Origin of the sequence: Pulveribacter sp., from assembly GCF_032079985.1 — a bacterium.
In the GTDB taxonomy this organism is placed as follows: domain Bacteria; phylum Pseudomonadota; class Gammaproteobacteria; order Burkholderiales; family Burkholderiaceae_C; genus Melaminivora.
The window spans coordinates 203,343-260,703 of record NZ_DAMATK010000002.1 but is presented as its reverse complement, the minus strand read 5'-3'; the positions used below and the strand labels follow the sequence as shown (position 1 = coordinate 260,703).

Annotated in this window: 46 protein-coding genes and 2 tRNA genes (2 of these 48 only partly in view); 22 read left to right on the top strand and 26 right to left on the bottom strand. The window is 70.0% G+C overall.

From position 1 onward, the window contains the following. Together RT282_RS07500 and RT282_RS07495 are read left to right on the top strand one after the other, a co-directional pair. Positions 1 to 569 carry the 3' portion of a YigZ family protein gene (locus tag RT282_RS07500; RefSeq protein WP_313313005.1) on the top strand. The gene continues 22 nt to the left of window position 1, outside the view, so the window shows 569 of its 591 coding nt (coding positions 23–591); its start codon lies off the left edge, out of view; the stop codon is at positions 567 to 569. Between the two features lie 88 nt (positions 570 to 657). Next, a complete protein-coding gene (locus RT282_RS07495) occupies positions 658 to 2,082 on the top strand; it encodes a dihydrolipoyl dehydrogenase (RefSeq protein WP_313313003.1) in 1,425 nt (474 codons plus the stop codon). Between the two features lie 3 nt (positions 2,083 to 2,085). On the opposite strand, the gene RT282_RS07490 is transcribed toward RT282_RS07495, so the two are convergent. Continuing rightward, positions 2,086 to 3,225, bottom strand: coding sequence for an FAD-dependent oxidoreductase (locus RT282_RS07490; RefSeq protein WP_313313001.1), 1,140 nt, complete (start codon positions 3,223 to 3,225; stop codon positions 2,086 to 2,088). Between the two features lie 130 nt (positions 3,226 to 3,355). Between RT282_RS07490 and sufB the strand changes: the two genes are divergently transcribed. The 6 genes from sufB (at position 3,356) to sufT (ending at position 9,134) form a co-directional block, all read left to right on the top strand. Continuing rightward, a complete protein-coding gene (gene sufB / locus RT282_RS07485; RefSeq protein WP_313312999.1) occupies positions 3,356 to 4,831 on the top strand; it encodes a Fe-S cluster assembly protein SufB in 1,476 nt (491 codons plus the stop codon). A 67-nt stretch (positions 4,832 to 4,898) separates the two neighbouring features. Then, a complete protein-coding gene (gene sufC, locus RT282_RS07480; protein WP_313312998.1) occupies positions 4,899 to 5,669 on the top strand; it encodes a Fe-S cluster assembly ATPase SufC in 771 nt (256 codons plus the stop codon). Positions 5,670 to 5,673: 4 nt separating this feature from the next. Then, entirely contained in the window at positions 5,674 to 6,870 is a 1,197-nt protein-coding gene (locus tag RT282_RS07475) for a SufD family Fe-S cluster assembly protein (protein ID WP_313312997.1), read from the top strand. After that, the gene (locus RT282_RS07470) at positions 6,863 to 8,128 is read left to right on the top strand and encodes a SufS family cysteine desulfurase (RefSeq protein ID WP_313312995.1); all 1,266 of its coding nucleotides are present in this window, start codon (positions 6,863 to 6,865) and stop codon (positions 8,126 to 8,128) included. The genes RT282_RS07475 and RT282_RS07470 overlap by 8 nt, the downstream gene beginning before the upstream one ends. Further along, the gene (gene sufU, locus RT282_RS07465; RefSeq protein ID WP_313312993.1) at positions 8,125 to 8,583 is read left to right on the top strand and encodes a Fe-S cluster assembly sulfur transfer protein SufU; all 459 of its coding nucleotides are present in this window, start codon (positions 8,125 to 8,127) and stop codon (positions 8,581 to 8,583) included. The genes RT282_RS07470 and sufU overlap by 4 nt, the downstream gene beginning before the upstream one ends. Beyond that, the gene (gene sufT, locus RT282_RS07460) at positions 8,580 to 9,134 is read left to right on the top strand and encodes a putative Fe-S cluster assembly protein SufT (protein ID WP_313312991.1); all 555 of its coding nucleotides are present in this window, start codon (positions 8,580 to 8,582) and stop codon (positions 9,132 to 9,134) included. The genes sufU and sufT overlap by 4 nt, the downstream gene beginning before the upstream one ends. Positions 9,135 to 9,191: 57 nt before the next feature. On the opposite strand, the gene RT282_RS07455 is transcribed toward sufT, so the two are convergent. The 7 genes from RT282_RS07455 to rlmB all read right to left on the bottom strand — a co-directional run bounded on the left by RT282_RS07455 (position 9,192) and on the right by rlmB (position 14,793). Continuing rightward, the gene (locus tag RT282_RS07455; RefSeq protein ID WP_312758556.1) at positions 9,192 to 10,220 is read right to left on the bottom strand and encodes a porin; all 1,029 of its coding nucleotides are present in this window, start codon (positions 10,218 to 10,220) and stop codon (positions 9,192 to 9,194) included. A gap of 177 nt (positions 10,221 to 10,397) precedes the next feature. Next, positions 10,398 to 10,694: a DUF2249 domain-containing protein gene (locus RT282_RS07450; protein WP_312758554.1), complete on the bottom strand. Its 297-nt coding sequence runs from the start codon at positions 10,692 to 10,694 to the stop codon at positions 10,398 to 10,400. 60 nt (positions 10,695 to 10,754) lie between these two features. Next, a complete protein-coding gene (locus RT282_RS07445; RefSeq protein ID WP_313312990.1) occupies positions 10,755 to 11,966 on the bottom strand; it encodes an NnrS family protein in 1,212 nt (403 codons plus the stop codon). A 106-nt stretch (positions 11,967 to 12,072) separates the two neighbouring features. Beyond that, positions 12,073 to 12,405 (bottom strand): SMR family transporter, encoded by a 333-nt coding sequence (locus RT282_RS07440; RefSeq protein ID WP_312304470.1) that lies wholly within the window; start codon positions 12,403 to 12,405, stop codon positions 12,073 to 12,075. 17 nt (positions 12,406 to 12,422) lie between these two features. Next, complete coding sequence (locus RT282_RS07435) at positions 12,423 to 13,268, bottom strand: fumarylacetoacetate hydrolase family protein (RefSeq protein WP_313312989.1); 846 nt, start codon at positions 13,266 to 13,268, stop codon at positions 12,423 to 12,425. Further along, complete coding sequence (locus RT282_RS07430) at positions 13,265 to 14,047, bottom strand: NAD-dependent deacylase (RefSeq protein ID WP_313312987.1); 783 nt, start codon at positions 14,045 to 14,047, stop codon at positions 13,265 to 13,267. Before RT282_RS07430 ends, RT282_RS07435 begins: the two co-directional genes overlap by 4 nt. Continuing rightward, positions 14,044 to 14,793 carry a 23S rRNA (guanosine(2251)-2'-O)-methyltransferase RlmB gene (gene rlmB / locus RT282_RS07425; RefSeq protein WP_313312985.1) on the bottom strand — a complete coding sequence of 250 codons (750 nt, stop codon included), beginning with the start codon at positions 14,791 to 14,793 and terminating at the stop codon, positions 14,044 to 14,046. Before rlmB ends, RT282_RS07430 begins: the two co-directional genes overlap by 4 nt. A 146-nt stretch (positions 14,794 to 14,939) precedes the next feature. On the opposite strand from rlmB, the gene sstT reads away from it, so the two are divergent. Next, positions 14,940 to 16,169: a serine/threonine transporter SstT gene (gene sstT, locus RT282_RS07420; RefSeq protein WP_313312984.1), complete on the top strand. Its 1,230-nt coding sequence runs from the start codon at positions 14,940 to 14,942 to the stop codon at positions 16,167 to 16,169. Between the two features lie 89 nt (positions 16,170 to 16,258). Here sstT and RT282_RS07415 read toward each other — a convergent pair whose 3' ends face one another. Next, positions 16,259 to 16,954, bottom strand: coding sequence for an ABC transporter ATP-binding protein (locus RT282_RS07415; RefSeq protein WP_313312983.1), 696 nt, complete (start codon positions 16,952 to 16,954; stop codon positions 16,259 to 16,261). A gap of 12 nt (positions 16,955 to 16,966) precedes the next feature. Here RT282_RS07415 and RT282_RS07410 point away from each other — a divergent pair, with 12 nt between their 5' ends. Further along, positions 16,967 to 17,635, top strand: coding sequence for an arylesterase (locus RT282_RS07410; RefSeq protein ID WP_313312982.1), 669 nt, complete (start codon positions 16,967 to 16,969; stop codon positions 17,633 to 17,635). Here RT282_RS07410 and RT282_RS07405 read toward each other — a convergent pair. From RT282_RS07405 to RT282_RS07395, 3 genes are all read right to left on the bottom strand, one after another. Continuing rightward, the gene (locus RT282_RS07405; protein WP_313312981.1) at positions 17,632 to 18,417 is read right to left on the bottom strand and encodes a DUF2189 domain-containing protein; all 786 of its coding nucleotides are present in this window, start codon (positions 18,415 to 18,417) and stop codon (positions 17,632 to 17,634) included. The genes RT282_RS07410 and RT282_RS07405 overlap by 4 nt on opposite strands. Positions 18,418 to 18,528: 111 nt before the next feature. Beyond that, positions 18,529 to 19,776, bottom strand: coding sequence for a PLP-dependent transferase (locus RT282_RS07400; protein ID WP_313312980.1), 1,248 nt, complete (start codon positions 19,774 to 19,776; stop codon positions 18,529 to 18,531). A 47-nt stretch (positions 19,777 to 19,823) separates the two neighbouring features. Then, on the bottom strand, positions 19,824 to 20,417 hold the full coding sequence (locus RT282_RS07395; RefSeq protein ID WP_313312979.1) for a BON domain-containing protein: 594 nt from the start codon (positions 20,415 to 20,417) through the stop codon (positions 19,824 to 19,826). A 140-nt stretch (positions 20,418 to 20,557) separates the two neighbouring features. On the opposite strand from RT282_RS07395, the gene RT282_RS07390 reads away from it, so the two are divergent. From RT282_RS07390 to RT282_RS07380, 3 genes are read left to right on the top strand one after another with little or no spacing between them, the layout of a single operon-like run. Beyond that, positions 20,558 to 22,249, top strand: a complete 1,692-nt coding sequence (locus RT282_RS07390) for a SulP family inorganic anion transporter (protein WP_313312978.1) — start codon at positions 20,558 to 20,560, stop codon at positions 22,247 to 22,249. A 25-nt stretch (positions 22,250 to 22,274) separates the two neighbouring features. Continuing rightward, a complete protein-coding gene (locus tag RT282_RS07385; RefSeq protein ID WP_409519463.1) occupies positions 22,275 to 23,060 on the top strand; it encodes a GGDEF domain-containing protein in 786 nt (261 codons plus the stop codon). A 9-nt stretch (positions 23,061 to 23,069) separates the two neighbouring features. Beyond that, a complete protein-coding gene (locus RT282_RS07380) occupies positions 23,070 to 23,942 on the top strand; it encodes a MinD/ParA family protein (RefSeq protein WP_313313992.1) in 873 nt (290 codons plus the stop codon). Between the two features lie 92 nt (positions 23,943 to 24,034). Here RT282_RS07380 and RT282_RS07375 read toward each other — a convergent pair whose 3' ends face one another. The 5 genes from RT282_RS07375 to gltS all read right to left on the bottom strand — a co-directional run bounded on the left by RT282_RS07375 (position 24,035) and on the right by gltS (position 29,422). Next, entirely contained in the window at positions 24,035 to 25,591 is a 1,557-nt protein-coding gene (locus RT282_RS07375; RefSeq protein ID WP_313312976.1) for a methyl-accepting chemotaxis protein, read from the bottom strand. Positions 25,592 to 25,727: 136 nt separating this feature from the next. Continuing rightward, positions 25,728 to 26,714, bottom strand: coding sequence for an LD-carboxypeptidase (locus RT282_RS07370; protein WP_313312975.1), 987 nt, complete (start codon positions 26,712 to 26,714; stop codon positions 25,728 to 25,730). Positions 26,715 to 26,723: 9 nt separating this feature from the next. Then, positions 26,724 to 27,923 carry a tRNA adenosine(34) deaminase TadA gene (gene tadA, locus RT282_RS07365; protein ID WP_313312974.1) on the bottom strand — a complete coding sequence of 400 codons (1,200 nt, stop codon included), beginning with the start codon at positions 27,921 to 27,923 and terminating at the stop codon, positions 26,724 to 26,726. Positions 27,924 to 27,970: 47 nt separating this feature from the next. Then, positions 27,971 to 28,195 carry a hypothetical protein gene (locus tag RT282_RS07360; protein ID WP_312304323.1) on the bottom strand — a complete coding sequence of 75 codons (225 nt, stop codon included), beginning with the start codon at positions 28,193 to 28,195 and terminating at the stop codon, positions 27,971 to 27,973. A gap of 12 nt (positions 28,196 to 28,207) precedes the next feature. Then, a complete protein-coding gene (gltS, locus tag RT282_RS07355; protein WP_313313989.1) occupies positions 28,208 to 29,422 on the bottom strand; it encodes a sodium/glutamate symporter in 1,215 nt (404 codons plus the stop codon). Positions 29,423 to 29,618: 196 nt separating this feature from the next. Here gltS and RT282_RS07350 point away from each other — a divergent pair, with 196 nt between their 5' ends. From RT282_RS07350 to RT282_RS07335, 4 genes are all read left to right on the top strand, one after another. Beyond that, complete coding sequence (locus RT282_RS07350) at positions 29,619 to 31,613, top strand: U32 family peptidase (protein WP_313312973.1); 1,995 nt, start codon at positions 29,619 to 29,621, stop codon at positions 31,611 to 31,613. 83 nt (positions 31,614 to 31,696) lie between these two features. Then, positions 31,697 to 32,698, top strand: coding sequence for a RhuM family protein (gene rhuM / locus RT282_RS07345; RefSeq protein WP_313312972.1), 1,002 nt, complete (start codon positions 31,697 to 31,699; stop codon positions 32,696 to 32,698). A gap of 12 nt (positions 32,699 to 32,710) precedes the next feature. Continuing rightward, positions 32,711 to 33,364 carry a 3'-5' exonuclease gene (locus RT282_RS07340; RefSeq protein ID WP_313312971.1) on the top strand — a complete coding sequence of 218 codons (654 nt, stop codon included), beginning with the start codon at positions 32,711 to 32,713 and terminating at the stop codon, positions 33,362 to 33,364. Positions 33,365 to 33,440: 76 nt separating this feature from the next. Next, on the top strand, positions 33,441 to 34,727 hold the full coding sequence (locus tag RT282_RS07335; protein ID WP_313312970.1) for an aminotransferase class I/II-fold pyridoxal phosphate-dependent enzyme: 1,287 nt from the start codon (positions 33,441 to 33,443) through the stop codon (positions 34,725 to 34,727). A 76-nt stretch (positions 34,728 to 34,803) separates the two neighbouring features. Here the strand turns inward: RT282_RS07335 and RT282_RS07330 are convergent, their stop codons facing one another. The 9 genes from RT282_RS07330 to purL all read right to left on the bottom strand — a co-directional run bounded on the left by RT282_RS07330 (position 34,804) and on the right by purL (position 52,968). Beyond that, a complete protein-coding gene (locus tag RT282_RS07330) occupies positions 34,804 to 36,252 on the bottom strand; it encodes an efflux transporter outer membrane subunit (RefSeq protein WP_313312969.1) in 1,449 nt (482 codons plus the stop codon). Further along, positions 36,249 to 39,494, bottom strand: a complete 3,246-nt coding sequence (locus RT282_RS07325; protein WP_313312968.1) for an efflux RND transporter permease subunit — start codon at positions 39,492 to 39,494, stop codon at positions 36,249 to 36,251. The genes RT282_RS07330 and RT282_RS07325 overlap by 4 nt, the downstream gene beginning before the upstream one ends. Next, complete coding sequence (locus tag RT282_RS07320) at positions 39,491 to 42,772, bottom strand: efflux RND transporter permease subunit (protein ID WP_313312967.1); 3,282 nt, start codon at positions 42,770 to 42,772, stop codon at positions 39,491 to 39,493. Before RT282_RS07320 ends, RT282_RS07325 begins: the two co-directional genes overlap by 4 nt. Before the next feature lie 7 nt (positions 42,773 to 42,779). Next, positions 42,780 to 44,114 carry an efflux RND transporter periplasmic adaptor subunit gene (locus tag RT282_RS07315; RefSeq protein ID WP_313312965.1) on the bottom strand — a complete coding sequence of 445 codons (1,335 nt, stop codon included), beginning with the start codon at positions 44,112 to 44,114 and terminating at the stop codon, positions 42,780 to 42,782. A gap of 219 nt (positions 44,115 to 44,333) precedes the next feature. Then, a complete protein-coding gene (gene egtB / locus RT282_RS07310; RefSeq protein WP_409519475.1) occupies positions 44,334 to 45,650 on the bottom strand; it encodes an ergothioneine biosynthesis protein EgtB in 1,317 nt (438 codons plus the stop codon). Between the two features lie 50 nt (positions 45,651 to 45,700). Further along, positions 45,701 to 46,699, bottom strand: coding sequence for an L-histidine N(alpha)-methyltransferase (egtD, locus tag RT282_RS07305; protein WP_313312961.1), 999 nt, complete (start codon positions 46,697 to 46,699; stop codon positions 45,701 to 45,703). 389 nt (positions 46,700 to 47,088) lie between these two features. Next, positions 47,089 to 47,706, bottom strand: a complete 618-nt coding sequence (locus RT282_RS07300) for an OmpW family outer membrane protein (RefSeq protein WP_312304346.1) — start codon at positions 47,704 to 47,706, stop codon at positions 47,089 to 47,091. A gap of 128 nt (positions 47,707 to 47,834) precedes the next feature. Next, positions 47,835 to 48,812, bottom strand: coding sequence for a DUF808 domain-containing protein (locus RT282_RS07295; RefSeq protein ID WP_313312960.1), 978 nt, complete (start codon positions 48,810 to 48,812; stop codon positions 47,835 to 47,837). A gap of 130 nt (positions 48,813 to 48,942) precedes the next feature. Beyond that, the gene (gene purL, locus RT282_RS07290; protein ID WP_313312959.1) at positions 48,943 to 52,968 is read right to left on the bottom strand and encodes a phosphoribosylformylglycinamidine synthase; all 4,026 of its coding nucleotides are present in this window, start codon (positions 52,966 to 52,968) and stop codon (positions 48,943 to 48,945) included. 160 nt (positions 52,969 to 53,128) lie between these two features. On the opposite strand from purL, the gene map reads away from it, so the two are divergent. The 5 genes from map to RT282_RS07265 form a co-directional block, all read left to right on the top strand. Beyond that, entirely contained in the window at positions 53,129 to 53,944 is an 816-nt protein-coding gene (gene map / locus RT282_RS07285) for a type I methionyl aminopeptidase (protein ID WP_313312957.1), read from the top strand. A 37-nt stretch (positions 53,945 to 53,981) separates the two neighbouring features. Then, entirely contained in the window at positions 53,982 to 56,591 is a 2,610-nt protein-coding gene (locus RT282_RS07280) for a [protein-PII] uridylyltransferase (RefSeq protein ID WP_313312955.1), read from the top strand. A gap of 120 nt (positions 56,592 to 56,711) precedes the next feature. Continuing rightward, positions 56,712 to 57,131 (top strand): YbaN family protein, encoded by a 420-nt coding sequence (locus RT282_RS07275; RefSeq protein WP_312304360.1) that lies wholly within the window; start codon positions 56,712 to 56,714, stop codon positions 57,129 to 57,131. 43 nt (positions 57,132 to 57,174) lie between these two features. Next, positions 57,175 to 57,250: transfer RNA gene (locus RT282_RS07270), tRNA-Asn, on the top strand. Between the two features lie 57 nt (positions 57,251 to 57,307). Beyond that, positions 57,308 to 57,361: transfer RNA gene (locus RT282_RS07265), tRNA-Asn, on the top strand; it runs 122 nt beyond the window's last position.

Genomic DNA, 57,361 nt, shown 5'->3' with positions numbered 1-57,361 from the left:
CGGCCCATCACGAACTGGTCATCAAGAAAAGTCGCTTCATCGCCTGCGTGCAGCCCGTGGACGGGCGCGCCCAGGCGCAGGCCGTGGTGGACGGATTGCGGCGCGAGCACCCTGGCGCCGCCCACGTGTGCTGGGCGCTGCTGGCCGGCGGGCAGTCGGCCGCGGTGGACGACGGCGAGCCCAGCGGCACGGCCGGGCGGCCCATGCTGGACGTGCTGCGCCACCAGCAGCTGGAGGGCGTGCTGGCCACGGTGGTGCGCTACTTCGGCGGCGTCAAGCTGGGCGCGGGCGGCCTGGTGCGTGCCTATACCGACAGCGTGGCCCAGGCCCTGCTGGGCGTCGAGAAGGTGCCGCGCCAGCGCATGGTCCAGCTGTGCCCCAGCGTGCCCTACCCGCTTGAAGGCCTGCTGCGCCGCGAGATCGCCGCCGCCGGCGCGCAGCTGCTGGACGTGCGCCATGCCTCGCAGGTCACGTTCACCCTGTCGCTGCCGGAAGCGCAGGCGGCGCCCTTCGCCGCGCGCCTGGACGAGCTGGCCAGCGGCCGGGTGGCCTGGCTGCCGGCGGACTGACGTGCGCCGGCACGCGGACCTTGGCATGCCGGACTACAGCCGCGCACCGGCGCGGCGTGGACACTGACCTGCCCGACCGCTCTGCCCTATGAACCAGACTCTCGACACCCTCATCATCGGCGCCGGCACCGCCGGGCTGGCCGCGCTGCGCGAGGTGCGCAAGCGCACGGACAACTTCCTCATCGCCAACGAAGGGCCCTGGGGCACGACCTGCGCCCGCGTGGGCTGCATGCCCTCCAAGATGCTGGTGGAGGCCGCCAATGCCCTGCACACGCGCGAGCGCTTCGACACCTTCGGCCTGCGCGGCGGCAAGGATCTGCGCGCCGACCTGCCGGCCGTGCTGCAGCGCGTGCGTGCGCTGCGCGACGAGTTCGTCGCGGGCACCATCCGCGCCAGCGACGCGGGCGGCAAGGCCGTCTCCGGCCGTGCGCGGCTGCTGGACGCGCAGCGCGTAGAGGTCGCCGGCCGCACCTACCGCACGCGCAGCGTCATCGTGGCTACGGGCTCGCGCCCGGTGGTGCCCGCCGACTGGCTGGCTTTTGGCGACCGCATCCTGACCACCGACACGCTGTTCGAGCAACCCACCCTGGGCCCGCGCATGGCCGTGATCGGCCTGGGCAGCATAGGCACCGAGATGGCGCAGGCATTAGCGCGCCTGGGCGTGGAGGTAGTGGCCTTTGTCACCAGCGAGCGCGTGGCCGGCCTGCGCGACGAGGCTGTCAACGCGACGCTGTACGAGCGCCTGAAGGGAGAGTTCGCCATCAGCGTGGGCGAGCATGCCGAGCTGCGCGAGCTGGCCGGCGGCATCGAGGTGAGCAATGGCAAGACCACCGTGGTGGTCGACCAGGTGCTGGCCGCCATGGGCCGCACGCCCAACATCGAATACCTGGGGCTGGACACGCTCGGGCCGGTGCTGGACGAGCGCGGCCTGCCGCCCGTGGATCCGTGCACGCTGCAGATCGGCGACACGCCGGTGTTCCTGGCTGGCGATGTGGACCGCGACCGCCCGCTGCTGCACGAGGCCGCGGACGAGGGCCACATGGCCGGCATCAATGCGGTGCTGGCCGCACAGGGCCGGCCCCTGCGGCACTTTCGTCGGCGCGTACCGCTGGCCATCACCTTTTCCGATCCGCAGGCGGCCAGCGTCGGCATGGCCTATGCGCAATTGCAAAAGCAACCGCACCTGGTGGGCGAGGTGGATTTTTCGCGCCAGGGCCGTGCCCGCGTGGCCCTGCGCAACGCCGGCCTGCTGCGCGTGTATGCCGAGCCGCAGACGGGTCGCCTGCTGGGTGCGCAGATGTGCGCGCCCTCGGGCGAACACCTGGCCCAGCTGCTGGCCCTTGCCATTGACCGCGAGCTGACGGTGCGGGACCTGCTGCGCATGCCCGTCTACCACCCCACGCTGGAGGAAGGCCTGCGCACCGCGCTACGCCAGCTGTCGCGCCAGCTGCCGTCGGGCAACGACTCGGACCTGTCGGACTGCGAGAACCTGGGCGCCAGCGCCCTGGACTGAACGCTAGCGCAGCCGCGCCGGCGACAGCGCCTCGGGCACCACGCCCTCGCGCACCAGGCCTGGGTGCAGCGGCTCGCCCAGCAGCAGGTTGCGCGCCAGCAAGGCGGCGCCGGCCGCGCTCTGGATGCCATAGCCACCCTGGGCGGCCAGCCAGAAGAAGCCATCCGTACCCGCGTCAGGGCCGATGACCAGGTCGCCGTCGGCGACGAAAGAGCGCAGCCCGGCCCAGGTGCGCGTCGGGCGGCGGATCTGAAACAGCGTCCTCTCCTCGATGCGGTGGATACCGAGGGCCACGTCCAGCTCCTCAGGCACCACGTCGTGCGGCGGCACCGGGTCGGCGTTGGCCGGCGAGCCCAGCAGTTGGCCGGCGTCGGGCTTGAAGTACCACTGCTCGTCGATGTCGATGGCTGCCGGCCAGGCCGCGGCCTGCATGCCCGCTGGCACGGGGAAGGTGAAGGCCGTGCGCCGGCGCGGCTGCAGGCCGATGGGCGCCACGCCGGCCAGGCGCGCCAGCTCGTCGGCCCAGGCACCGGCGGCGTTCACTACCGCGCCTGCGCGCAGCACTTCCCCACTGGCCAGCGTGACGGCCCAGCCGCCTGGGGCGCGCTGCAGCGCGGTGACTTCGGCATCCGTGCGCAGCACGGCGCCGCGCCGTCGCGCGCCGCGCAGGTAGCCCTGGTGCAGCGCATGCACGTCGATGTCGGCGGCATCGGGCTCCAGCATGCCGGCGGCCACGGCCTCGGGCCTCAGGCAGGGCAACAGGGCCAGCAGCTCGTCGCGCGTGAGCAGACGCACGGCCGGGTTGCGCCGGCGCGCGTCTTCGAAGGCTGCATGCAGCGCCGGCAGTTGCTGCGGCCCCGCCACATAGGCCACGCCGCGCGGGGTGAGGATGGGGGCGTCCCCGAACTCCGGCGGCGGCGCGTCGTAGAAGGCGCGGCTGGCGCGCGTCAAGGCCTGGATGTTGGGCGTGCCGTAAGTGGCGCTGTAGAGCGCCGCCGAGCGACCGGTGGTGTGGTAGCCGGGCTGGGATTCGCGCTCCAGCAGCAGCACGCGCCGCGTCGCAGCCAGTTCCCAGGCTACGGACGCACCGGCAATGCCCGCGCCGATGACCACGAAGTCGCAATCGCTATTTGCCTGCGCCATGCTGCACCCTTGCAAAACACCCGATCGTAGTGCCTGCAATCTCCCTGGCACAGATGCGGGCACCTCATCGGACTGGGCAGAAAAACAAAAGATGCATATTATGTGAATATTAAAACAAGCAGCCCATGCCATGAACGTCCTGCCTGACTCTTCCACCAGCCCCGCCGCTGCCGACCCGCTGGCGCAGGCCCTGCAGCGGCCCTACCAGCATGGCTTCGTCACCGACGTCGAGTCCGACGCGCTGCCGCCCGGACTGGACGAGGACACCATCCGTGCCATCTCGCGCAAGAAGCGGGAGCCGCAGTTTTTGCTCGACTGGCGCCTGGCCGCCTTCGAGCGCTGGCGCACGATGGAGCTGCCGCACTGGGCGCATCTGAAGATCGAGCCCATCGACTTCCAGGCGCTCAGCTACTATTCGGCCCCCAAGTCGCTGAAAGACGCGCCCAAGAGTCTGGACGAGGTCGACCCCAAGCTGCTGGAGACCTATGAAAAGCTCGGCGTGCCGCTGCACGAGCGCGCGCGCCTGGCGGGCGTGGCGGTGGACGCGGTGTTCGACTCGGTCTCGGTGGGAACGACGTTTCGCAAGCAGCTGGCGGACGTGGGCGTGCTCTTTTGCTCGTTCTCGCACGCGGTGCAAAACCACCCCGACCTGGTCGAGAAATATCTGGGCAGCGTGGTGCCGCAGGGCGACAACTTCTACGCTGCACTGAACTCCGCCGTGTTCTCCGACGGCTCGTTCGTCTACATCCCCAAGGGCGTGAAGTGCCCCATGGAGCTGTCGTCCTACTTCCGCATCAATGCGCAGAACACGGGCCAGTTCGAGCGCACGCTGATCATTGCCGAGGAAGGCAGCTCGGTGAGCTATCTGGAGGGCTGCACCGCCCCGCAGCGCGACGAGAACCAGCTGCACGCCGCCGTGGTCGAGCTGATCGCGCATGACGACGCCTTCATCAAATATTCCACGGTGCAGAACTGGTACCCCGGCGACGAACACGGGCGCGGAGGCATCTACAACTTCGTGACCAAGCGCGGCCTGGCCGCCGGCAAGCGCTCGCGCATCGCCTGGACGCAGATCGAGACCGGCTCGGCCATCACCTGGAAGTACCCCAGTGTGGTGCTGCGCGGCGAGGAATCGAACGGCGAATTCCATTCGATCGCCGTGTCCAACCACTTCCAGCAGGCGGACACCGGCACCAAGATGATCCACCTGGGCAAGAACACCACCAGCCGCATCGTCTCCAAGGGCATCAGCGCCGGCCACGCGCAAAACAGCTACCGCGGGCTGGTGCGCATCAACCCCGGCGCAGCGGGTGCGCGCAACCACACGCAGTGCGACTCGCTGCTCATCGGCCCGGACTGCGGCGCCCACACCTTTCCCTACGTGGACACAGCGCGCGGCGATGCCGTGGTCGAGCACGAGGCGACGACCACGCGCATCTCCGAGGAGCGGCTGTTTTATTGCCAGCAGCGCGGCATCGACCCAGCGGACGCCACGGCGCTGATCGTCGGCGGCTTTTGCCAAGCGGTGCTGGAAGAGCTTCCCATGGAATTCGCCCTGGAAGCCAAGGCGCTGCTGGCCGTCTCCCTCGAAGGCGCGGTGGGTTAAGCATGAAAAACGACTCTAGCGCTTACCAAACAAGCGCGAGCAGCTATCAAATTTGAAGGAAACCACGATGACCACAACCACCCCCCTGCTGCAGGTGCGCGACCTGCGCGTGCAGATCGGCGAACGCACCGTGCTGCAGTCCGTCTCGCTAAACGTGCCCGCCGGCAGCCTGGCCGTACTGATGGGCGCCAATGGCAGCGGCAAGAGCACGCTGGGCATGGCGCTGGCCGGCCACCCCAGCTACCACGTCACTGGCGGCCAGGCGCTGCTGGCCGGGCAGGACCTGCTGCCCCTGGCCGCGCACGAGCGGGCCCGCGCCGGCCTGTTCGTGTCCTTCCAGTCGCCGCCGGACATCCCCGGTGTGAAAAACAACCTGTTCATCCGCACCGCGCTGAATGCCGTGCACGAAGCGCGCGGCGAGCAGCCGCTGGACGCCTTTGACTTCCTGGCCAGCGCCAAGCAGTCAGCCAAGGAACTGGGCCTGCCCGAGACCCTGCTGGCGCGCCCGGTCAACGAAGGCTTTTCCGGCGGCGAGCGCAAGAGGAATGAGCTATTGCAGCTGGCGCTGCTCCAGCCCCGGGTGGCGCTGCTCGACGAGATCGACTCCGGCCTGGACGTGGACGGCGTGCGTGCCGTGGTGGGCCTGGTGCAGCGCCTGCGCGCACAGGGCACGGGCTTTGTCGTGGTCTCGCACTACCTCACGATGATCGAGCAGCTGGAGCCCGATGCCGTGCTGCGCCTGGACCAGGGGCGCATCGCCGAGACCGGCGGCATGGAGCTGGCGCGCGGCATCGCCCGCACCGGCTTTGTCCGTCCCCGCGAAGCCGTGGAGGCCTGACGCCATGGCCCACGACAGTGTGCGTACCGACGCCGACAGCGCCCGCGCCCAGCTGGCCAGCCACGGCTGGATCCACCGGCGCAGCGAAGCCTTTCGCCACTTGCCCCCGCCGGCGCTGGAGCAGTGGCTGCGCCAGCCCGGGGACGAGCCCATCGGCTCGGGCTGGACCGTGCAGGACGGCGCCAGCGTTGCCCTGGCCGTGCAGCGCCTGAGCGCGCTTGACCGGCAGCAGCGCGTCCAGCTCCTGGCCGGCCTGCCCCACCCCGGCGACGGCGATGCCGCGCCGTTTGCCTGGGCGCACCGCGCCCTGTGCACCGAGGGCCTGCGCCTGTCCGTGCGCGGCGCAGCGACGCAGCAGCTGCACCTGCATCACCACAGCCGCAGCGCGGCCGAAGCACCGCTGCTGGTGCTGGACGTGGAGGAAGGCGCGCACTGCACGCTGCTGGAGACGCATGCTTTCGCGCCGCAGGCGGCGCAGAACCTGCAAATCCACATCCGGCTGGCGCGCGGCGCGCGTCTGCAGCACCTGCGCGTGGTCGATGCCGGCGCGGGCGACCGCATCGCCCACCATGTGCACGCCACGCTGGCTGCGGATGCCCACTACCAGCAGGCTACTGTGGCCACTGCTGCCGCCTATCACCTGCAGCGCGGCACGCTGGCGCTGCAGGGCACCGGCGCCCAGGCGGACACCGCCACGCTGGCGCTGGCCGGCGGCGACGGCCACCAGATCGACCAGCAGGCCTGGACGCGCATGGATGCGCCCCGCACCCGCAGCAGCGTCGAAACCCTGGCCCTGGCCCAGCACGGCGCGCACGCCGTGGCCAACGCCCACACCCGTATCGCCCCCGGCGCCGATGAAGCCGCCGTGCGCCAGCGCCTGGCCGGCATTCCGCTGGCCGGCAACCCGCGCCTGGTGCTGCGCCCGCACCTGGAGATCCTGCACGACAACGTGCAGGCCGCCCACGGCGCCACCTGGGGCGCACTGCCCGAGGACGCGCTGTTCTACGCCCGCCAGCGCGGCCTGGAGGAGGCCAGCGCCCGCGCGCTGATCATCGAAGGCATGGCCCGCGCGCTGCTGGAGCGCAGCCTTAGCCCCCAGCCTGAGGGCGCGCTGATGCTGGCCCAATGGCTGGACGGCGGCTGGCTGGCCCGTGCCATCGCCACCCACCTGGTGCCGGAGACGGGGGCGCGCCATGGGTAAGGCCCACCCTCTGCTGCATGCCGGCAGCCTGCCGGTCCATGCCCTGCGTGCCGAGTTCCCCATCCTCGGGCAGACCATCAACGGGCACCCGCTGGCCTACCTGGACAACGCCGCCACCACCCACATGCCGCGGCGGGTGCTGCAGGCCATGCAGCAGTTTGAAGAGCACGGCCGCGCCAACATCCACCGCGGCGTGCACACGCTGAGCCAGAGCGCCACCGACGCCTTCGAGGCCGCGCGCGCCACGCTCAAGGCCTTCATCGGTGCGGGCGACGGGCACGAGCTGGTCTTCACCAGCGGCACCACCGAGGCGCTGAACCTCGTCGCCCAGGGCCTGTGGGCCGGCGGGCCGGGCAAGGCGTGGCTGCGCCCGGGCGACCGCATCATCGTCAGCGGCTTGGAGCACCACGCCAACCTGGTGCCCTGGCAGCACGCCGCGCGCATGAGCGGGGCCGAGCTGGCCATCCTGCGCCCGGACGCGCAGGGTCGCGTGCACCTGGACGACCTGCAGCAGCTGCTGACGCCCGCCACGCGCGTGCTGACCCTCACCGCCTGCGCCAACGCCACCGGCGAGCGCCCGCCCTACGAAGCCATGCTGGCCCTGGCCGTACGCGCTGGCGCCCTGACGGTGCTGGACGCCGCCCAGGCGGCCAGCCATGCCGTGCCCGACCTGTCGGCGCTGGAGTGCGACTTCATGGCCTTCTCCGGCCACAAGATGCACGGCCCCATGGGCATAGGCGCGCTAGCCGGCCGGCGCGCGGCGCTGGAGCGGCTGCACCCGCTGCGCCTGGGTGGCGACATGGTGGACTGGGTGAGCTACGAGGCCGCCGGCTTTGCGCAGCTACCCGCCCGGCTGGAGGGCGGCACGCCCCACGTGGCCGGCGCCATCGGCATGGCGGCGGCCGCGCGCTTCATCGACCAGACCGGCCGCGAAGCCATCGACGCGCACGTGCACGCCCTGCGCGCCCAGGCGGTGACGGGCCTGTCGGGCCTCGACGGCATCACGGTGCTGGCGCCGCATGCCACGCAGTCGGCGCTGGTGTCCTTCGTGGCCGAGGGCGTGCACCCGCACGACATCGGCACGCTGCTGGACGAGCGCGGCATCGCCGTGCGCACCGGCCACCACTGCGCCCAGCCGCTGCTGGAACATTTAGGCCTGGGGCCGACCACGCGCGCCTCGTTCGCCCTGTTCAACACGCCCGAAGAGGTCGACCGCCTGGTCGCCGCCGTGGCGCACGCCCTGGAGATGCTGCGATGAGCGCCACGAGTAGCGCCGAGAACGACCTGTACCAGGAGGTGGTGCTGGAGCACAAGCGCGCACCGCGCAACTTTGGCCACCTGGCGCAGCCCACGCACCAGGCCGAAGGTACCAACCCCTCCTGCGGCGACCGCATCGCCGTGCAGCTGCGGCTGGACGGCAGCCAAGTGCAGGACATCCGTTTCACCGGCCAGGGCTGCGCCATCTGCATGGCCTCCACATCGATGATGACCGAGGCCGTCAAGGGAACGGACGTCGAGGCGGCGCAGGCGTTGCAGCAGCACTTTCGGGCCGTGCTCACGGGTGAGGAAGAACCTGGCGAAGCGCCCCTGGGAAAGCTGGTCAGCCTGGCCGGCGTGCGCCGCTACCCCAGCCGCATCAAGTGCGCGCTGCTGGGCTGGCACGCGCTGATGCATGCCATCGCACAACATGAGGATGAGGAGAAGCGCGCATGACCTACCGCCGCCACCGCGAGGACGTGCTGGTACGACGCCCCGTGACCGTCGAGGCCATCCCCAGCGGCACGCCCATCGAGCTGGACGCAGGCCAGCTGGCGCAGATCACGCAGGCCCTGGGCAGCTCGTTCACGCTGCTGGTCGAAGGCCAGCTGATGCGCCTGAAGGGCCAGGACGCGGACGCCATCGGCAAGACGCCGCCCGAGGCGATTGCCGTGCCCGAGGACCTGCACATCGATGACCTGGAGCCGCTGGTGTGGCAGACGTTGTCCACCTGCTACGACCCGGAGATCCCCGTGAACATCGTCGACCTGGGGCTGGTCTACCGGCTGGCGTTCGAGCCGCTGCCCGAGGCCGAGAAAGTGCGCGTGCTGCTGGACATGACGCTCACCGCGCCCGGCTGCGGCATGGGCGAAGCCATTGCCGACGAGGTTTGCGACAAGGTGCTGGCCCTGCCGCGCGTGGGCGAGATCACCGTCAACCTGGTGTTCGACCCGCCCTGGGACCGCAGCCGCATGTCGGAGGCCGCGCAGCTGGCGCTGGGTCTTTAAAACAAAAAAAAGCCCGGCAGGAATCTGCCAGGCGGTTCCGGGCCCTTGCCCCAAGAATCAGAAGGTGTGGCGCAGGCCGATCTCGTAGCCGGTCAAATCCTGGCCGGCTGCCGGCGTGGGGCTGAGCGAAGAGCCCAGCTTGCGCGTGGCGGCGCCGTCGTTGTCCAGGCGCGCCACGGCGCCGTAGATTTCTGTGCGCTTGGACAGCCGGTAGCCGTAGCCCAGTGCCAGGCGGTCGGCATCGTTGCCGCTCTTCTTGTCGTCGTAGCGGGTATAGGCCGCGCGCAACTCGCCATTGCCCAGGGCCATCTTGAGGCCGACGCTGTACACGTCCACCCGCTTGCCCGCGCCGCGTTCGGTGGCCCACAGCACCATGGGTGTGAAGCTGCCCGCCTTGTACAGGGCGCCGATGTTCATGGCCTTGTAGTCAGTGCTGCCGGCCGCGTCGCCGCCGCGCTCCAGCTGGTAGCCGACGGCCACGTTCAGCGGGCCGCTGGCATAGCCCAGGCGAACGCCGGTGCCTGCGCCCAGCCGGGTGCTGCCCGCTGTTTCGCCGAAGCTGTGGCTCACCTGGCCATACACGCCGCCCAGCTTCGGGAGCAGGTAGCTGATGCTGTTGGAGCGGCGCTTGGGCGCGCTGCCCTCGCCCGTGCCGGCGGCGGAGCCGCTGATCAGGTTGTGCGCGTTGATGGCGCCCATGCCGGAGTCGCCGAAGGCGTGGAAGGTCTCCAGGTTCTGGTAGGCGGGCGTCTTGTCGCGGCCCAGGCGCAGCTCGCCGAAGCCGCCCGACAGGCTGAGGGTGGAGCGGCGGTCGAACTTGAGGGCGGACCCACCGTCATCCACGCCGATGCCGGCCTCCAGCCAGAAGCCGGCCCGCAGGCCGCCGCCCAGGTCCTCCACACCGCGAAAGCCCAGGCGGCTGCTGGCATTGCCACCGTTGGCCAGGCCGGTCACGCTCTTGCCCGGGGTGGAGATGTGGGCCAGCGACACGTCGGCCACTCCGAACAGCGTCACGCTGGAGGAGCTTTGGGCCGAGGCGCCTGCGGCGGCGCCCATGACGGCAAGGGCGAGGAGAGATCGTTTCATGCGAGTCCTGAATGGGGTTGTGCAAAGGGAAAGCCGCCATTACACGGACCACACATGACAGGCATGGGACACCCGCTGAAGTCCGTCTGGTTGTTGCCCACAGGCAACAAAAAGCGAAGGGGCCGGAAGCAAGGCATGCGCCCCGCATCCGGCCCCCGGTGGTGTGCTGCCGCTGTCTCAGCCGCCGCAGCCGCCGCCGGAGCAGCACGAATCGCCGCCGCTCTCGGCCGGGCCACTGGCCAGCTTGTCGATCTGCACGCGCCACAGGGCGGGGCCGGCCTGCAGGTAGTTCCAGGTGAATTGGCCGGGCGTGCGCGCCTCGAACTGGCGGCGCAGCGGCACGGGGTCGTGGTCGTTCACGATGACCAGGGCCTGCCCGGCCGGCAGCTCGTCGAAGCTGCCGAAGATCTGCGCGTGGCGCTCGTACGGCGGGATGGTGCGTACGTCGATTTCTGTCGTGGTGGTCGTGGTCATGTCGTTTCAGCCTTCGTGGTCGGAGTGAAGTGAAGAGGAAAGGGAAAAGAGGAAGCCGGCTCAGCCGTCCTTGCCGTCCAGCCGCGTGCGCATGAGCCAGGGCGTGTAGATGACGACGTAGATGGCGAACGCCGCCGCCCACAGGCAGGCCGCGCCATGCAAGGCGCCGGCATACCACTGCGGGTGCACGGCGGGCACCAGCACGCGCAGCACGGCGGCGGCCATCACCAGGGCGTAGGCCAGCACCTCGGCGCGCGAGGCCTGCAGCGGCCGGCCGGTGTGGCCGCGTGCGGTGCGCGTGAGCATGCCGATGATCAGCCCGCCCACCACGCCTACGGCCAGCGCGTGCACGGCCAGCGAAGTGGGCAGCCAGCCCAGCTGCGCAGCCGCCAGCAGGGCAAAGCCCACGGGCATCCAGGCGTAGGAGGCATGCAGGATCCACAGAATGGGTCGGCGCAGCGTGACCCAGGGCTTCCACAGCGCCAGGCGCACCGCGTGCATCACCGCCGCAGCGGCCGATGCTGCAGCCACCAAGGCTGCGGGCGCGCTGCACACCCACAGCAGCAGCGCCACGGCCGTGACGGCCAGCAGCGACAGCTCGAAGCGGCGCGGGATGTTCATCACCAGGCCCGGTGTCACGTTCTTGGTGAACATGGGCACCACGCGCCCGGCGATCACGCTGATCACCATCAGCACCAGGGCCAGCTCGGCATACAGCGCCGACGTTGCCGGCACCTGCAGCACGCCCATGGCCGACAGGTGGAAGACGCCGTTGGCCACGGCCATGGCCAGCAGCAGCGAGATCAGCGGGATGTTGCGCTTGTTGCGTGCCTGCACCAGCACGCGCAGCAGGGCCAGCGCCACGGCGGGCAGCAGCAGCATGTCCAGCGCCGCATACATCCAGTAAGGCGCGACGAAGGCCGCCAGCCGCGCCGCCAGCCACAGCAGCGCCAGCGCCCCCAGCGTGGCCCCGCGCGGCGTGGGCAGGCCCGTCCAGGCCTTCACGGCGGTGAGCAGAAAGCCCACGATGACCCCGACGGCGAAGCCGAACAGCATCTCGTGCGCATGCCACAGCAGCGGCGGGATGGCCAGCTGCAGCTGCACCAGGCCGAGGAAGGCGGCAATCCACAGCGGCACAGACACACAAGCCAGCAGCGCCGCGCCCAGGTAGAACGGCCGGAAACCCAGCCGCAGCAGCGGCAGGCCCTGCAGGGCGGGAGTGGCAGGCGGGGCGGCGGAGGAGCGCTGTGGGAAAGGCAGGGGCTGGTTCACGGCTGGAAGGGGGCCGGGTGCGGCCCTGATAGAGCGAACAATAAATTCATTTTAAATGAATCTTAAAGCACAAGCCCTTTTTCACCCAGCTATTTTTTGATCCTCCTTAGTTCCCGGTGCTCTTGGACAGGAGCTGTATGACCAGCACGCCGCCCACGATCATGGCAATGCCCGCCAGGGCCGGCGCGTCCAGCTTCTGGCCGTACATGAGCCAACCGACCAGCGAGATCAGCACGATGCCCAGGCCGGACCAGATGGCGTACACCACGCCCGTGGCCATGTGGTTCATCACGCGCGAGACCAGCCAGAAGGCCACGCAGTAGCCGGCCACGGCCAGCAGACTGGGCCACAGCCGGGTCAGCCCTTGCGAGGACTTGAGCGCCGAGGTGGCGACCACCTCACACACGATGGAGATGCCCAGCAGCGCGAACGGATGCATACGCTGGCCCGGGCCTTTCAGCCGCCCACGCAGCGCAGGCGCTGCTCGCCCAGTCCGGTGGCGCCCAGACGCATCTCGTCGCCCGCGCGCAGGAAGCGCGGCTCGGGCTTGTGTCCCAGGCCCACGCCCGCCGGCGTGCCGGTCAGCACCAGGTCGCCGGGCTCCAGCGTCATGAACTGGCTGATATAGGCCAGCACGGTGGGCACGCCGAAGATGAAGTTGCGCGTGCTGCCGTTCTGCATGCGTTGGCCATTCACTTCCAGCCACAGGTCGACGGCGTGCGGGTCGGCCAGCTCGTCGGGCGTGGCCAGCCAGGGGCCTACCGGGGCAAAGGTGTCGGCGCTCTTGCCCTTGTCCCACTGGCCGCCGCGCTCCATCTGCCAGCTGCGCTCGGACACGTCGTTGGCCAGCACGTAGCCGGCCACGTGGGCAAGCGCCTGTGCCTCGCTCACGCCGCGCATGCGCGTGCCGATGACGATGCCCAGCTCCACCTCCCAGTCCACCTTGGCGGCGCCGGCGGGGATACGGACCTCGTCCTGCGGCCCGCACAGGCTGCTGACCGCCTTCATGAACAGCACCGGCTCGGCCGGTGCGGCCATGCCGGCCTCTTTCGCGTGGTCGGCGTAGTTCAGGCCCACGCAGACGATCTTGCCCACGCCGGCCACCGGGCAGCCCAGGCGCGTGCCGGGGGTCACGGCGGGAAGGCGCGTGGCATCGATGGCGGCCAGCGCGGACAGCACGGCCGGCGCCAGCTGCGCCGGGCCGATGTCGGGCACGAGCATGGACACATCGCGCAGCGTGCCGCCCGCGTCCACGATGCCGGCGCGCTCGGCGCCGGGGGCACCATGGCGTATGAGTTTCATGCAGTCTCTCCTGAAGGTGTGGCGGCGCCGTGCGGGCAGGGCTCGCCCAGTAGCTGCGGCAGCAGCTGCGCCGCGGTACCGCGCAGCACGGCGTGCGCCACGCTGTCCAGCTCGCTGGCCGCCGGGTTGATGACGGCCACGCGGGCGCCTGCCTGGCGCGCCTGGTGGGCCAGGCCGGCGGCCGGGTAGACGGCGCCGGCGGTGCCCACCACCAGCATCAGCTCGCAGTCCTGCGCGGCCTGCTGGGCGGCCTCGATGACGCCGGCGGGCAGGTTCTCGCCGAACCACACCACGCCCGGCCGCACCAGGTTGCCGCAGGCCGCACAGCGCGGCGGGCTGCCGGGCAGCGCAGCCTCCAGGCGGCAGCAGGCGCGGGGCGTGTCCAGCCAGCGGTCGGCCATCAGGTCGCCGTGCAGGCACAGCACGCCGGTGCTGCCGGCGCGCTGGTGCAGGCCGTCCACGTTCTGGGTGATGACGGTGAGCCGGCCCGGGTGGCGCTGCGCGAAGGCCGCCAGGGCCAAGTGGCCGGCGTTGGGCTGCACGGCGGCCACGCCCTGGCGGCGGTGGGCATACCAGTCCCATACCCGGGCCGGCGCGGCGCGAAAGCCGCGCTCGCTGGCCATGTCCTGCGGGTTGAACTGGGCCCAGTGGCCGCTCGTGGCGTCGCGGAAGGTGGGCACGCCGGATTCGGCGCTCATGCCGGCGCCCGTCAGCACGGCGATGCGGGCGGCCTGCGCGATCCAGTCGCGCACGGCCTGCCGCTCCTGCTCGGTGTTCATGGAGTGCGCTGGCGCAGGGCCTCGTACAGGCACACGGCGCTCGCCACGGAAACGTTCAGGCTCTCCACTGCGCCCTGCATGGGAATGTGCACCAGCGCGTCGCAGGTCTTGGCGGTGAGCTGGCGCATGCCCGGCCCCTCGGCCCCCAGCACCAGGGCCACGGGGCCCTTCAGGTCGGCCTGGTACAGCGGCTGGTCCGCATCGCCGCTGGTGCCTATGACCCAGATGCCGCGCTCCTTCAGCTCGTTCAGCGTGCGCGCCAGGTTGGTGACCATGAAGTACGGCACCGTCTCGGCCGCGCCGCTGGCGACCTTGGCCACGGTGGCGTTGATGCCCACGGCGTGGTCCTTGGGCGCGATGACGGCATGCGCCCCGGCGCCGTCGGCCACGCGCAGGCAGGCGCCCAGGTTGTGCGGGTCGGTCACGCCATCCAGCACCAGCAGCAGCGGGGCCGTGACGCCCCTGGCTTCCAGATCGTCCAGCAGATCGTCCAGCGACTGCGTCTGCTGCACGGCCTGCACGCGCGCGGCCACGCCCTGATGACCATGGCTGCCCGACAGCTTGGCCAGACGCAGGCCGTCGGCCTCGATCAGCCGCGCGCCGGCCTCGCGGGCCCGCTCCAGGAACTGGCGCATGCGCGCGTCGCGCCGCGTGGGCTCGTAATAGATCTCGATGATGGATTGCGGCGCGGTTTTCAGGCGCACACCCACGGCATGGAAGCCGAAGAGGACTTTGGGGGTGGACATGCGCCAATTATCGGGGCCACGCCGCAGCGCCCGGCAAGGGGCCGCGCGGGGGCAGCCCGTAAAATCGCGCGCTTTCCCTGTTGACAGGGCGCCGGCAGGCATGTCTGGCCAGCCCGCAGCAGCCCGCTCCCCTTTCACTGTCCGCCATGATTTTTTCTCCTCTGCTGCGCTGGGCGCAGCGCACCAGCCTCGTCGCGCAGATCGCGCTGGCCCTGGTGGCCGGCGTGGCGCTGGCCGTCCTGCTGCCCGGCGTCACGCCCTACGTGGCCTTCCTGGGCACCTTGTTCATCTCGGCGCTGAAGGCTGTGGCGCCGGTGCTGGTGCTGGTGCTGGTCATGGCCGCCATCAGCAACCACGTGCCGGGCGAGGCCACGGGCATCCGGCCGATCCTGGCGCTGTACGTGATCGGCACGCTGGCCGCGGCCGTGGTGGGCGTGACCGCCAGCATGCTGTGGCCGAGCACGCTGACGCTGATGGCCGCGCCGCAGACCGGAGCCGCCCCGCCCGGCGCGGTGGGCGAGGTGCTGCTGAACGTGGCGAAGAGCGCCGTGGACAACCCCGTGAACGCGCTGCTGCAGGCCAACTACATCGGCGTGCTGGCCTGGGCCGTGGGCCTGGGTCTGGCGCTGCGCCACGCTTCGGCCGGCACGCGCGCCGTGCTGCACGACGGGGCGCAGGCCATCACGGCCGTGATCCAGGCGGTGATCCGCTGCGCGCCGCTGGGCATCCTGGGCCTGGTGGCCAGCACCTTTGCCGAGGCCGGCACGCAGGCGTTGCGCGGCTACGCCCACCTGCTGGCAGTGCTGGTGGGCTGCATGCTGTTCGTGGCGCTGGTGGTCAATCCGCTGATCGTCTGGGCCTGCATCCGTCGCAACCCCTATCCACTCGTCTTCACCTGCCTGCGCGAGAGCGGCGTGACGGCGTTTTTCACGCGCAGCTCGGCCGCCAACATCCCCATCAACCTGGCGCTGGCGCAGCGCCTGGGCCTGAAGGAGGAGACTTACAGCATCAGCATCCCGCTGGGCGCCACCATCAACATGGCCGGCGCGGCCATCACCATCAGCGTGCTGTCGCTGGCGGCGGCGCACACGCTGGGCGTGCAGGTGGATATACCCACCGCGCTGCTGCTGTGCGTGGTGGCCTCGGTGTGCGCCTGCGGCGCCTCGGGCGTGGCGGGCGGGTCGCTGCTGCTGATTCCGCTGGCGTGCAGCCTGTTCGGCATCAGCAACGACGTGGCCATGCAGGTGGTGGGCGTGGGCTTCATCATCGGCATCGTGCAGGATTCGGCCGAGACAGCACTGAACTCCTCCACCGACGTGTTGTTCACCGCCGCGGCCGGCCTGCGCGACGTGCGCAAAGGCAGCACCGCTATTTGATTGATAGCTGCCGCCGCTGGTGTAGCAAGGTTTTCAGATACAAATTTATCTGAAACCCGCACCAATCAAGCGCTGGCAGCTATCAATTTTTATTCTGCGGCGATGCGCCCAGCCTCGATGGTGATGCGCCGCCCGCAGCGCGCGGCGATCTCGCGGTCATGGGTGACCAGCACCAGCGTGGTGCCCTGCTCGCGGTTCAGGGCGAACATCAGCTCCATCACCGCGGCGCCGGTGGCGAAGTCCAGGCTGCCCGTGGGCTCGTCGGCCAGCAGCACATCCGGCTGCACCACGAAGGCGCGCGCCAGCGCCACGCGCTGCTGTTCGCCGCCGGACAGCACCTTGGGGTAGTGCGACAGCCGCTGGCCCAGGCCCACGCGGCCCAGCATGTCGGCGGCGCGCCGGCGCGCATCGCGGGCGCCCGCCAGCTCCAGCGGCAGCATCACGTTCTCCAGCGCCGTCAGGTTGGCCAGCAGCTGAAAGCTCTGGAACACGAAGCCCATGCGGCGGGCACGCAGCGCGGCGCGGTCGTCCTCGTGCAGGGCGAACAGGTCCTGCCCGGCCACGCGCACCGTGCCGCTGGTGGGCACGTCCAGCCCGGCGATCAGCGACAGCAGCGTGCTCTTGCCCGAGCCCGAGGCGCCGACGATGGCGATGGTTTCCCGCGCCGCGACGGAGAACTCGATGTCCCGCAGAATGTCGAGCGTGCCGCTGGAATCGGTGACGCTCTTGTGCAGGTGCTGCACGGCGATGAGCGCGTCTGGCGGCGCGGCGTGGCGGTCGGGCATGGAATGGAAGGGATGAATGTGGTTGAAAAGCTGAGCGGATGGCGCACGGGTCGGCGTGACTGTATCGCGGCGCTTGCCGCCCTGGGATGGGCGGCGGGCACGCATGCCGCAGGCAACGCGCGCGCACCCGTCATCCTGGTGGTGGGCGACTCGCTCAGCGCCGAGTACGGCCTGGCGCGCGGCAGCGGGTGGGTGGAGCTGTTGCGCCAGCGCCTGGCGCAGGACAAGATCGAAGCCACCGTGGTCAACGCCAGCATCAGCGGCGACACCACCTCCGGCGGCCGCGCCCGGCTGGCGGCACTGCTCAAGGCCCACCAGCCCACGCACGTGATCATCGAGCTGGGCGGCAACGACGCGCTGCGCGGCCTGCCGCTGAAGAACACCCAGGACAATCTGGCCTGGATGACCCAGCGGGCCCAGGACGCCGGCGCCCGGGTGCTGCTGCTGGGCATGCAGGTGCCGCCCAACTACGGCGGCGACTACGGCCGGCGCTTCGCCCAGATCTTTCAGGACGTGGCGCGCGAGAAGAAGGCGGCGCTGGTGCCGTTCTTCCTGCAAGGCGTGGCCGATGGGCCCGACGCTGCGCGCCTGTTCCAGGCCGACCGCATCCACCCCAACGCGCAGGCCCAGCCGATGATGCTGGACAACGTGTTGCCGCAGCTGAAGAGGCTGCTGCGCTAGGCCGGCGCCAGCGCGCTGCGGTAGGCGTGCCAGGTGGCATGCCCCAGCAGCGGCCCCACCAGCAGCAGTCCCGCGCCCCAGGCCAGCAGCGACAGGCCGACCAGCAGCGTGATCAGCGCGCCCCACAGCAGCATCGTGCCGGGGTTGTCCAGCACCACGCGCATGCTGGTCAGGGCGGCGGTGAAGGCGTCGGTATCGCGCTCCAGGATCATGGGAATGGCCACCACCGTGAAGCAGAACACCAGCCCTGCAAACAGCCCGCCTACCGCCGCGTAAGCCAGCACGAACTGCCAGTTCTGCGGATTGAACACCGCCTGCACCACGCCGGTGGTGGACGGCATGCCGGTGTTGAAGAACACCGCAAAGACCACCAGCGAGGCACGGCCCCACAGCAGCTCCAGCACGATGAGGGCCAGCACCAGCATGGCCATGCTGGAGACGTGCCGGTCCCAGCAGGTCAGCGACTCGCCCAGGCTGGGTGGAAGACCGGCTTCGCGTCGGCGGCTGGTTTCATACAAGCCCATGGCCAGAAAAGGCCCGACCAGCAGGCAGCCGCTGGCCAGGGACATGGTGTATTCCGGCCGGGCGCGGAACACCCAGCCCAGCAGCAGCGCCATGGCCCAAAAGCACACGCCGTAGAACAGGCTCACGCCAGGGGCGGAAACCACGTCGCGCGCGCCGCGCGCCAGCCAAATGAACGGCTGACCGAGCGGCAAAGGCAGCAGCACCGGTGGCGCAGGGGGCGTGGCGGGGGTGCCAGGGTTCGCGGTCGAGTCCGTCATGGCGCGGAGCCGGGGCAGCGGCTGCAGTCGTGATGAATGCCCGCACCTTAAGCGCGGCCGAGCGGCCACGGCATCAAGGAAAGCCCGCACCCGCCGACGGCGGGCGATGCCTCAGCCGAAGGCCTGCGCAAGCGCCTGGGCCAGGTCGGCGCGCAAGTCTTCCACGTCCTCCAGCCCCACACAAAAGCGCACCACCGTACCGTCCGCCAACTGCGGCGTGGCGCACGCGCGCATGGTGGGCAGCTCGTAGGGCACGACCAGGCTCATCGGGCCGCCCCAGCTGTAGCCCAGGCGGAACAGCCGCAGCGCGTCACAGAAAGCGTCCACCTGCGCCTGGCCGTACCGGGCGGCGATCACGACACTGAACAGCCCAGCCGCCCCACCCTGTCCGCCAAAGGCGCTCCCGCACAGCGCCTGCCAGTGGTCATGGCCGGGCGAGCCGGGCAGCGCCGGGTGCAGCACCTGTGCGACGGCCGGCTGCCCGCTCATCCAGCGCGCCAGCTCGCGCGCAGCCAGGTCGTGTGCGTGGTAGCGCAGGGCGATGCTGGGCAGCGCGCGCAACACGGCCTCGGCATCGTTGGCACCCACGCCCAAGCCCAGACGCATGTGCGTCAGCTTGAGCTTGAGGTGCAGCGGCTGGCTGCGTGTGGTGATGGCACCCATCAGCACGTCGCCGCCGCCACTGGGGTATTTGGTCAGGGCATGCACGGAGATGTCCACGCCCAGCGAGCCATCGCCCGTCAGGTCGAACGGCGCGAAGGCTAGCCCCGCGCCCCAGGTGTTGTCCAGAGCGCAGGTCACCCCGCGCTCGCGGCAGATGCGCACCTGGGCCGGCAGATCAGGAAATTCCATGGTCACAGAGCCCGCCGCCTCCAGCCATACCAGCCGCGTGCGGTCGGTGATCTTGGCAGCCAGGTCCTGCGGGTCCAGCGGATCGAAGACGCGGTGGGTGATGCCGTAGTGGGCCAGCTCCACCTCGGCCAGTGCCTTGCTAGGACCATAGGCATTGTCAGGAAGCAGCACTTCGTCGCCCGCCCTCAGCAGAGCAAGAGCGACGTTGGAAATGGCCGCCAAGCCGCTGGGCACCAGCAGGCATTGCACTCCCCCTTCCAGCGTGGCAATGCGCTCCTCCAATTGGTAGGTTGTAGGTGTGCCGTGCAGGCCGTAGGTGTAGCTGGTCTTGTCCTTCCACTCACGCGCGCGCATCGCGGCGACATTCGGAAACAACACCGTGGAAGCCTTGTGTACCGCTGGCTGCGGTGCAGCGAAGCCAGCGGGCGGGGTGTACTCGTGGTGCACCAAGCGCGTGGGCAAGGCGCCAGGGGCCTGAAAGGATGCGTCGATGGGAGTCTGGCTCATCCACGCATGGTAGCGGCTGGGGCTGCCCCGGCCGCACAGTCTGAAGCTCAGGTGCCGGGGTTGATGGTCAGGTTGTTGACCACGCGACTGACGCCTTCCACACCGCGGGCGATCTGCGTGGCGCGCTCCTTGGCCTGCTCGCTCTTGGCGGGACCGGTCAGCGTAACCACGCCTTCCTTGGTGTCCACGTCGATGCGCAGGGCGCTCAGCTCCGCATCCTTGGCCAGGCCGGCATTGACGCGGGCGGTGATGCCTGCGTCTTCCACTGCAGCCTTGGCATTGGCAGTCACCTCACGGGTGTCGGCCTTCGCCTGCTGGCTGGTTTCCTGCATCTTCTCGCGCGCCTCCTGCGTCATTTCCTCGGTCTTGACGCTGGCGTCATGCGCGGCTTCTTCGGTCCTGGCCTTGGCCTCCTGGGCGGCGTCCTGCATGGTCACCTTGGCGTCGTGGGCGGCGGCCTCGGTCTTGGCCTTGGCATCTTCCGCTGCCGCTTCGGTCTTGGCGATGGCCGAGTCCAGCTTTTGCCCGGCCGTGCGGTCATCGTTCTTGTCGCAGGCAGCCAGGCCCAGAGCCAGGGCGACGGTGGCGGCGAGGGTGGCTGTGCGCAGCAGTGGTGAGTTCTTGGTTTCAGTCGTGTTCATGGAGGCTCTCCTTCCAGTAGACATGCCGGCTACTGTAAAAATACCGCCCCGCGCAAGCGGGTGGGAGATGGCCGAAACGCCGGTAGGACAAGAGCCGCAGCCCACCGCTGTTCTGGCGGTGGCGCGACAATGGCCGCCCCATGCACCTTCCCGCCCTGCACCGCTGGTTGCCATTCCTTGCCTGGCCGCGTCCCACGGCCGAGCTGCTGCGCGGGGAATTCTGGGCCGGCATGACCGTCGGCCTGATGCTGGTGCCCCAGGGCGTGGCCTATGCCCACCTGGCCGGCATGCCGCTGGTCACGGGCATTTATGCGTCGCTGGTGCCGGCGCTCATCGCCGTGCTGTGGAGCTCCTCCACGCGCCTGGGCGTGGGCCCCACGGCGCTGACCAGCCTGCTGATCGGCGCCTCGCTCACAGGCTTGGCCGAGCCCGGCAGCGCCCACTGGGTGCAGTTGGCGGCGTGGATGGCGCTGCTTTCCGGCCTGCTGCAGCTCAGCCTGGGCGTGATGCGCTTCGGCTGGCTGCTCAACCTGGTCACCTCGCCGGTGCTGGGCAGCTTCACGCAGGCGGCGGCGCTGCTGATCCTGGCCTCGCAGCTCCCTGCCCTGCTCGGCCTGCGCACGACCTGGAGTGCGCTGCTGGACGCGCCCTCGCCGCACCACTTCGACCTGCGCGCCATGGCCTTCGGTTTGGGCAGCCTGGCTCTCCTGATGCTGGCGCGGCGCTGGCGCTCGGGTTTTCCGGCGGCCATGGTGGTCATTGCCCTGGCGGCGCTGGCCAGCTGGGGCATGGGTCTGGCCGATGCCGGCGTGGCCGTGGTCGGCCCCGTGCCCTCGGGCCTGCCCGCACCCTATTGGCCGGGCTGGCTGCCCTGGGACGAGTTCGGTGCACTGACGCTGCCGGTGCTGGTGATCACGCTGGTGAGCTTTCTGGAGACGGCCTCCAGCGCCAAGGTGGACCACGCGCGGGGCGGCACGCGCTGGAACGAAAACCAGGACCTGGTCGCGCACGGCATGGCCAAGATCAGCTCGGGCCTGTGCGGCAGTTTCGCCACCAGCGCCTCGTTCTCGCGCTCGGCCATCAACCTGTATGCCGGCGCCAAGAGCGGCTGGGCCACGCTGTTCGCTCTGGTGCTGGTGCTGGCCACGCTGCTGTGGCTGACGCCGGCGCTCTACCACGTGCCGCAGGCGGTGCTGGCGGCGGTGGTGGTGACGGCCGTCACCGGCCTCATCAAACCCATGGGCATGCTGCGCCTGTGGCCGGTGTCGCGGGTGGAAACCACCATCGGCCTGACCACCTTCGTGCTGACCCTGGCCAGCGCTCCACGCCTGTACTGGGGCGTGCTGGCGGGGCTGGTGATGAACCTGTCGCACTTCCTCTACCAGCGGCTGCACCCGCGCATCATCGAAGTGGGCCTGCACCCGGACGGCAGCCTGCGCGACCGCCACCTGTGGCAGCTGGCGCCGCTGGCGCCCCAGGTGCTGGCCCTGCGCATGGATGCGGAGCTGGACTTTGCCTCCGCCGCCGCGCTGGAGCGGCGCGTGGCCGACGAGCTGGCTGCCAGGCCCGAGCTGCGCAGCCTGGCGCTGTTTGCCCTGCCCATCAACCGCATCGACGTGACCGGCGTGGAGGCCTTCATGCGCCTGCGGGCGCTGATGCTAAGCCGCGGCGGTGCACTGCACGTGGCGGGCCTCAAGTTGCCCGTGCAGCGCACGCTGGAGCGCGCCGGCGTGCTGCACGACGGTCCCGATCTGCGCGCGTGGCGCACCGACGCCGAAGCCATCGCGGCGTTGCAGGCGGGCGACGTCAAAGAAGCGCCCCCAGCCGGCTAGCACTGCTAAACTGCCGCCAGTACGTTTGTTTCTTTTTGTGTCTACTTCCGCGCTTCTTGCCTCGGTCAACCTGAAGGACCTGCAACTGTCTACCGCCCATGCGCTGGTGGCCCAGTCGTTGGGCAGCGAAGCCTCGCTGAGCGGCCGCGCCCCGCGCGAGTATCTGCAGGCACTCATCGACGGGCTGTGCGACCTGTCGCTGAAAGACCCCCTCACCGGCTTGCCGAACCGCCGCTTCATCCGCGCCGTGCTGGACAGCGAGATCGACCGCGTGGCGCGCTCGGGCGAGGCGGCGCTGCTACTGATGCTGGACATCGACCACTTCAAGCAGGTCAACGACCGTCACGGTCACGGTGCGGGCGACCTGGTGCTGCAGTCCGTTGCGCAGACGCTGCAGACCTGCCTGCGGCCCATGGACACCGTGGCGCGCTACGGCGGCGAAGAGTTCGCCATCGTTCTGCCCGCCTGCCAGTTCGGCTTCGGCCGCGTGGTGGCCGAGCGCGTGCGCCGCGCCGTCGAGGCCACGCCCATCGCCATCTCCCCCAGTCTGTCGGTCAACGTCACGGTCAGCATCGGCGGGGCTTTTGCGCTGCAGTGGATACGCAGCACCGTGCCCCTGTGGGCCGAGCGCGCCGACGCCGAGCTGTACAAGGCCAAGGCCGGCGGGCGCAACCGCATCAGCATCGAGGAGCAGCCCGACAGCACCGTGACGGCCGAAGAGAAAAGCATGCTGTTCGGCCCCCTATACACTCCCTCCGGCTGGGGCGAACTGCCCCCGCCGCTCGACCCGCCTGCATACAGCGCCTATTGAAAGACGATGATGAACGACGCGCTGTCGCCCCCCTCCTCCGCTTCCGCCAGGCCCCCGCTGCAACAGGGCAGCGACGGGGCGGCCGCGCCGCTGTCGGCGCCGCTGGCCTCGCGCATCATTGCCGTGACCAGCGGCAAGGGCGGCGTGGGCAAGACCTTCGTTTCGGCCAATCTGGCCGCCGCCCTGACGCGCCGCGGCTACCGCGTGCTGGTGCTGGATGCCGACCTGGGGCTGGCCAACCTGGACGTGGTGCTGAACCTGCACCCCAAGATCACGCTGCACGACGTGTTCACCGGCAAGGCCAAGCTCGACGACGCCGTGATCGAGGCGCCCGGCGGCTTTTCCGTGGTGCTGGCCGGCTCGGGCATGGTCGAGTATTCGCGTCTCACGCCGGCCGTGCGCAGCGAGTTTCTGAACGTCATCCAGACCCTGGCGCCGCGCTTTGACGTGGTGCTGCTGGACACCGGCGCCGGCATCTCCGACGTGGTGCTGTTTTCCGTCTCGCTGGCCTCCGAGGTGTTGATCGTGGCCACGCCCGAGCCCACCTCGCTGACCGACGCCTACGCCGCCATCAAGGTGCTGGCCACGCAGCAAAAGCGCCAGCAGGTGCGCCTGGTGATCAACCAGGCCGCGCGCCCGGGCGATGGCCGCGCCATCACCGGCCAGCTGCAGCAGGTGCTGGACCGCTTCGTCACCACCGACTCCGGCCGGCCCATGCGGCTGGTGCACATGGGCGACATCCCTGCCGACCTGTCGGTGCGCGACGCGGTCATGCGCCGCCAGCTGCTCACCCTGCACATGCCCGGGTGCCCGGCGGCGCTGGCCATCGCCCAGCTGGCCAGCAAGGTGGACGCGACGCTGCTGTCGACCAGGAACACCTGAGCTTTCTTAGCTCCTGAAAAGATAGCTGCCAGCGCTTGCCGCGCAAGCGCTGGAGCCAATTTTCATATCAATTTTCTGATGATGAGGCCGTGCTACGCCAGCCGCAGGGTGCGGCTGTCGCCCCCGGCCACGCGGAAGCGGTCCACCGTGCCGGCCAGCACCTGGGCCTGCTGGCTCAGCGACTGGGCGGCGGCGTAGGCCTCTTCCACCAGTGCGGCGTTTTGCTGCGTGCCCTGGTCCATCTGGGCCACGGCCTGATTGATCTGGGCGATGCCGGCGCTTTGCTGGGCACTGGCCGTGCTGATCTCGGCCATCATGGCCGTCACGCGCTGCACGCCCTCGACGATCTCGTCCATGGTGGTGCCGGCATTGCGCACCAGGGCCGTACCCTCGCCCACCTTGGCCACCGAATCATCGATCAGGGCCTTGATCTCCTTGGCGGCGCCGGCGCTGCGCTGCGCCAGGGTGCGCACCTCGGCGGCCACCACGGCAAAGCCGCGACCCTGCTCGCCGGCGCGCGCCGCCTCCACGGCCGCGTTCAGCGCCAGGATGTTGGTCTGGAAGGCGATGGAGTCGATCACGCCGATGATGTCGACGATCTTGCGCGAGGAGGCGTCGATGCCGCCCATGGTCTCCACCACCTGCTGCACCACGGTGCCGCCGCGCTGGGCCACCTGCGAGGCCGCCTGGCCCAGCTCGTTGGCGCGGCGGGCGTTCTCGGCGTTTTGCTGCACCGTGGAGGTCAGCTGCTCCATCGACGCCGCCGTTTCCTGCAGCGCGCTGGCCTGCGCTTCAGTGCGCGAAGACAGGTCGCTGTTGCCCGCGGCGATCTCGGCCGAAGCCGTGGTGATGGAGTTGGTGCTGTCGCGCACCTGGCCGACCAGGGAGGCCAGGCTGTCGCGCATCACGCGCACGGCGTGCAGCAGGCTGGTCTGGTCGCCGGGCCGGGTCTGCACGTCGATCGTGAGGTTGCCCCCCGCGATCTGCTGCATCACTTCGGCCGTGTACTGCGGCTCGCCGCCCAGCTGGCGCGTGAGGGTGCGCAGCATGCCCCAGGCCAGCGCGCACACGGCCAGCAGCAGCGCGGCGCCGATGGACAGCAGCACGGCGGTGTTGCGCCAGAAGGCGCTTTCGATGTCGTCCACGTAGTCGCCGTAGCCGATGATCCAGTCCCAGGGCTGGAAGTGGATGATGGCGTAGAGCTTGTCCACCTCCTGCTTCACGCCCGGGCGCGTGCCCTTGGCCATGACGGTGGCGACTGGCTGCTGCTCGCGCAGCGCCGCGCGGTAGCGCTCGCCGGCGGCGCGGCCGACATTGGCGTCCACGATGCCCACGCGCTTGGGGTTGGGGTGCACGTAGTTCACGTCGTCGCCGTAGCCGCGCACGAAGAAATACTTGTCGTCCTTGTGGAAGCTGGCGATGGCGGCCTTGGCCTGGCGCAGGGCCTCCTCGTGCGACAGCTCGCCGGTTTTCTCGCGGTCATGGGCCTTTTGTGCAGCCGCATGGGCCAGCAGCACCAGGTTGGACAGTTCAGTGGTGCGCTCCTTGAGCAGGGTCTGGCGGAGCGTGGTCACCGCTACCAGGGACAGCACCACCAGGCCCAGCAAGGTGGTGCCGCACAGCAGCAGGATTCGGGTACGGAGCTTCATGGGTTTCTTAGTTCGCATACAGCGATGACGGGAAACCCATTATGTACAAAACTGTAAAAATGTGTTTGGAGTGGAAAATTCCCGTACGCCCTCGACCACGCTGCCTCACGCCGCGCAAGGGCGCCACCGTGCCAGGTCAGTGCGCGTGGCCCCAGTAGATGAGCGCGTCGCGCCCTTCCACCGACAGCGAAACCTGCGCGCCCACGGGCAGCAGCACCTTGGTGGGCACGTGGCCGAACGGCAGGTTGGTCAGCACCGGGGCCTTGACCTGGGTGCGCAGCCAATCGACCACGCTTTGCAGCTTGAAGCCCTTGTCGTGCGGGGTGAGCTTGTAGTCGTTGAACTGGCCCAGCACGATGGCCTTCTGGCGCTTGAGCACGCCGGCGTGCAGCAGCTGGGTCAGCAGCCGCTCGATGCGGTAGGGATGCTCGCCCACGTCCTCCAGGAACAGGATGCCGCCCTCGATCTGCGGCAGGTAGGGCGTGCCGACCAGCGAGCACAGCACGGCCAGGTTGCCACCCCACAGCGGCGCCTGCTTGACGTAGATGTCGCGCACGGCGGGCTTGCCGTCCGGCAGCGGCTTTTCGCGGTGCATGCGCCAGCCGGCGCCCTCGCCGTGGCCGGTCAGCAGGTCGTCCAAGCAGGCCAGCATGATCTCGTCGGGCTCGCCGGCCACGCCCAGATCGCCCACCAGCGCCGGGCCGGCCCAGCTGGTGGCGCCGGTCTTGGCCAGCAGCGCCAGCTGCAGCGCCGTGAAGTCGCTCACCCCCACCAGGCGCAGACCCTTGTCCACGGCCTTGGCCAGCTGCTTGTAGGCAATGCCGGGCAGCAGGCGCGTCAGGCCATAACCGCCGCGACTGATCAGCGCCACATCGGCGCCGCTGGCAGCCGCGCGGTGAATGGCGGCCAGGCGGGTGGCGTCGTCGCCGGCGAAGCGGGTGTGGCTGGCCAGCGCGTCGGGGTCCACCTCGACCTGGTGGCCCAGGGCCTGCAGGCGCGCCACGCCGCGGCGAAAGGCTGCCTTGTCGCGCACGGCACCCGAGGGCGAGTAGATGTAGATGTGCCGGGGGCCGTGGTGGTGGCCGCAGGCGGCGTGGTCGTGATCGTGTTGGTCGTGCGGCAAGGCGGTGTGTCAGGCGCCGGGCGCCTGCTCCGTGCGGGGCGTTGAAAGGGAAGGAAAAAAGTATGGCACGGCGGCCTGCGCCAGCGCGGCGGCACCGGCCGGCGTGGCCAGGCTCTGCGCAGCGGCGCCCAGCGTGCCGGCGTCGGCCATGCGCAGCGCGCCGGACGGCGGCAGGTTGGCGGCTCCCTGCGGCCAGCGGGCCAGGGCCCGGGGGCCGGCGCGGTGGCCGGCGTCGGGGTATGGCGCGTCGCTGCCGGGCACGGGCGCGCCGCCGAGGGCCAGCGCACCGGCAAACCGCCCGGAGGCCAGCGCAGGCGGGCCCAGCGCCCAGGGCGCACCGCAGGCCACCAGCACGGCGCCTTGCAGGCCCAGCCGCTCGGCCAGTTCGGCCAGCACCTGCAGGTGCCACTCGGGCGTGTGGTCAGCCTCCTTCTTGGGTTTGTCGCTGCGGCCAAAGCCCGGCAGGTCGGGCACCACGACGCGCTGGCCGGCGCCTGCCAGCGCCGCGGCCAGGTGGCGCAGGCCGTGGCTCCACGTGTCGGCGCCGTGCACCAGCAGCCAGGCGGGGGCGCCGGCGCCCTGCCCCGGCGCCATGTCGCGGTAGTGCAGGCGCAGGCCGGCCAGGGCCGGCAGGTCGCTCACGTAGTGCTGCGCCGGCCAGTCGCCATCCAGCCCGGCAAAGCGCGCCTCGGGTGTGCGCAGGGCGTCGTCGCGCAGCGGGTATGCCGGGCGCTGGGCCTGGCGGCGTTCGCGGAAGAAGTCGCCCAGCAGGGCCGTGCATTCGCCGGCCAGCACACCGCCGGCGATCCGGGTGTGGTGGTTCAGGCGCGGCTCGCCAAACAGGTCGAGCACCGAGCCGGCAGCGCCGGTCTTGGGATCGGCCGCGCCGTAGACCACGCGGGCCAGACGGGCGTGCAGCATGGCGCCGGCGCACATGGCGCAGGGCTCCAGCGTGACGTACAGCGTGCAACCGTCCAGCCGGTAGTTGCGCAGCCGCTGGCCGGCAGCGCGCAGCGCGGCGATCTCGGCATGGGCTGTCGGGTCGCAGCCGGCCAGGGGGGCGTTGCAGCCGGTGGCGATCAGCTCGCCACCGCGCACCAGCACGGCGCCCACGGGCACCTCGCCCGCGTCGCGCGCGGCGCGGGCCTGGTCCAGGGCCAGGCGCATCCAGTGCGCGTCCTGCTGCGCCTGGGTGGCCTCGCCGCTCATGTTTTCATAGCTGCTTGCGCTTGACTGGCAAGGGCTAGGGGCCGATTTCACTGCGCATCGTCCGGCAGGGAGCGGGGCTGCTGCATCAGGGCGTCCACCTGCTCGCGCACCTGCTGCTGGATTTGCTGGCTTTGCGCGCGCACGGTGGCGTCGGTGGTGCTGGTGGCGGCCGGCGGCGTGGCCATGCGCACGGCGCCGGTCTGCTTCTTGGCCAGCACGGCCACGATGGCCAGCGCTGCCAGCAGCGCGATCAGTCCGAAACCCAGGCGCATAGCGTGCTTTCCTTAGCCGAAGAACTTGATGAAGACCTGAATCGCCACGGCGTTGACCAAATCGATGAAGAAGGCGCCCACCATGGGCACGATCAAAAAGGCCTTGTGCGAGGCGCCGTACTGGTTGGTGATGGCCTGCATGTTGGCCACCGCCGTGGGCGTGGCGCCCATGCCGAAGCCGCAGTGGCCGGCGCACAGCACGGCCGCATCGTAGTTGCGGCCCATGATGCGGAAGGTGATGAAGGCGGCATAGGCGGCCATGACCACCGTCTGCACTCCCAGGATGATGACCAGCGGCCCGGCCAGTCCGGCCAGCTCCCACAGCTTCAACGACAGCAGTGCGATGGCCAGGTAGATCGACAGACCGGCGTTGCCGAACACGTCGATGGCCCTGTCGAAGACCTCGAAGTTGAAGACGTAGTCCAGCACGTTGCGGATCAGCACGCCCCCGCCCAGTGCCCAGACGAAGGTGGGCAGCTGCACGGCTGTGCCGGCGGTGAAGTGCGTCATGAACTCGGCGAACGCCAGGCAGCCGGCGAACAGCGCCAGTGTCTCGATGGTGGCGTCGGCGGTGATGAGACGCGTCTTGTGCGGAAACTCGAAGTTGGGCGTGCCCGCCTCCAGCGCGCCGTGGATGCCGTCGCCCTGCGGGCCGTGCAAGTTGTTGCGATGGATCAGCCCCTTGGCCAGCGGCCCGCCGATCAGCCCGCCGATGACCAGGCCGAAAGTGGCGCAGGCAATGCCCAGCGTGACGGCGCCGCGGATGCCGTGCTGATTCTCCAGCACCTGGCCCCAGGCGCCGGCCGTGCCATGGCCGCCCACCAGGGTGATCGAGCCGGCGATCAGGCCGATCAGCGGGTCCAGTCCCAGCACGCTGGCCAGCGCCACACCGACGCTGTTTTGCACCACGATAAACACCACCACCACCAGCAGGAAGACGATCAGCCCCATGCCGCCCTCGCGCAGCTTGGCGAAGTTGGCGCTCAGGCCGATGGAGGAGAAGAACACCAGCATGAAGGCCGTCTGCAGGCTGGTGTCGAAGGACGGCTGTACGCCGGTGGTGACGTTCAGGCCCCAGGAGATGAGCGCAGCCACCAGACCGCCGGCCACGGGCTCGGGGATATTGAATTCGCGCAGCCAACGGATGCGCTGCACAAGGAACTTGCCCACCAGCAGCACGATGGCGGCAAAGATGAGTGTGTAGTAGGTGCCGAACTGAATGGCCATGGTCTGGACAGGAAAGGTGTGCGCCCCGGCGGTGGCCGCCATGCTATGCCGGCCATGCAGCCCGGCCGTGTAGGCACAGGCAAGCACCGCGGTGCCGTTGCATCAGGGAAAACCCGAGATTGTGCCGCAGGCCGTGGACCGTCCCTGCGGCCCCGCGCGGGCAAGCAAAAGGCCGCGCGGGGATAATCCGCGCCCTATGTCCCTGCAACCCCACCTGCTTGAACTGCTCTCGCCCGCGCGCGATGCCGACATCGGCATCGAGGCCGTGAACCATGGCGCGGATGCCGTCTACATCGGCGGCCCGGCCTTCGGAGCGCGCGCCACCGCCGGCAACGACCTGCGCGAGCTGGAGCGGCTCATCCGCCACGCCCACCGGTTCAACAGCCGCATCTTCATCACCCTGAACACCATCCTGCGCGACGACGAGCTGGAGGACGCGCGCAAGATGGCCTGGCAGGTGTACGAGGCCGGGGCGGATGCGCTCATCATCCAGGACATGGGCCTGCTGGAGCTGGACCTGCCGCCGCTGCAGCTGCACGCCAGCACGCAGACGGACATCCGCACGCCGGAAAAGGCCCGTTTTCTGCAGGACGTAGGCCTGTCGCAGATCGTGCTGGCGCGGGAACTGGATCTGCAGCAGATCGCGGCCATCCGCGCCGCCACCGATCCTGCGCGCACCACCATCGAGTTTTTCATCCACGGCGCGCTGTGCGTGGCCTATTCGGGCCAGTGCTTCATCAGCCACGCCCACACCGGGCGCAGCGCCAACCGCGGCGACTGCAACCAGGCCTGCCGCCTGCCCTACGAGATACTGGACGGTCAGGGCCGCATCCTGGCGCACGAGAAGCACGTGCTGTCGATGAAGGACAACAACCAGAGCGACAACCTGCGCGCTCTGATCGACGCCGGCGTGCGCAGCTTCAAGATCGAGGGCCGCTACAAGGACCTGGGCTATGTGAAGAACATCACGGCCCACTACCGCCGGTTGCTGGACGAGATCATCGAGGAGCGCGAATTCACGGGCGCGCCACTGGCACGATCCTCGTCGGGACGCACCACCTTCACCTTCACGCCCGACCCGGACCAGAACTTCAACCGCGAGTTCACCGATTACTTCGTCAACGGCCGCCAGGACGACATCGGCGCCTTCGACACGCCCAAGACGCCGGGCCGCGCGATCGGCTGGGTCACGCAAATCGGTGACAAGTGGTTCGAGCTGGAGACTTCGGACAAAGCCACGGTGCTGCACAACGGCGATGGCCTGTGCTACTGGGACCTGCACAAGGAACTGGTGGGCGTCCACATCAACCGCGCGGAAAGCCTGAACGAGAAAAAGGGCCTGTGGCGCGTCTTCCCCAAGGATGCGATGGCCGGTTTCAAGGATCTGCGCCGCGGCCTGGAGATCAACCGCAACCGCGACATGGACTGGGTACGCACGCTGGACAAGAAATCCAGCGACCGCCGCATCGGCCTGTGGGCGCAGCTGTGGGAAACACCCGAGGGCCTGGCCCTGACGCTGACCGACGAAGACGGCTTCACCGGCAGCGCCGCCGTCGCCCTGGCCCACGCGCCTGCCACCGACCCGGCCCGCGCCGAAGCCACGCTGCGTGAGCAGCTCGGACGCTTCGGCACGACGATCTTCGCGGTGCACGACATCGGCCTGCAGCTGTCGCAGCCGTGGTTCGTACCCGCCTCGGCCTTGAACCAGCTGCGCCGCGACGCCCTGGCGCAACTGGAGGCGGCACGAGCCGCGGGCTTCGTGCGCCTGCCGCGCGCCGCGCCCGTGCAGCCCCCCGTGCCCTTCCCCGAAGACACGCTGAGCTATCTGGCCAATGTCTTCAACCACAAGGCGCACGACTTTTACGCGCGCCACGGCGTGAAGGTCATCGACGCCGCCTACGAGTCGAAAGAGGAAGAAGGCGAAGTCAGCCTGATGATCACCAAGCACTGCGTGCGCTTTTCCATGAGCCTGTGCCCCAAGCAGGCCAAGGGCGTGATCGGCGTGAAGGGCACCATCAAGGCCGAGCCGCTGCAGCTCATCAACGGCAAGGAAAAGCTCACCCTGCGCTTTGACTGCAAGCCCTGCGAGATGCACGTGGTGGGCCGTATGAAGAAGTCGGTGCTGAACCAGCACCGGCGCGAGATGCAGGAGCGGCCGCTGCAGTTCTACCGGACGCGGCCCGCGCCCTGAGCGCCCCCGGCTGCGGGAAAGCCGCAGGCCGGCACCGGCGGCATTGCGGCACACTCTTTGCCCCCTGCCTTCAGGAAGCCGCCATGACTGCGCCCAGCCAGATCGTCATCTTCGACTCGGACCAGCACGCCGTGCAGGTGCGTCTGGAGGGCGAGTCCGTGTGGCTGAGCCAGGCGCAGATGGCGGAGCTGTTTGACAAGGATGTCCGCACGGTCAACGAGCACATCGGCAACGTCTATGCCGAAGGCGAACTGCAGCAGGAGGCAACCTTCCGGAATTTCCGGATGGTTCGCCAGGAAGGCAAACGCCAGGTGCAGCGCGAGATCGCGCACTACAACCTGGACGTGATCATCTCCGTGGGCTACCGCGTCAAGTCGCTGCAAGGTACGCGCTTTCGCCAGTGGGCCACCACCGTCCTGCGCGAGCACCTCGTCCAGGGCTACACCCTGAACCGCCAACGCTTCGAGCACAACGCAGCCGAGCTGGAAGCCGCCCTGGCCCTGGTGCGCAAGGCGGCAGCCGGCGAGGCGCTGACCACCGACCAGGGCCGCGGCCTGGTGGACGTGATCGCGCGCTACACCCACACCTTCCTGTGGCTGCAGCGCTATGACGAGGGCCTGCTCGCCGACCCGGCCGGCAGCCCCGGCGGCACGCTGCCGGAGCCTGAAGAGGCCCGCGCCGGCATCGCGCGCCTGAAAGCCGACCTGATGGCGCGCCGGGAGGCCACCGCCCTGTTCGGCCGCGAGCGCGGCGATGCCTTCGCCGCCACGCTGGGCAACCTGGAGCAGACCGTGTTCGGCGAGCCGGCCTACCCCACGGTGGAATCCAAGGCCGCGCACTTGCTGTACTTCATCATCAAGAACCATCCGTTCGCGGACGGCAACAAGCGCATCGGCTCCTACCTGTTCGTGGACTTCCTGGCGCGCAACGGGCGGCTGCTGCGCGGCAGCGAGCCGGTCATCAACGACGTGGGCCTGGCGGCGCTGGCGCTGCTGGTGGCCGAATCCAACCCGGCCGCCAAGGACATCATGATCCGCCTGATCCAGAACATGCTGGCGCCCCTTGAAGCGGCGCGCGCAGCCTGAACCCCCCCTTCCATGCCCCGCCGCCTGCCGCCCACCAAAGAACAATCGGCCCTGCTGCCGCTCTTTCCCACGCTGGCGCCCGCGCGCATCCACATCCCTGCCGCGCCCCAGGACTTCGCCGCCGCGCGCGCCGTGCTGCTGGCGCAGCCGGTGCTGGGGTTCGACACCGAGAGCCGGCCGGTCTTCACCGCCGGCGCGCACGACCCCGGCCCCGACCTGGTGCAGCTGGCAACGCCCGAGGACGCCTGGCTGCTGCAGCTGCACCAGCCCGAGGCGCTGCAGCTGGCGCGCGAGGTGCTGGCCAACGCGCGCATCGCCAAGGCGGGCTTCGGTCTGGACAACGACCGGCGCAGCCTGCCCAGGCGCCTGGGCGTGGGGCCCGCCGGGCTGCAGGACCTGGACCGCGTGTTCGCCCGCCACGGCTTCGGGCGCAACACGGGCGTGCGCGCGGCCGTGGCGCTGGTGCTGGGCCAGTCGCTGACCAAGAGCAAGAAAGCCTCCACCTCCAACTGGGCGGCGCGCACGCTGAGCCCCGGGCAGATCCGCTATGCCGCCACCGACGCGCACGCGCCAGCCGTGCTGTGGCAAGCGCTGCCCGCGTGGGAGGCGACGCAGCCGCCGCCTGCACCGGAGCGCCGCTCCCGCCCAGCGCGCATAAGCACATAGCCAGCGCGTCGTTCGGCGTCCGCAGCGGCTGGCCGACAATGGCCGCTTCCCCCAACACACCTCCTGGAGACTCTCGATGCGCATCGAAACCCTGGCCGTGCACGCCGGCTACTCGCCCGACCCGACCACCAAGTCCGTGGCCGTGCCCATCTACCAGACGGTGGCCTACGCCTTCGACAGCGCGCAGCACGGCGCCGACCTGTTCGACCTGAAGGTGCCGGGCAACATCTACACGCGCATCATGAACCCCACCACCGACGTGCTGGAAAAGCGCGTCGCGGCCCTCGAAGGCGGCATCGGCGCGGTGGCCGTGGCCTCGGGCATGGCGGCCGTCACCTATGCCATCCAGGCGATCGCCGAGGCCGGCGACAACATCGTCAGCGCCAGCACGCTCTACGGCGGCACCTATAACCTGTTCGCCCACACCTTTCCGCAGCAGGGCATCGAGGTACGCTTTGCCGACCCGCGCGACCCGGCCAGCTTCGCCCGGCTGATCGACGAGCGCACCAAGGCCGTGTTCTGCGAATCCATCGGCAATCCGCTGGGCAACGTGACCGACATCCGCGCCCTGGCCGACGTGGCGCACGCCCACGGCGTGCCGCTGATCGTGGACAACACGGTGGCCAGCCCCTACCTGCTGCGCCCCTTCGAGCACGGCGCCGACATCGTGGTGCACGCGCTGACCAAGTACCTGAACGGCCACGGCAACAGCATCGGCGGCGCCATCGTCGACAGCGGCAAGTTCCCTTGGGGCCAGCACAAGGCGCGCTTCAAGCGCCTGAACGAGCCCGACGTGAGCTACCACGGCGTGGTCTACACCGAGGCTCTCGGCCCGGCCGCCTACATCGGCCGCGTGCGCGTGGTGCCGCTGCGCAACATGGGCGCCGCCCTGTCGCCGCACAACGCCTTTCTGACGCTGCAGGGCATCGAGACGCTGCCGCTGCGCATGGACCGCATCTGCGAAAACGCGCAAAAGATCGCCGAGGCGCTGCAGAAGCACCCCAAGGTGGAATGGGTGCGCTACGCCGGATTGAGCGACCACCCCGACCATGCTCTGGTGCAAAAGCAGCTGGGTGGCCGCGCCTCGGGCATCCTGTCGTTCAGCCTGAAGACCGCCGCCGGCGAGGACGCACGCGCCGCCGGCGCGCGCTTCCTGGACGCGCTGCAGCTGTTCCTGCGCCTGGTGAACATCGGCGATGCGAAATCGCTGGCCACGCACCCGGCCTCCACCACGCACCGCCAGCTGGACGCCGATGAACTGGCCAAGGCCGGCGTGACCGAGGGCATGGTGCGCCTGTCCATCGGCATCGAGCACATCGACGACCTGCTGGCCGACCTGCACCAGGCGTTGGACGCGGTCTGAACGGGCGGCTTTTTTTACAAGCCTTTTTGGACTCCAGCGCTTATCCAACAAGCGCTGGCAGCTATCAATTAAGTAGCTACTGCTGGGGCGGCGCCCACGGCGCCTGCCAGCCGCCACCCAGGGCCTGCACCAGGGCCACGCCGGCCTGCTGGCGCGACAGCTGAAGCTGCATCAGCGAACGCCGCGCATTCAGCGCCGTGGCCTGCGCCGTCACCACGGCGGTGAAGGCCGAGATGCCGGCGCGGTAGCTGTTGAGGGTGCGCTCCTCGGCCGCGGTGGCGGCCTCGGCGGCGACGCGGGCGTGCTCGATCTGCGCGTCCAGCGCGGCCATGGCGGTCAGCTGGTCCTCCACCTGGCCGATGGCCTCCAGCACGCTCTGGCGATAGCTGGCGCTGGCCAGCTGGTGCGCGGCCACGGCCTGGTCCACGGCGGCGGCGCGCGCGCCGGCATCAAACAGCGTCTGCGCCAGCGCGGCGCCCAGCGACCAGGTGAGCGTGGGGGCTGACAGCAGCTTGGCCAGATCGACCGCCGTGCCGCCCGCGCCGGCGCTCAGGTTCAGCTGCGGCAGCCACGCGGCGCGGGCCGCGCCGATGCTGGCGTTGGCGGCGGCCACGGCACGCTCGGCCGCGGCCACGTCCGGGCGGCGCAGCAGCAGCTGTGACGGCAGCTCGGGCGGGATGGCCGGCGCCTGGCGCACCCAGGGCGCCGGCGGCAGGGCAAAGCGCGCCGGCACTTCGCCCACCAACAGGGCAATGGCGTGCTCATACGTGTCGCGGCTGCGCTGCAGCCCGGCGCGGGTGGACAGGGCCGACTCCAGCGTGCTTTGCGCCTGCAGCACGTCGGTGCGGGCGACGATGCCGGCGTCGTAGTTGTTCTGCGTGATGGCCAGCGCGCGGCGATAGCCCTCGATGATGTCTTCCAGCAACGCGCCCTCGGCCTCGGCCTCGCGCAGCGCGAACCACGCCTGGGCCAGGCTGCCCTGGGCCGACAGGCGGGCGGCGGCCAGGTTGGCCTGGCTGGCCTGCAGGCTGGCCTCCTGCCCCTGCACGCCGGCGGCCAGGCGGCCCCACAGGTCGGGCGCCCAGCTGGCCGTCAGGCCGAGCGACGCCGAGCCGCGCGCCGGCTGGCCGTTGCGCTGAGTGGACAGCTGCGTGCCCACCGTGGGCCACTGTGCAGCCTCGGCCTGGCGCAGCAGGGCCTGGGCCTGGGCCACGCGGGCCACGGCAGCGGCCAGATCCTGGTTGCCGATCTCCACGCGCGGCATCAGCGCATCCAGGCCCTCGTCGCCGAACAGCGTCCACCAGCGGCCTTCGTGCCAGGCGCGGTAGTCGGCGGTGCTGACCCAGCCCTCGGGCGCCTGGCCGCGCCAGGCGGTGCCCACGTCCACGGCCGGCGCCTGGTGCGGCGGCGTGACGCTGCAGGCGCCCAGCAGCAGGGCCAGCGCCAGGCCCGTGCTTAAAGGTAAAAAACGGCTCCAGCCCTTGCTGGGCAAGCGTGGGCAGCTATCAAAACAGGTGTGGTTCATCTCGTCTCCGCCAGGGCCATGCCGGGGCTGCCTTCAGCGCCGCGCGGGCGCCGCGGGCGGCGGCGCAGCCGGTCCAGCAGCACGTAGACCACGGGCGTGGTCAGCAGCGTGAGCAGCTGGCTGGCGACCAGTCCGCCGACGATGGTCACGCCCAGGGGCTGGCGCAGCTCGGCGCCCTGGCCGAAGCCTATGGCCAGGGGCAGCGCGCCCAGGCCGGCGGCCAGGGTGGTCATCAGAATGGGGCGAAAGCGCATCAGGCAGGCCTCGCGCACGGCGGCCGTGGCGTCCAGCCCGCGCGTGCGCTCGGCCTCCAGCGCGAAGTCGATGATCAGGATGGCGTTCTTCTTCACGATGCCGATCAACAGGAACACGCCGATCAGCGCCATGATGGAAAACTCCATCTTCAGGGCCAGCAGCGCCAGCACCGCGCCGAAGCCGGCGCTGGGCAGCGTGGTCAGCACCGTGATGGGGTGGATCAGGCTTTCGTACAGGATGCCCAGCACGATGTAGATGACCACGATGGCCGCCACGATCAGCAGGCCCTGCTGCGATTGCGTTTCCTGCGCGGCGGCGGCAGCGCCGGCGAATGCGCCACGCACGTTGTTGGGCATGCCAATGGCGTCCACCGCCTCCAGCACGGCCTGCTGGCCTTCCTGCAGCGACACGCCGTCGGCCAGGTTGAACGACAGCGTGCTGGACAGCTCGCCGTCCTCGTGCATCACCCGGGTGGGCACGGCCCGTTCGCCCACGTGCGTGAAGGCCGACAGCGGCACCATGGTCGCCGGCAGCACCGACAGCGGCTGGCCGGTGGAGGCGTTGCGCTGGCCCGGGTTGGCCGATGCGCCGCCGGTGCCCGCCGCGCCAGCCGCGCGCGTGGCGGGCACCCACACGTCCTGCAGCGCCAAGGGCGACTGGGTGTACTGCGGCGCCCATTCCATGACCACGCTGTACTGGTTCAGGTCGCTGTACATGGTGGCCACCTGGCGCTGGCCGAAGGCGTTGTACAGGGCTGCGTCCACGGCCTGCGCCGTCACGCCCAGGCTGGCCGCCAGGGCGCGGTCGACCTGCACGAAGGTCTCCACGCCGTTGTCGCTCTGGTCGTCGTCCACGTCGGTCAGGCGCTCGTCGGTCTTGAGCTGAGCAGACAGCTTGAGCGTCCAGGCCTTCAGGTCGGCGACGTTGTCGGCCTTCAGCGAGAACTGGTAGGTGGAGTTGCTGCTGCGCCCGCCCATGCGCAGCTCCTGCACCGGGTTCAGGAACACCCGCAATCCGGTGATGGCGGACAGCTGCGGGCGCAGCCGGTTGATGACGGCGCGCGTGCCCTCGCCCTTGGGCCGGTCGCGCGCCGGCTTGAGAGCGGCCGACAGAAAGCCGCCGCTGTTGCCCCCGGCAAAGGCCACCACCGTGCCCACGGACGGGTCGGCGCGGATGATGTCCACCGCCTGCTGCAGCTTGTCGGCCATGGCGTTGGAGGAAATGCTCTGGTCGGCGCGCAACCCGCCCACCATCTGGCCGCTGTCCTGCTCGGGAAAGAAGCCCTTGGGGATGGAGGCGAACAGGTAGCCGTTCAGCCCCACCACCACGGCCAGCACCAGCACCACCAGCCAGGGCGAGGCCAGTGCGCCATCGAGCGCATGGGCGTAGCCGCCCAGCAGGCGGTGCTCGGCCCCGCGCGCCCAGCCCGCCAGGGTGCGCCGCAGCCGGCCCATGGCGCTGGCACGCACCGGTGCCGCGGCGGCGCGCGGCGCACTGGTGCGCGGCAGCAGCAGCGCGCACAGCATGGGCGTGGTGGTCAGCGAGATGACCAGCGAGATCATCACCGCGGCCGACAGCGTGACGGCGAATTCACGAAACAGCCGCCCCGGCTGGCCGCCCATGAACAGCAGCGGGATGAACACCGCGATCAGCGACACGCTGATGGTCAGCACGGTGAAGCCCACCTCGCGCGCGCCCTCCAGCGCCGCGCGGCGCCGCTCCCAGCCCTGTTCCAGGTGGCGGGTGATGTTCTCGATGACCACGATGGCGTCGTCCACCACGAAGCCGGTGGCCACGGTGAGGGCCATCAGCGTCAGATTGTTCAGCGAATAGCCCAGCGCGTACATCACGGCAAAAGTGCCCAGCAGCGACACCACCGTCGCCACCGCCGGGACGACGGCCGCCCGCAGGGTGCGCAGAAACAGCCCCACCACCGCGACCACCAGCAGCACGGCGATCACCAGCGTGATCTCCACCTCCTGCACCGAGGCGCGCACCGAGCCCGTGCGGTCGATGGCCACGTGCAGCTCGATGTCCTGGGGCAGCTGGGCGCGCAGCTGCGGCAGCAGCTCCTGAATGGCGTCGGCGGTGGCGATCAGGTTGGCGTCCGGCTGCTGGGTGATGTTGACCACGATGGCCGGCTGGCCGTTGAACATGCCGCGCGTGCGCGTGTCCTGCACGCTGTCCGTGACGCTGGCCAGCTGCGACAGGCGCACCTCGTGACCGCCGCGCAGGGCGACGATGAGGTCGCGGTAGTCCGCCGCGCGCAGGCCCGGCGCGGGGGTGAGCACCTGCAGCGCACGCCCGTCCGCCTCGCCGCCCAGCTCGACCACACCCTTGGGCCGGTTGGCGTTGCCGGCCTGCAGCGCGGCGCGCACGTCGTCGCCGCTGATGCCCAGCTGGGCCAGCGCGAAGGGGTTGAGCTCCACGCGCACGGCCGGCTGCGAACCGCCGCCCAGCGTCACGTCGCCCACGCCCGGCACCTGCAGCAGGCGCTGGCTGACGATGTTGCTGACCGCGTCGTAGATTTGACCGGGCGAGCGAGTCTGCGAGGTCAGCGCCAGGATCAGGAAGGGCTGCGCGGCCGGGTTGGCCTTGCGGTAGGTGGGGTTGGAGCGCAGATTGGCCGGCAGGTCGATGCGCGCGGCGTTGATGGCCGCCTGCACGTCGCGCGCGGCGCTGTCGATGTCGCGGTTCAGGTCGAACTGCAGCACCACGCGCGTCGAGCCGGTGCTGCTGCTGCTGGTCATCTCGTTGACGCCGGCGATCGATCCCAGCGTGCGCTCCAGCGGCGTGGCCACGGTGCGGGCCATGTCGGCAGGGCTGGCGCCGGCCATGTTGGCCGACACGAAGATGACGGGAAAGTCCACCGCCGGCAGGCGCGCCACAGGCAGCAGGAAGTAGGCCCCCAGGCCGGCCAGCGCCAGGCCGATGGTCAGCAGCACGGTGGCGATGGGCCGCTCGATGAAGGGGCGTGAGAGGTTCACTGCGCGGCCTCCCGCCGGCCCTCGCCGAAGCGCCGGCCCAGCCGGTCGAACCACAGGTAGGTCACCGGCGTGGTGAACAGCGTGAGCAGCTGCGACAGCACCAGCCCACCGAAGATGGCCAGGCCCAGCGGGCGGCGCAGCTCGGCGCCATCACCCCAGCTGAGCATCAGCGGCACGGCGGCGGCCAGCGCCGCCAGCGTGGTCATCAGGATGGGGCGAAAGCGCAGCAGCGCCGCCTGGTGGATGGCATCGCGGGCGCTCTTGCCCTGCCCGCGCTCGGCGTCGATGGCGAAGTCGATCATCATGATGGCGTTCTTCTTCACGATGCCGATCAAGAGCACCAGGCCGATGATGCCCACCACGTCCAGCGCATGGCCGGACAGCCACAGCGCCAGCAGCGCGCCCACGCCGGCCGAAGGCAGCGTGGACAAAATGGTCAGCGGGTGCACATAGCTTTCGTACAGCACGCCCAGCACGATGTACACGCACACCACGGCCGCCAGGATCAGCCACAGCTGGTTGGACAGCGAATTTTGGTAGGCACCCGAGGCGCCTGTGAAGCGCAGCGTGATGGAAGCCGGCAGCCCTTCGGCCTGCGCCGCAGCGCGCACCGCCTGCACGGCGGCGCCCAGGCTCACGCCCGGCGCCGTGTCGAAGCCCACGGTGGCGGCCGGGTACTGGCCCACGCGGTGCACGGTGAGCGGCGTTTCCTCCTCCACCACCCGGGCGAATGATTCGAGCGGCGTGGTGCCGCCGCTGCTGGTGCGCACCGGCAGCTCGCGCAGGGCGCGCAGGCTGGCGGGGTCATGCTGCGCGGCCTCCAGGATCACGCGGTACTGGTTGGTCTCGGTGAAGATGGTGGAGACGATGCGCTGGCCGAAGGCGTTGTACAGCGTGTTGTCCAGGCTGCTGGCCGTGACGCCTAAGCGCGCGGCGGTGTCGCGGTCCACCCGCACCATGGCGGCCGGGCCGGTGTCGCCGGCGGTGGTCGTGGCGTGCCGCACCTCGCTCACCTGGCCCAACCGCTGCGCCAGGCGCCGCGCCCACTGGTTGACCTGGGCCGTGTCCACACCCTCCAGGTCGAAGCGGTACTGCGTGGGGCCGGTGTCGGAGTCGATGGTCAGGTCCTGCGTCGGCTGCAGGTACAGCGTGGCGCCGGCCACCTGGCTGGCCACTTGCTCGCGCAGGCGCTGCATGACGGTGGCCTGCGAGTCGCCGAAGAGCGGCTGCGGCCGCAGGTTGATGACCAGCCTGCCGGTGGACAGGGCGCTGTTGTTGGCCGCGTCCACCCCCACCACCGAGCTGACCGACTGCACGGCGTCGTCTTGCAGCACCAGTCGCGCCACCTGGCCCTGCAGCGCCGACATGCGGGCGAACGACACGTCTGGCGCCGCCTGCACCTGGCCCTGCAGCTGGCCCGTGCTCTGGGTGGGAAACAGGTCCTTGGGGATGACCACGTACAGCAGCGCCGTGAGCACCAGGGTCAGCACCGCCACGGCCAGCGTCAGCGGCTGGTGCGCCAGCACCCAGTGCAGGCCGCGGTCGTAGTGGCCCACCGTCCAGTCCATGCCCTGCTGGATGCGCCGCGCAAAGCGCCCCTGCGACTCATGGAGCGGACCCAGCATGCGCGCCGACATCATCGGCACCAGGGTCAGCGACACCACGGCCGAGAACAGGATGGTGATGGCCAGCGTGACGGCGAATTCGCGGAACAGCCGGCCGATGACCTCCTGCATGAACAGCAGCGGGATCAGCACGGCGATCAGCGAGACGGTGAGCGAGATGATGGTGAAGCCGATTTCACCGGCGCCGTCGAGCGCGGCTTGCAGGGGCGGCTTACCCATTTCGCGGTGCCGAGAAACATTCTGGCTACGGCTCACGTCGGCTGCGCCGACATGACCCTGCGCCGGAACATTGCCCGTGTCGGCTGCGCCGCCAGGTCCGGCTGCGCCGGCCCGCATCTCGCGATGCCGGGCAATGTTCTCAATCATCACGATCGCGTCATCCACCACGAACCCCGTGGCGATCGTCAGCGCCATCAGCGTCAGGTTGTTCAGCGAATAGTCCAGCAGGTACATGAACGCCAGCGTGCCGATCAGCGACACCGGCACGGCGATGCTGGCGATGACCGTGGCGCGCAGGCTGTGCAGGAAGGCGAAGATGACCAGCACCACCATGGCCACGGCCAGGATCAGCTCCACCTCCACGTGCTCGACCGAGGCGCGGATGCCCAGCGTGCGGTCGGTCAGCACCGTCACCTGCACGCTCTGCGGCAGGGCCTCGCGCAGCTGGGGCAGCTGGCGCTTGATGGCGTCCACCGTGGCGATCACGTTGGCGCCGGGCTGGCGCTGCACGTTCAGGATGATGGCGGGCGTGAGCGGCGTGGCGTTTTCAGATGAAATCGCCCCCTGACCCTTGTCCTGACTGCGCAAGCCGCTATCGTTTTTGATGCCCGTCCAGGCGCCCAGGCGGCGATTCTCGGAGCCGTCCACGACCTCGGCCACATCCTTCAGGCGCACCGGTGCGCCGCTGACGTAGGCCACGATCAGCTCGCGATAGTCCTCCACCGACAGCAGCTGGTCATTGGCGTTGATGCTGTACTGCCGCGCCGGCCCGTCGAAGCTGCCCTTGGCCGAGCTGGAGTTGCCCGCGCTGATGGCGCTGCTGATGGAGTCCAGCGACAGGCCCATGCTGGCCAGCGCTTGCAGGTTGCCCTGCACGCGCACGGCGGGGCGTTGGCCGCCGGCCAACGTGACCAGGCCCACGCCGTCGATCTGGCTGATTTTCAGCGCCAGCCGGGTGTTGACCATGTTCTGCACGTCGGTCAAAGGCAGGCTGTCCGAGGTGATGGCCAGCTGCAGGATGGGCGCATCGGCCGGGTTGATCTTGGCGTACACCGGCGGCGCCGGCAGGTCGGCCGGCAGCAGCGAGCCGGCGGCGTTCATGGCCGCCTGGACCTGCTGCTCGGCCGCGTCCATGGACAGGCTGAGGTTGAACTGCAGCGTGATCAGCGACACGCCGGCGCTGCTGACGCTGCTCATGCGCGAGAGGCCCGGCATCTGGCCGAACTGGCGCTCCAGCGGCGCGGTGACGGTGCGGCTCATCACGTCCGGGCTGCCGCCGGGGTACAGCGTCTGCACCTGGATGGTGGGATAGTCCACCTGCGGCAGCGCCGCCACGGGCAGGAAGCGCAGCCCCACCAGGCCGGCCAGCACGATGGCCAGCATGAACAGCGCGGTCGCCACCGGCCGCTGGATGAACAGGCGCGAGACGTTCATGCCGGCGCTACTTGGCGGCTGCAGAAGCCGGTGCGGATGCCGCCGGCGCGCCCACGGGCGCGGCGCCGCGGCCGGCGCGCGATGCGCCATCCGCCGGCTGCGAGGCGCCCGCACGCGGCCCGCCAGCCGCGCGCCCGCCCTCGCCCGGGCCGCGGCGCGCGGCGCCGGCCTGGCCGGCCAGCTGCACCTTGCCGCCATCCTTGACGCGGTCGCCGCCCTCGGTCACCACCTGCTCGCCGGCCTGCAGGCCCTGGGTGATGAGCACCCGGTCCACCGTGGCCATGCCGCGCACCACCGGGCGCATGCGGGCCACCTGCTCTTCGTCGATCACATAGACATAGTCGCCCTGCGGGCCGGTGCGTACCGCCGTCACCGGCACCAGCACGCCGCTTTGCGAGCCCAGCTGCAGCCGGGCGTTGACGAACTGGTTGGGAAACAGCGCGCCATCGGCATTGGCAAAGCGCGCCTTGGCGCGCACCGTGCCGGTGGCGGCGGTGACCTGGTTGTCCAGCGTCAGGAAGCGGCCCTCGGCCAGCGTCGCGCTGCGCGCGCGGTCCAGCGCGGCCACGGGCAGCGCGCCCTGGCGCTGGGCGGCGCGCACGTCCGGCACGCGGTCCTGCGGCACGGAGAACACCACGTCGATGGGCCGCACCTGGGTGATGGTGGCGATGCCGGTGCTAGTGCCGCTGCTGACCAGGTTGCCAGGGTCCACGGTGCGTAGGCCGATGGTGCCGTCGATGGGCGCGCGCAGCGTGGTGTAGTCCAGGTTGAGCTGGGCCGTGCGCTCGCTGGCGCGGTCGGCCAGCACGGCGGCGTCCAGCTGTTGCACCAGCGCGGCCTGGGTGTCCAGCGTCTGGCGGGCGATGGAGTCCTGCTTCCACAGCTCCTGGTAGCGCGAGAGCGTCACGCGCGCGGCGGCCAGCTGGGCCACGTCGCGGGCGGTCTGGCTTTTCGCCTGGGCCAGCGCCTGCTCGTACGCGCGCGGGTCGATGCGCGCCAGCACCTGGCCCTTCTTCACGCTCTGCCCCTCGGTGAACAGCACCTCCGTCAGCACCCCGGAGACCTGCGGCACCAGCGTGGCAGTGACGGGCGGCGTGACCGTGCCCAGGGCATCGATGAGGACGGGCAACTCGCCCTGCTGCGCGCGCGCCGAGCCCACGGTGACGCTGGCCATGGCGGCGAAGGCGGCCGGGCCGGCCGGCGCCCCCGGCCGTCCCGGCGGCGCGGCGGGGCCCTTGGCGCGCTGCACCAGGAACCATGCCGTGCCGGCCAGGGCGGCGATCAGCACCAGCGTCAGCACGAGGGCGCGCCAGCGGCGGCGCGGGCGCACAGGGGCGGGCAAGGGTGCGTTCTCTGGGTCAGTCATGCGGCGGGGAGGGAAAACCGTGGCGGGGCGTGGACGATCCTAGCAGCCGCGGCGGCCGGCGCGCAGGCAGGGACGGATATGGGATTTCACGCCATGCATGCAAGTCAAAACGCCGCTAGAGCGCGCCAGTACGGCGCAATGCGCTATTGTTTTTGATTTCCTTGCCAAACCGTTGACCGCATCTTTACCCCGCCTTTACCGCACGTCCCGCGCCAGCCTCAGGCCCGAGAACTGCCAGCGCGCGCCGGCCGGAAAGAAGTTGCGGTAGCTGGCGCGCACGTGGCCCGCGGGCGTGGCGCAGGAGCCGCCGCGCAGCACGTATTGGTTGACCATGAACTTGCCGTTGTACTCACCCACGGCGCCAGCGGCCGGCGCGAAGCCGGGGTACGGCGCGTAGCTGGACTGGGTCCACTCCCACACGTCGCCGAACAGCTGGGCCGGCTGGCCTTCGGGCGCATCGGCTGGCGCCGGCTGCGGGTGCAGCACGCCGCTGTCCGCGAAATGCCCGGCCTGGGCTGGTTCGGTGGCGGCCGCGGCGGCCTCCCACTCCGCCTCGGTGGGCAGACGGGCGCCAGCCCAGCGGGCATAGGCATCGGCTTCGTAATACGACAGATGCACCACCGGCTGCTCCGGCGCCAGCAGCTGGCGGCCGGACAGGGTGAATTCGCACCAGCCGTGGCCGTCCTGGCGCCAGTACAGCGGGTGGCCGATGCCCTGGCTGCAGCGCCAGTCCCAGCCCTCGGCCAGCCAGTGCGCCGGCTCGTCGTAGCCACCGGCCACCACGAAGGCCAGGTATTCGGCGTTGCTCACCGGCCGTGTGGCCAGCTCATAGGGCTGCAGCCAGACAGGGTGGCGCGGGCTTTCGTTGTCGAAGGCGAAGCCCGCGCCCTCATGGCCGATGTGCACCAGGCCGCCCTCGAAGCGGCGCCAGCGCACCAGCGGTGCGGCGGTCTGCGGCGCCGGCGCGCCAGCCGCCTGGTAGGCCGGCCAGGTGGGGTTGCACCACAGCAGGTGCTTGATGTCGGTCAGCAGCAGCTCCTGGTGCTGCTGCTCGTGCTGCAGACCCAGCTCCAGCAGGGCCGCCGCCTCGGGCGGCAGATCGTCGCGCTGCAGCAGCCGCTGCATGCGCGCGTCCACGTCGGCGCGCCAGGCCAGCACGGTGGCCAGGTCGGGCCGGGTGAGCAGGCCGCGCTGCGCGCGCGGGTGCTGCGCGCCCACGCCCTGGTAGTAGGAGTTGAACAGCACACGGAAGTCCGCGTCGAACGGCGCAAAGTTCTCCTCGTGCGGCTCCAGGATGAAGGTCTCGAAGAACCAGGCCGTGTGCCCCAGGTGCCACTTGGTCGGGCTGGCGTCAGTCATGGATTGGGCTGTGCAGTCCTCGGGCGACAGCGGCGCGGCCAGCTGCTGGGTGGCGGCGCGCACGGCGGCGTAGCGCTGCCAGGGGCTGGCGCGTTCGGCATCGGTAGCGTGCAGGACCGCCGGGGCGGCGGGCGTGGCGCCGTCCAGGGGCATGGCGCTGGGGTGCAGGCGCATGGTCGGGTCCTCCTCGTGGCTTGCGGTTTTCACGTGCGGGCGTGCACCAGGGCATACCAGCCGCGCTCGTCCGTCCAAGCCTGCGGCTGCCTGAAGCCAGCGCGCGTAAGCAGGTCCAAAAAGGCGGGCAGCGGATACTTGTAGCTGTTCTCGGTGTGGATGCGCTCGTGCGCGGCAAAGCTGCGGCCGCCGCCGGGCCAGCGCACCTGCTGTGGACCGCAGGCGGCCAGGTGCATCTCGATGCGCGACGCGGCCGTGTTGAAGAAGGCCTCGTGACGCCACTGTCCCGGTTCGAAATCGCTGCCGATCAGCCGGTTCACGTGGGCCAGGATGTTGCGGTTGAACTGCGCCGTCACGCCGGCGGCGTCGTCGTAGGCGGCCTGCAGCACGGCCAGGTCCTTGGGCAGGTCGATGCCGATCAGCAGGCCGCCGCGCTCCCTCCGCGCCAGCGCGTGCATCTGGCGCAGCAGCGCCAGGGCGGCGGGCGGGTCGAAGTTGCCGATGGACGAACCGGGGTAGAACACCAGGCGCCTATCCTGCGGCACGTCGCCCGGCAGCTCAATGGCGGCGGTGATGTCGCCGCCCACGGCGCGCGCATCCAGGCCCGGCAGCGCCGCGCGCAGGCGCGCCACGGCGCCTTCCAGGTAGTCGGCGGAGATGTCCACGCCCACGAAGTGCGTGGCGCCCAGCAGCCGGCACAGCACGCGCGCCTTGTCGCAGCTGCCGGCGCCGGGCTCGATGACCACGCCGCCGCGGCCCACGGCCTGGGCGATGGCACGGGCGTGGCGGCGCAGCACGGCCTGCTCGGTGCGCGTGGGGTAGTACTCGGGCAGGCGGGTGATGGCCTCGAAGAGCTGCGAGCCGCGCTCGTCGTAGAAGTATTTGGGCGAGATGCGGGCCGGCTGGTCCAGCAGGCCGGCGATGATCTGCACCCGCTCATCGGCCGGAGCCAGGGGCTGCGCCGCGGCGGACGTGCTCCAGGGTGGAGGGGAAGCGGCAACGGCTGGAGCGGCAAGTGTGACGGGCATGGCCTGCGAGCATGGACCGGCCCGGCGCCGCGTGGCGCAGGCGGTCAGCCGCCCTGCCGGTAGGACGGCCGCGCAATCTGCAGTACCCCCCTTGCAGGGCAAGGCCAACCGTGCCAGGGCGCGGCTCCAACCCTCTCATCGCACTATCAAAAGGTGAGCTTCCTGCGCAGGCTGGGCGGGCGCTGGAGGCCAAAAATGCTTGAAATTCCCATCGGCGCCACCAGACGCTTGCCCCGCTGGCGGTCGCGCGCTGGCTCGGGGCAGCCAGCGGGCCAGGATAAAAAAAGGGCCGACGCCCAGGCGCCGGCCCATCCCACCATGAAGAGCCGCAGTGACTGCGGCGCGGTCTGCTTCTTTGTAGTTATCCGAAAAAAAGGAACGCCGTGCGCTCAGAAGCGCCAGCCCAGGCCGATACCGGCCAGCACGGGATTGACCTTGAAGGTGCCGACCTTGGTGCCGGCGGAGTGCACGTCGGTGCTGATGAACACCTTCTTCACGTCCAGGTTCAGGTACAGGTTCTTGGACAGAGGGATGTCCACGCCCACCTGCAGCGCGCCGCCCCAGCTGTTCTTGTCGATGCTCGGGCTGAGGGCAGCCTGGACCGCCGGGTCGAAGCGCACGCTGGAAAAGCGCGTGTAGTTCACGCCCGCGCCCACATAGGGCTTGAAGCCGCTGAAGTTGGTGAAGTGGTATTGCGCCAGCAGCGTGGGCGGCAGGTGCTTGAGCGAGCCGATGCGGGCGCCGTCGGCACGCAGCGTGTGCTTTTGCGGGTAAGTCAGGATCAGCTCGGCGGCGATGTTGGGCGTGAAGAAGTACGACACGTCCAGCTCGGGGATGACCTTGTCGTTGACCGACAGGCCCAGACCCGTGCTGTCCTTGTTGGCGCTGTCCAGGTTGACGGCGCGCACGCGCACCATGAACGGGCCTTCGGAGGTGGACTGTTGCGCGAAGGCGGCGCCCGAGGTCATCGCGCAAACGGCGGCCAGGGCCAGCAGGGTCTTGTGCATAGTGCTTTTTGTATTCGTTGAACACGGGGACGACCCCCGTGCCACGAATTAGGCCCACGAGCAAATTGCTCAGGATTGCGTGAGATCAAGCTTTGCCGCCGCGGGCGGCCTACGCGCACGCGCGCCGCTCAGCCCTTCCCACGCAGACGCTGCACCAGCGTCCACACCCCCAGCGCCACGGCGCCGACCGCGGCGCCCACCAGTGCGCTCAGCACGTGGGTGGAGAGGAATTCCCAGACACCGCCCAGCGGCCAGCCGGCGAGCTTCGCGCCGGCGGATTCGATGGCGTGCGCCAGCGGCGGCACGCCGTGCACGATGATCCCACCGCCCACCAGGAACATGGCGGCCGTGCCGGCCACGGCCAGGCCCTTCATCAGCTTCGGGGCCGCGGCCACCAGCGCCTGGCCGATGCGGCAGGCCACGCGGCCGGGCCTGCGCGTCAGCCACAGGCCCACATCATCCATCTTCACGATGCCCGCCACCAGGCCGTACACGCCCACGGTCATGAGCACCGCGATGGCCGACAGCACCATCACCTGCTGCATGAAGTCCGCCTGCGCCACGGTGCCCAGGGTGATGACGATGATCTCGGCCGAGAGGATGAAATCGGTGCGGATGGCGCCACGCACCTTGGTCTTCTCCAGCCGGGCGATGTCGGCCGCGCTGGCCGCCTTGCCGCCCACGCGCGCCAGCGCGGCCTCCGCCCGGTCAGCGGGCGGCTCGCCATGGTGGGCCAGCTTTTCCACGCCCTCCAGGCACAGGTAGGTACCGCCCAGCATGAGCAGTGGCGTGATGGCCCAGGGTGCGAAGGCGCTGATCAGCAGCGCAGTAGGCACCAGGATGGCCTTGTTGACCAGCGAACCGCGCGCCACCGCCCAGACCACGGGCAGCTCGCGGTGGGCGTGCACACCGCTGACCTGCTCGGCGTTCAGCGCCAGGTCGTCGCCCAGCACGCTGGCCGTCTTCTGCGCCGCCACCTTGGTCATGACGGAGACATCGTCGGCCATGGCAACGCTCTTGCGCGCCGCCATCTTGGACATGAGGGCCACGTCGTCCAGGATGGTGGCGATGTCGTCGAGCAGGGTGAGAAGGCTGGCGCCGGCCATACAGAAATACTCCGCAAAGACAGGAAAAAGGTCGCCGATTCTGAATAGAAAAAGCTTCCAGCGCCTGTCGGACAAGCGCTGGAAGCTATCTTTTTAGTAGCCTCGCGGAAGGCCTGGGACGGGTTTCTTTTTACGCGACCCAGCGGCGGGCGTTGCGCCACAGGCGCATCCAGGGGCTGTACGCATCCTGCCCGCCGGTGGCGGCCAGGTCGGTCCAGCTCATCTGGATATTGCGAAACACCCGCTCCGGATGCGGCATGAGCGCGGTGAAGCGCCCGTCCGCCGTGGTCACGGCCGTCAGCCCGCCGGCGCTGCCGTTGGGATTGAGCGGATAGCGCTCTGTGGGCTGACCGGCGTGGTCCACGAAACGCAGGCTGCGCAGCACGCGCTCTTCGTTGCCGCGGTACTGGAAGTTGGCATAGCCCTCGCCGTGCGCCACGGCGATGGGCAGGCGCGAGCCGGCCATGCCGGCGAAGAAGATGCTGGGCGAATCCAGCACCTCCACCATGGACAGGCGTGCCTCGAAGCGGTGGCTCTGGTTGGTGGTGAAGCGCGGCCAGTCCTGGGCGCCGGGAATGATGTCGGCCAGCTCGGCAAACATCTGGCAGCCGTTGCACACGCCCAGCCCGAAGGTGTCCTGGCGGGCGAAGAACTGCTGGAACTGCTCGGACAGGCGCGGGTTGAAGGTGATGGAGCGCGCCCAACCGATGCCCGCGCCCAGCGTATCGCCATAGCTGAAGCCGCCGCAGGCGACGATGCCGGCGAACTGCGACAAGTCGGCGCGGCCGGCCTGCAGGTCGCTCATGTGCACGTCGAAGGCCTCGAAGCCCGCTTGGGTGAAGGCGTAGGCCATCTCCACGTGCGAGTTCACGCCCTGCTCGCGCAGCACGGCCACGCGCGGACGGACCAGGTTCAGATAAGGCGCGGCCACGTCCTCTGCGGGATCGAAGGTCAGGAGCACGTGCAGGCCCGGGTCCTGCGGGTCTCCGGCGGCGGTGTGCTCGCTGTCGGCGCATTCGGGGTTGTCGCGCTGCTGGCAGATCTTCCAGCTGACGGCGTCCCAGACCTGGTGCAGGTCGGACAGGCTGGCGGCGAAGATCTTCTTGGCGTCGCGCCAGACCTGCAGCTCGCCCTTGCCCTCGTCCATGGCGCTGGACTGCGGACGCGTCTTGCCGATGATGTGGCTGCAGGCCGCCAGGCCGTGGGCGCGCAGCACCTGCATGACTTGGTCGCGCTGGGCCGTGCGCACCTGCAGCACGGCCCCCAGTTCCTCGTTGAACAGCGCGCGCAGCGTCAGCTCGTCGCGCCGGCCGCTGACCTGCTGCGCCCAGTTCTTAGCGTCGCCGGTTTCCATGCGGCTGTCGCTGATGCCGTCGCCCTCGGTGACCAGCATGTCCACGTTCAGCGCCACGCCCACATGACCGGCGAAGGCCATCTCGGCGGCCGCGGCCAGCAGGCCGCCGTCGCTCCTGTCGTGGTAGGCCAGGACCAGACGGTCTCGGCGCAGGGCATTCACGGCATCGACCAGGGCGACAAGATCCTTGGCGTCGTCCAGGTCGGGGACGTCGCCGCCCGTCTGCTGCAGCACCTGGGCCAGGATGGAGCCGCCCATGCGCATCTTGCCGCGCGACAGGTCGACCAGCACTAGCGTGGTGTCCTGCTCCTTGGCGTCCAGCTGCGGCGTGAGCGTGCCGCGCACGTCGGCCAGCGTGGCGAAGGCGGTGACGATCAGGCTGACGGGCGAGGTCACCTTTTTCAAGGCGCCGCCGGTGTCCGTCCACTGGGTGCGCATGGACAGGCTGTCCTTGCCCACAGGAATGGAGATGCCCAGTTGCGGGCACAGCTGCATGCCCACGGCGCGCACGGTCTCGTACAGGGCGGCATCCTCGCCGGGCTCGCCGCAGGCGGCCATCCAGTTGGCGCTGAGCTTGACGCGCGGCAGCTCGATGGGCGCTGCAGCCAAGTTGGTGATGGCCTCTGCCACCGCCATGCGGCCGGAGGCTGGGGCGTTGATGGCGGCCAGCGGCGTGCGCTCGCCCATGGCCATGGCCTCGCCGGCAAAGCCGGCGTAGTCGGCCAGGGTCACGGCCACGTCGGCCACCGGCACCTGCCAGGGCCCGACCATCTGGTCGCGGTGCGTGAGGCCGCCCACCGTGCGGTCGCCAATGGTCACCAGGAAGCGCTTGCTCGCCACCGTGGGGTGGGCCAGCACGTCGATCACGGCCTGCTGCAGCGCCACGCCGTCCACGTCCAGCGGCCCCACCTCGCGCGTGACGCTCTGCACGTCGCGGTGCATGCGCGGGGGCTTGCCCAGCAGCACGTCCATGGGCATGTCCACCGGCAGGCGCTGGGCCTGGCCGGCGGGGGCGGCGGTGTCTTCCAAAATCAGCTGGCGCTCGCCGGTGGCCGTGCCGATCACGGCGAACGGGCAGCGCTCGCGCTCGCAAAACGCCGTGAACTGCGCCAGCGACTCGGGCGCGATGGCCAGCACGTAGCGCTCCTGGCTTTCGTTGCTCCAGATCTCCTTGGGCGCCAGGCCGGACTCCTCCAGCTGCACGGCGCGCAGGTCGAAGCGCGCGCCGCGGCCGGCATCATGAACCAGTTCGGGGAAGGCATTGGACAGCCCGCCCGCGCCCACGTCGTGGATGGCCAGGATGGGGTTGGCCTCGCCCTGCTCCCAGCAGTGGTTGATGACCTCCTGGGCGCGGCGCTCGATCTCGGGGTTGCCGCGCTGCACGGAGTCGAAGTCCAGCTCGGCCGCGTTGGTGCCGCTGGCCATGGAGCTGGCCGCGCCGCCACCCATGCCGATGCGCATGCCGGGCCCGCCCAGCTGGATCAAGAGCGTGCCGGCAGGGAACTCGATCTTTTGGGTCTGGCGCGCGTCGATAGAACCTAAGCCACCGGCGATCATGATGGGCTTGTGGTAGCCGCGCAGCACGCCAGCGATCTGCTGCTCGTACTCGCGGAAGTAGCCCGTCAGGTTGGGCCGGCCGAACTCGTTGTTGAACGCGGCGCCGCCCAGCGGGCCCTCGGTCATGATCTGCAGCGGGCTGGCGATGTGCTCGGGCCGGCCGACGTCGCTGCCCCACAGCTTGGAGACGGTGAAGCCCGTCAGGCCTGCCTTGGGCTTGGAGCCGCGCCCGGTGGCGCCCTCGTCGCGGATCTCGCCGCCCGCGCCGGTGGACGCGCCGGGAAAGGGCGAGATGGCCGTGGGGTGGTTGTGCGTCTCCACCTTCATCAGCACGTGCTGGGTGGCGCTGCGCTTTTGATAGCTGGGCGCGCTTATCTGGTCTGCGAAAGCGTCGAATTTGGCAAAGAACTGCTCGACCTGACTGCCTTCCATGATGGAGGCGTTGTCGGCATAGGCCACGATGGTGTGCTGGGGCGAGGTGGCCTCGGTGTGGCGGATCATGCCGAACAGCGACTTGTCCTGGGCCGCGCCGTCGATGGTGAACTGGGCGTTGAAGATCTTGTGGCGGCAGTGCTCGCTGTTGGCCTGGGCGAACATCATCAGTTCCACATCGGTGGGATTGCGCCCCAGCTTGCCGAAGGCCTCCACCAAGTAATCGATCTCGTCGCCCGCCAGGGCCAGGCCCCAGGCGGTGTTGGCGGCCTCCAGCGCCGCGCGGCCGCCCTTCAAGACGTCCACGAAGGCCATGGGCTCGGCCTGCAGCTCGGTGAACAGCTGCTGCGCCTGCTCCACGCTGGCCACCACGGATTCGGTCATGCGGTCATGCAGCAGCGCGGCGATCTGCGCCAACTGCGCGTCCGACAGCTCGGGCGTGCCCGACAGCAGGCCACCCTTCAGGCTGATGCGGTACTCGGTGATGCGCTCGATGCGGCGCACGCCCAGGCCGCAGTTGTGCGCGATATCGGTGGCCTTGGACGCCCAGGGCGAGACGGTACCCAGGCGCGGCGTGACGTACAGCACCGGGCCGTCGGTGGGGCCGGTGTAGGGGTCGCCATAGGTCAGCAAGGGCGCCAGGCGCGAGCGGTGGGCCGCGTCGGGCGGGGCGTCCTGCGCCACCAGGTGCACGAAGCGCGCGGCTATTGCCGTGATCTTGGGATGGATGGCCGCCAGCGCGGGCTGCAGCTGCTGGGCGCGAAAGGGGGTAAGGGCATTGCCGCCCTCCAACGAAGTGATGTGCAAGGTCACGGTAGCGGCCTGTGTGATGGGCGGGCGAGGATCGCGAGGAAAGCCTGAGGGCATCCGGGCCGCTGACTGGGGCCGCAGAGCCTGGCAAGGCTGGGTTGGCGGGAACCCGGCATTTTAAGCAATCGCACCCCGGGAAAGCCCCAGTGGGATAATTTGCCCCATGAGCATCACCACCAAAGACGCCCAGGGCATCGCGGGCATGCGCGAGGCCGGCCGCCTCGCCTCCGAAGTGCTGGACACCATCACGCCGCACATCAAGCCGGGCATGACCACCAACGACGTGGACCGCTTGGCCGCCGAATGCATGGCGCGCCAGGGCACGCGCTCGGCCACGCTGGGCTACCAGCCGCCCGGCTATCCGCCCTACCCCAAGTCGCTGTGCACGTCGCTGAACAACGTGGTCTGCCACGGCATCCCCAACGACAAGCCCTTGAAGAAGGGCGACATCATGAACGTGGACGTCACCGTCATCACCCAGGACGGCTGGTACGGCGACACTAGCCGCATGTTCCTGGTGGGTGAGTGCTCCATTGCCGCCAAACGCCTGGTCAACCTGACCTACGAGGCGATGTGGCTGGGCATCCAGCAGGTCAAGCCCGGTGCGCGCCTGGGCGACGTGGGCCACGCCATCCAGAAGTTCGCCGAAGGGCACGGCCTGTCGGTGGTGCGCGAGTTCTGCGGCCACGGCATCGGCGACAAATTCCATGACGAGCCCCAGGTGCTGCACTACGGCCGCCCCGGCACGGGTGAGGAGCTAATCCCGGGCATGACCTTCACCATCGAGCCCATGCTCAACATCGGCCGGCGCGAGGTCAAGGAGCACGGCAACGACGGCTGGACCATCGTCACCAAGGACCACAGCCTGTCGGCGCAGTGGGAGCACACGGTGCTGGTCACCGAGACCGGCTTCGAGGTGCTGACCATCTCGGACGGCTACCCCGCCCTGCCCGCCTTCGTGACCGCCACGACGACCTGACAGTCCGGCGCGGCGCCCTCGTTCTTCCTTTCGCGCCATGCCTCGTCCCCCCACTCCCGTCGCAGCCGACATCGCCGCACTGCGGCAGACCTACCAAGCCGACAAGGCCGCGCTGGTGGCCACGCTGCTGGCGCCGGACGCTTCCACCCGCGGCATCCGCAGCCTGCTGCGGCACCTGTCCTCTCTGGCTGACCGCCAGCTGTGCGCCCTGTGGCGCCGCGCCGGCCTGCCGCGCGGCATGGCGCTGGTGGCGGTGGGCGGGTATGGGCGCGCGCAGCTGTTTCCGGCCTCCGACATCGACGTGCTGGTGCTGCTGCCGGACGGCGTGCAGGACGCGGCCGCCAGCGCCGCCATCGAGTCCTTCATCGGCAGCTGCTGGGACGCGGGCCTGGAGATCGGCGCCAGCGTGCGCACCGTGGCCGAATGCCTGGCCGAGTCCGCCGCCGACGTGACGGTGCAGACGGCGCTGCTGGAGTCGCGCCGCGTGTGCGGCAGCGCCGCCCTGTTCGCCCAGTTGCGCCGCAGCTACGCCGCGCAGATGGACGTGCAGGCCTTCATGGTCACCAAGACGCTGGAGATGCGCCAGCGCCACACCAAGCACGAAAACACCCCCTACGCGCTGGAGCCCAACTGCAAGGAGTCGCCCGGCGGGCTGCGCGACCTGCAGCTCATCCTGTGGCTGTCGCGCGCCGCCGGCTTAGGGAACAGCTGGCGCGAGCTGGCGGCCAACGGCCTGGCTACGCCTTTCGAGGTGCGCCAGATCGAGCGCAACGAGGCGCTGCTGTTTCTCATCCGCGCCCGGCTGCACGCCCTGGCCGGGCGGCGCGAGGACCGGCTGGTGTTCGACCTGCAGACCGCCGTAGCCGAGACCTTCGGCTACGGCAGGGGTGCCGCCGATGGCCCGCGCGCACCGGTACGCGCCAGCGAGGCGCTGATGCGCCGCTACTACTGGGCCGCCAAGGCGGTGTCGCAGCTCACGCAGATCCTGCTGCTGGACATCGAGGAGCGTCTGGCGCCGCAACCGGCGCACCGGGTGCCCATCAACGAGCGCTTCCTGGACCGGGGCGGCCTGATCGAGGTGGCCAGCGATACGCTGTACCTGGAGCAGCCCCACGCCATCCTGGAAACCTTCCTGCTGTACGAGACCAGGCCGGGCCTGACGGACCTGTCGGCGCGCACGCTGCGCGCGCTGTACAACGCCCGCCCGGTGATGGACGCGGGCTTTCGCCGCGACCCAGCCAACCGCGCCATGTTCATGCGCATCCTGCGCCAGCCCTCGGGCATCACCCACGCCATGCGGCTGATGAACCAGACCTCGGTGCTGGGGCGCTATCTGTGGCCCTTCAGGCGCATCGTGGGGCAGATGCAGCACGACCTGTTCCACGTCTACACCGTGGACCAGCACACGCTGATGGTGCTGCGCAACGTGCGCCGCTTCTTCATGGCCGAGCACGCGCACGAATACCCCGTCTGCTCGCAGCTGGCCGCCGGCTGGGACAAACCGTGGATCCTGTACGTCGCCGCGCTGTTCCACGACATCGGCAAGGGCCGCGGGGGCGACCATTCGCACATCGGCGCCCTGGAGGCGCGGCGTTTTTGCCGCCAGCACGGCCTGGCGCGCGACGACGCGCAGCTGATTGAATTCCTGGTGGCCGAGCACCTGACCATGAGCCAGGTGGCGCAAAAGCAGGACCTGTCCGACCCGGAGGTCATTGCCGCTTTCGCCCGCCGCGTGGGCGACGAGCGCCGGCTGACCAGCCTGTATTTGCTCACGGTGGCCGACATCCGCGGCACCTCCCCCAAGGTCTGGAGCGCCTGGAAGGGCAAGCTGCTGGAGGATCTGTACCACGCCACGCTGCGCGCCTTGGGCGGACGCGCACCCGACCCGGCCGCCGAGGTCGAGGCGCGCCGGCGCGAGGCGCTGATCCTGCTGGCCCTGCACTCCATGCCGCACGAAGCACACAAGCGCCTGTGGGCCACGCTGGACGTGAGCTACTTCATGCGCCACGAGGCGGCCGACATTGCCTGGCACGCCCGCCACCTGTCGCGCCATGTGGGCTCGGCCGTGCCCGTAGTGCGCGCGCGCCAGTCGCTGGCCGGCGAGGGGCTGGAGGTGCTGGTCTACGCGCCCGACCAGAGCGATCTGTTCATGCGGATTTGCGGTTACTTCGACCGGGCGGGCTTTTCCATCCTCGACGCGCGCGTGCACACCGCCAGCGACGCCCATGCGCTGGACACCTTCCAGGTCGTGGCGCGCGACCAGCCCGGGGCCTATCGCGAGCTGATCCACATGGTGGAGAGCGACCTGCTGCGCGCCCTGACCGCGCCCGCCCCCCTGCCCGAGCCCAGCCCGCGGCGACTGTCGCGGCGCGTGCGCAGTTTCCCCATCGCCCCACGCGTGTCGCTGCGCCCGGACGACCGCGGCCAGCGCTGGCTGCTGTCGATCTCCGCCACCGACCGCGCTGGCCTGCTGTACGTGGTGGCGCAGGTGCTGTCGCGCCACGGCCTGGGCATACAGCTGGCCAAGGTCAGCACTCTGGGCGAGCGGGTGGAAGACACCTTCCTGCTGCAAGGCCCACAGCTGCAAAGCAGCGCCCGGCAGATCCAGATCGAGACCGAGCTGCTGCGCGCCTTGGCCGATGAGTGACGCCACCGGCGGCGCAACTACACTTTTTGATAGCTGCCAGCGCTTGCTGCATAAGCGCTGGAAGCACTTTTGACTCATATTCCTGGGGCCGCCCCCCGGGCGCGGGCACAATCCCAGACCATGCCCGAGCCGCGCGATCCGCTGCCCCCCATGCCCCAGCACCCGCCCCTGCCGCGCGCCATGCGCTGGCTGCTGCAGGCGTTCGCCGTGCTGTGCCTGGTCATGGGGGCCATCGGCGTCATCGTGCCCGGCCTGCCCACCACGGTGTTCATCCTCATGGCCGGCTGGGCCGCCGCGCGCAGCTCGCCGCGCCTGCATGCCTGGCTGTGGCGCCACCGCCTGTTCGGGCCCATGCTGCGCAACTGGGCCGACGGCGGGCGCGTCAGCCGTCGCGCCAAGTGGAGCGCCAGCATCCTCATGGCCCTGTGTGCCGCCATCCTGTTCTGGACCAGCGCCCCGCGCTGGGCCGCCACCATGGCCTGCGTGTGCATGGCCTGCGTCCTGGTCTGGCTGTGGCGCCGCCCCGAACCCGGCCGGTGAAGCCACGAAACGCCGTTTTTTCTGTATATAATCGCGGTCTTGTTCCTCAATAGCTCAGTCGGTAGAGCGCCGGACTGTTAATCCGTAGGTCCCTGGTTCGAGCCCAGGTTGAGGAGCCAAGAAAAACTTCGCAGCCCTGCCATCGCACAGGGCTGTTTCAATAAAAAAACCGACATTCCTCAATAGCTCAGTCGGTAGAGCGCCGGACTGTTAATCCGTAGGTCCCTGGT

Coding starts and splice junctions, on each gene's coding strand:
- RT282_RS07495 (WP_313313003.1), top strand. CDS start 658: ATGAACCAGACTCTCGACACCCTCATCATCGGCGCCGGCACCGCCGGG.
- RT282_RS07490 (WP_313313001.1), bottom strand. CDS start 3,225: ATGGCGCAGGCAAATAGCGATTGCGACTTCGTGGTCATCGGCGCGGGC.
- sufB (WP_313312999.1), top strand. CDS start 3,356: ATGAACGTCCTGCCTGACTCTTCCACCAGCCCCGCCGCTGCCGACCCG.
- sufC (WP_313312998.1), top strand. CDS start 4,899: ATGACCACAACCACCCCCCTGCTGCAGGTGCGCGACCTGCGCGTGCAG.
- RT282_RS07475 (WP_313312997.1), top strand. CDS start 5,674: ATGGCCCACGACAGTGTGCGTACCGACGCCGACAGCGCCCGCGCCCAG.
- RT282_RS07470 (WP_313312995.1), top strand. CDS start 6,863: ATGGGTAAGGCCCACCCTCTGCTGCATGCCGGCAGCCTGCCGGTCCAT.
- sufU (WP_313312993.1), top strand. CDS start 8,125: ATGAGCGCCACGAGTAGCGCCGAGAACGACCTGTACCAGGAGGTGGTG.
- sufT (WP_313312991.1), top strand. CDS start 8,580: ATGACCTACCGCCGCCACCGCGAGGACGTGCTGGTACGACGCCCCGTG.
- RT282_RS07455 (WP_312758556.1), bottom strand. CDS start 10,220: ATGAAACGATCTCTCCTCGCCCTTGCCGTCATGGGCGCCGCCGCAGGC.
- RT282_RS07450 (WP_312758554.1), bottom strand. CDS start 10,694: ATGACCACGACCACCACGACAGAAATCGACGTACGCACCATCCCGCCG.
- RT282_RS07440 (WP_312304470.1), bottom strand. CDS start 12,405: ATGCATCCGTTCGCGCTGCTGGGCATCTCCATCGTGTGTGAGGTGGTC.
- RT282_RS07435 (WP_313312989.1), bottom strand. CDS start 13,268: ATGAAACTCATACGCCATGGTGCCCCCGGCGCCGAGCGCGCCGGCATC.
- RT282_RS07430 (WP_313312987.1), bottom strand. CDS start 14,047: ATGAACACCGAGCAGGAGCGGCAGGCCGTGCGCGACTGGATCGCGCAG.
- rlmB (WP_313312985.1), bottom strand. CDS start 14,793: ATGTCCACCCCCAAAGTCCTCTTCGGCTTCCATGCCGTGGGTGTGCGC.
- sstT (WP_313312984.1), top strand. CDS start 14,940: ATGATTTTTTCTCCTCTGCTGCGCTGGGCGCAGCGCACCAGCCTCGTC.
- RT282_RS07415 (WP_313312983.1), bottom strand. CDS start 16,954: ATGCCCGACCGCCACGCCGCGCCGCCAGACGCGCTCATCGCCGTGCAG.
- RT282_RS07410 (WP_313312982.1), top strand. CDS start 16,967: ATGAATGTGGTTGAAAAGCTGAGCGGATGGCGCACGGGTCGGCGTGAC.
- RT282_RS07405 (WP_313312981.1), bottom strand. CDS start 18,417: ATGACGGACTCGACCGCGAACCCTGGCACCCCCGCCACGCCCCCTGCG.
- RT282_RS07400 (WP_313312980.1), bottom strand. CDS start 19,776: ATGAGCCAGACTCCCATCGACGCATCCTTTCAGGCCCCTGGCGCCTTG.
- RT282_RS07395 (WP_313312979.1), bottom strand. CDS start 20,417: ATGAACACGACTGAAACCAAGAACTCACCACTGCTGCGCACAGCCACC.
- RT282_RS07390 (WP_313312978.1), top strand. CDS start 20,558: ATGCACCTTCCCGCCCTGCACCGCTGGTTGCCATTCCTTGCCTGGCCG.
- RT282_RS07380 (WP_313313992.1), top strand. CDS start 23,070: ATGAACGACGCGCTGTCGCCCCCCTCCTCCGCTTCCGCCAGGCCCCCG.
- RT282_RS07375 (WP_313312976.1), bottom strand. CDS start 25,591: ATGAAGCTCCGTACCCGAATCCTGCTGCTGTGCGGCACCACCTTGCTG.
- tadA (WP_313312974.1), bottom strand. CDS start 27,923: ATGAGCGGCGAGGCCACCCAGGCGCAGCAGGACGCGCACTGGATGCGC.
- RT282_RS07360 (WP_312304323.1), bottom strand. CDS start 28,195: ATGCGCCTGGGTTTCGGACTGATCGCGCTGCTGGCAGCGCTGGCCATC.
- gltS (WP_313313989.1), bottom strand. CDS start 29,422: ATGGCCATTCAGTTCGGCACCTACTACACACTCATCTTTGCCGCCATC.
- RT282_RS07350 (WP_313312973.1), top strand. CDS start 29,619: ATGTCCCTGCAACCCCACCTGCTTGAACTGCTCTCGCCCGCGCGCGAT.
- rhuM (WP_313312972.1), top strand. CDS start 31,697: ATGACTGCGCCCAGCCAGATCGTCATCTTCGACTCGGACCAGCACGCC.
- RT282_RS07340 (WP_313312971.1), top strand. CDS start 32,711: ATGCCCCGCCGCCTGCCGCCCACCAAAGAACAATCGGCCCTGCTGCCG.
- RT282_RS07335 (WP_313312970.1), top strand. CDS start 33,441: ATGCGCATCGAAACCCTGGCCGTGCACGCCGGCTACTCGCCCGACCCG.
- RT282_RS07330 (WP_313312969.1), bottom strand. CDS start 36,252: ATGAACCACACCTGTTTTGATAGCTGCCCACGCTTGCCCAGCAAGGGC.
- RT282_RS07320 (WP_313312967.1), bottom strand. CDS start 42,772: ATGAACGTCTCGCGCCTGTTCATCCAGCGGCCGGTGGCGACCGCGCTG.
- egtB (WP_409519475.1), bottom strand. CDS start 45,650: ATGCCCCTGGACGGCGCCACGCCCGCCGCCCCGGCGGTCCTGCACGCT.
- egtD (WP_313312961.1), bottom strand. CDS start 46,699: ATGCCCGTCACACTTGCCGCTCCAGCCGTTGCCGCTTCCCCTCCACCC.
- RT282_RS07300 (WP_312304346.1), bottom strand. CDS start 47,706: ATGCACAAGACCCTGCTGGCCCTGGCCGCCGTTTGCGCGATGACCTCG.
- RT282_RS07295 (WP_313312960.1), bottom strand. CDS start 48,812: ATGGCCGGCGCCAGCCTTCTCACCCTGCTCGACGACATCGCCACCATC.
- map (WP_313312957.1), top strand. CDS start 53,129: ATGAGCATCACCACCAAAGACGCCCAGGGCATCGCGGGCATGCGCGAG.
- RT282_RS07280 (WP_313312955.1), top strand. CDS start 53,982: ATGCCTCGTCCCCCCACTCCCGTCGCAGCCGACATCGCCGCACTGCGG.
- RT282_RS07275 (WP_312304360.1), top strand. CDS start 56,712: ATGCCCGAGCCGCGCGATCCGCTGCCCCCCATGCCCCAGCACCCGCCC.